A 55,247-nucleotide genomic window follows, 5' to 3' on the forward strand; every position below is an offset into this window, starting at 1 on the left:
ACTACGTGGACGTATTTCAGGTGGGCGCCCGCAACACCCAGAACTTCAACCTGCTCGACGCGCTGGGCGGCGTAGACAAGCCGGTGATGATCAAGCGCGGTATCTCGGGCACCATCGAAGAGCTGCTCTCGTCGGCGGAGTACGTGTTTTCGGGCGGCAACGAGAAGCTGATTCTCTGCGAGCGGGGCATCCGGACGTTTGAAACAGCCTCGCGCAATACCCTGGATTTGAACGCGGTGCCCATTCTGAAGGAGAAAACCCACCTGCCCGTCATCGTGGACCCCTCGCACGGCATCGGCATCCGCGAGTACGTATCGACCATGGCCCTGGCCGGCGTGATGGCCGGCGCCGACGGCATCATCTACGAAGCCCACGAGAAGCCCGAAGAAGCAGCTTCCGATGGGGCCCAGACGCTGAACTTTGAGGAGTCGGCGCGGCTGATCCGCAATCTGCGCAAAGTATATGCCCTGCGCGAGGAGCTGGAATAGCCTGGCTTTTCGTTGATGGGACTACGTTTTTTTGGGCTGTCATCCTGCACGGCGCGAAGCCCGGTGAAGGATCTTCCTCCTGTAAACGCTGATGCCAGTAAAATCAGCAAAGCCCTTTACCCCACCACGGTAAGGGGCTTTGTGCTTCGAAAAAGCTTGCGTACTTGCCACCGCAAGATCCTGTGCTCGGCTCCGCTCAGGATGACCAATGCGGGCGGGAAATCAACCTGGCCCATTCCCCACCACCTACAGCATGGGCTTCGACTTCAACCTGTATAGTGGCTTGCTGCTGCCGTTTTTCGTGCAGGGGCTGGTGGTGAGCGGGGTACTCTGGGCGCGGCGGGGGCGGGAAGAGGTAGCGGCCGACGGCTGGCTGGCCCTGCTGCTGCTGCTGTTCGTGGGGCGGCTGGCCCAGTGGATGCTGGGCTTCGGCGGCTGGTACGATTCGCACGATGCCCGCACCACGTTCATGTTTTACTGGCCCTTCAGCAACTGGCTGGCCGTGGGGCCGGCACTCTATTTCTACTTCCGCAGCCTCACCAACCAGGACTTCCGCTTCGGCCGGCCCCACTGGCGCCATTTCGCCCCGGCCCTGGCTTACGTGGGCCTGCGGCTGCTGCTGTTTGCCTACGATATCGGCTGGTGGTATGGGCTGCGGGGCCGGCCGCTACCCGCGCACTTCGGCACGAAAGGCCCGCTGCTGGCCTGGATTGATACTCAGCCCATCGGCTACTGGCTCGATGTGCTGGGCTACGTGCTGGTGCTGGCCTACGCCGTGCGCACCCTGCGCGAGTACCGCGCCTACGCCCGCTACCTCAACGATAACTTCTCCGATACCGACCAGATCCGGTTCCGGTGGCTGCGCAACGTGCTGGTGGCCGTGCTGGCGGGCACCGGCGTCACGCTGGCCTTTGGCCTGATCAGCGCCTTCGTCAGCCCCCTGAGCTACTACGAAGAATGGTACGACTACCTGTTCACGGGCCTGCTGATCTATTACCTGAGCATTGCCGGTCTGCTCACCGGCCACCGCCTCGCCGGCCTGCGTTTCCAGCCCGCCCCCGAAGCGCCAGATTTCACCCCCGCAGCTACGGCCTTCCCGGAGCCGGCAGCAATTTCCACGGCTTTGCCAACGTCGCCGCTGGCCCCAAAGCACGCTTCCGAAACCAGGGTAATGGCGGCATCCGCTGCTACGGTCGAAGTACAACTACCCATTCCGGCCGCGGCGGCCCAGCCAGAAGCCGATGCCGAGCTGACGCGCTGGACCACGCGCTTACTACGGCACCTCGAAGCCGAGCGCCCCTACCTGGCTCCTGAGCTGACGCTGGGTGAGCTGGCCGCCCAGCTGCGCACCAACACGTCCTGGCTTTCCCGCGTCATCAACGCCGGCTGCGGGCAGAATTTCAACGACTTCATCAACGAGTACCGGGTGCGGGAAGCTGAGCGGCGGCTGCGGGACCCGAAATTCCGGCACTACACCCTGCTGGCCGTGGCGCTGGAAGCGGGTTTCAACTCGAAGTCTACTTTCAACCGGGTATTCAAAAAGCTGCGGGGCATTACCCCCAGCGCGGCCGGGCGCGAAGGGTAGGGGCGCAGGTGCCAAACTATGTATTGGGACGTCCCAGGCTATAAATCGGGGCGTTTGAGGGCGGATGGGGCCGTTCCTTTGGGACATCGTTTCACTTCAACCCCTTGCTGCCATGCGTACTTCATCCCCCTTCCGTCCCGTATTTCTGCTGCTGACGCTCATCGCCGTATTCGTAGTAGCCACCGCCTGCTGGGCCGGCATCCGCTCCGGCCTCGTTATCGAGCCGGGCAAGCAGTTCGTGCTCGGCGGCGGGCAGCCCGGTAGTTTCAAGGTAGAAGCGCACAACGTGGGCAAGGTGTCCGTCGAAATCAGGGAGCGGCCCCGGGGCGGCGGGATTTTCGGCAAAACCACGCTGGCGCCCGGGGCCCGGGGCACGCTGCGCTTCATGGCCGGCTCCACGGCGGTGCTGCTGAACCCCTCGACGCAACAGGCAAAAGTAGATTTGAAAATCTCCGGCTACACCCGGCTGAGCATGGGCTACGAACCCAACGGCAAGCTGTAGTTTCTAGGCCCTGCCCGAGATGAAAAAGCTCCTGTTCGGTGCTCGCCCGCTGTCCTCCCGCCTGGCCGATGGGGCTCTGCTGCTCTTCCGCCTGCACCTGGGTTTGTCCATTGCCATCGGCGCAGGCTGGGGCAAGCTGGGCAGTCTGTACACTGCCACCGAAGCCGGCAAGCTGGTCGGGGCTGCCCCGACACCGCCCGATTGGTTTGTGCAGCAGGTGGCTACCCTGGGTTTCACCCAGCCTTCGCCTTATTTCTGGGCCTGGCTGGCCTGCTGGGGCGAGCTGGCCGGTGGCCTGCTGCTGGCGCTGGGGCTGCTCACCCGCCTGAGTGCGGCGCAACTGGCCTTCCAGTTCTTTGTCGTCGCCTTTGTCTGGTACGAAACCCCCGAGTTCCTGGTCGGCATGTACTACCAGCAGCTGCTGTTCTGGGCCTTTCTGCTCATCGTTGCCACGGGTGGCGGCCGGTATTCGCTCGACTATTGGCTCACCTACCGCGTTTTGCGCCGCGAGTCCACGCGGTCCGCGGTAGCCGCCGCCCCGGCGGTGCTGCTGAACCCCTCAGATCAGCAGGCGAAGGTAAATCTGAAAGTCTCCGGCGACACCCGGCTGCGCATGGGCTACGAACCCAACGGCCAGCTGTAATCCGGTGCCGGCTTGGCGGCAAAGCCTGGGCCAAGCCCGCGGGGCTGCTTTTTCGCCCGGCGGCCGGAGCCGGGTCCAGGGCAAAAAAACAGCCCCGCCGGCTAATGCCAGCGGGGCTGTTCAGGTTCTGACGAGGCGCTACTCGCGCACGAAGCGGCGCGTTACGGTGCCGTCGTCACTGGTGGCGCGCAGCAGGTACACGCCCACTGGCAGGCGGCTCAGGTCCAGCTGCTGCAGGGATGCGGGAGCCACCAAAGCCGAGTACAGCACCTGGCCAAGGGTGTTGAGCACCGTCAGCTGCACCGGCTGGTGGTAGCCGCTCAGCTGCACCGTCAGCTTACCGTCCGGAGTCGGGTTAGGATACAGCTGCAGGGCGGCGGCAGGCAGTGCTTTCGTGGTGCCCGTCACGATGAGCGGCGTGGAAGCCGGCGAGGAGCACCCCTGAGCCGAGGTCGTCAACACGGTGTAGGAGCCGAGCTGGGCAGCCGAGTTGACCACATACGTCGGGTCCGTGGCACCGCTGATGGCCGTGCCGTTCAGGTACCACTGGTTGCCGGTGGCCGCCGAGCTGGTCAGCGTCGTGGTTGGGCCGTTGTACTGCACCGCAATGGTTGGGCGCGGCGGCACGGCGTTGATGGTCACCGTGGCCGTGGCCGATGCTACCCCGCAGGCCCCGGCATTGCTGACGGTGTTGGTCACGGTGTAGCTACCCGGCGTCGACGCACTGAGGTTGATAGTGCCCGTCGCGCTGTTCAGGCTCAGGCCGGACGGGGCGCTGAACGTGCCGGCGCTGGCGCCCGCGGCCAGGGTAGGCACGGCCGAGCCGGTAGCGCACAGCGTGCTCACCGGGTAGCTGAAGGCCGCCGAGGCCGGGGCCGAAATGGTGATGGTGGCCGTGCTGCTGCTCGGGCAGGTGCCGCTCACGCTATAGGTCACGGTGTAGGTGCCAGGCGTCGAAGTGGCCGGGGTGATGGTGCCCGTAGCGGCGTTCAGGCTCAGGCCGGCCGGAGCCGAAAACGTGCCCCCGGCCGTGCCGGTAATGCTGGGCGTCGACGTCGGCCCGCTCAGGCAGTAGCCGCTGGCGGGGTAGGTAAAGGCAGCGGAAGTAGCCGGGTTCACCGTCACCGTAATGGCGGGCGAGGTAGCCGAGCAGCCGCTGGCATTAGTGATTACCGCAGAGTAGCTGCCGGCCGCGCTGGCCGAATAGCTCCCGGCGGTAGCGCCGCTGATGAGCTGGCCATTGAGCAGGAACTGGTAGGTGGCACCGGTGCCGCCGCCGTTAGCCGTCAGCAGCACCGAGGTGCCCTGACAGATAGCCGTAGCGCCGCTGGCCGTCAGCGTGGCCGCCGGGGCCGCATTCACGGTCACCGTAGCCGTGGCCGTCACGGCGGAGCAGGAGCCCGAGGCCGGAATGGTATTGGTCACGGTGTAGGTGCCCGCCTGGCTGGCCGCCAGGTTCACCACGCCGGTAGCCGGGGCGAGGCTCAGGCCCGTGGGGGCGCTGAACGTGCCGGCGCTGGCGCCACTACCGAATACCGGGGCCACGTTGCCCTGCGCGGCGGCGCAGTAGCTGCCGCCGGGGTAGCTAAACGCCGCCACGGGTGCCGTGGTAATGGTTATTGTAGCGGCGGCAACGGCCGTGCAGGTGCCGCCCACGCTGTAGGTGACGGTGTAGGTGCCGGGTGTGCTGGCCGTCAGACTGACCGTCCCCGTCGTCGCGTCGAGGCTGAGGCCGGTGGTCGAGCTGAACGTGCCGCCGGTGGTGCCGGTAATCGTGGGCACGGCGCTGCTGCCGCTGGCGCAGAACGTGGAGGAGGCATAGGCGAAGGCCGCACTCGGGGCCGCGTTGATGGTAACGGTGGTGGTGCCGGTACCCGGGCAGGGGCTGCCCGCCGAGTAGCTGATGGTGTAGGTGCCAGGCTGGCTGGCCGCCAGGTTGATGGCCCCCGTCGAGCTGTTCAGGCTCAGCCCCGCCGGCGCGCTAAACGTGCCGCCCGAGACGGATACCGTCGGGCCGGGGTTGGTGCCGGCGTTCTGGCAGTAGCCGGCGGCGCCATAGGCCACGGTGGGCATCAGCATAGGGTTCACCGTGATGGTGGTGCCGGTCGAGGTGGCCGTGCAGTTGCCGGGGTTGGTAATCACCACGCTGTAGGAACCACTCTGGGCGGCGGCATACGTGGCCGCCGTGGCCCCATTGATGGGCTGGCCGTTGAGCAGGAACTGGTAGGTGGCACCGGTGCCGCCGCCATTGGCCGTCAGCAGCACCGTGCTGCCCTGGCAGATGGTTGTGGGGCCACTCACGGCCAGCGCGGCCGCGGGTACGGCGCTGATGATGACCTGGGTGGCGGCAGTGGCGGCCTGGCAGGCCCCGTTAGCGGCCACGGTATTCGTCACGGTGTAGGTGCCGGGCTGGCTGGCGGCCAGGTTGATGGCGCCCGTCGAGGCATTCAGGCTCAGCCCCGTGGGGGTAGAGGTGAAGGTGCCGGCAGCGGCTCCGGGTACCAGGGTAGCCGTAGGGTTGGCCCCGCTGGCGCAGTAGGCCGCGCTGGCGTAGCTGAAGCCCGCCGCGCCGGGCGTGGCCACGGTTACCGACTGGGTGCTGATGCTTGGGCAGGGGCCACTCACGCTGTAGGTTACCACGTAGGTGCCGGCCGTGCTGGCCGCCAGGTTGATAAGCCCGGTAGTGGAGTTAATGACCAGCCCGTTTGGGGCGCTGAACGTGCCGCCCGCCGTGCCGCTAACGGCTGGCGTCGGGTTGGCGCTGCTCTGGCAGAAAGAGGCCGCGTTATAGGTGAAACCGGCCGCCGTAAGCGGGTTCACCGTTACCAGCACCGTGCTGGAATTGGAGCAGCCGTTGGCCGAAGCCGTCAGGGTATAGGTCTGGGTGATGGGGGCCGCGGTGGTGTTGGTGAGCGTTACGGTCGGCTGGGCCACGGTGGCGCTGCTGAGCCCGGTCGTAGGGCTCCACTGGTAAGTTACATTCGCCTGGGCGGCGGTTCCGCCGAGCTGGGCCGAGCCGCCCGAGCAGACAGTTTGGGCCGGGCCGGCGTTGACGGTCACGGCGGGGTTCACCGTTACCCGCACCGTGCTGCTGCCCACGCAACCCGTCGGCGACACGGCCGTGAGGGTGTAGGTGGTGGTGCGCGGGGCGTTGGTGGTATTGGTCAGGGTGATGGTGGGCTGGGCGGCGGAGGTGCTGCTCAGGCCCGTGCCCGGCGACCAGCTGTAGATCAGGCCCGCTACGGCCGCGGTGCCCAGCTGGGCCGACTGCCCCGAGCACAGTACCCGATCGGGGCCGGCGTCGGGCGTTGGCAGGGGCTCCACGGTTATGGTAACCTGGCCCGTGGCCGCGCAGCCGCTGTTGTCGCCGGTGACGGTATAGGTGGTTGTCTGGGTGGGCGAGGCAATGGGCGTAGCCGAGCGGGGGTTGTTCAGGCCCGTGCTCGGCGACCAGGTGTAAGTTTGCGCCCCGCTGGCCGACAGCGTGGTGGAGGTGCCGGCGCAGATAGTAGTATTAGCCGACACCGTGATGACCGGCGTAGCCCGCACGTTCACCGTCACCTGGCTGGTAGCCTGGCAGCCGGCGGCGTTGGTGACCGTCACGGTATAGATGGTCGAGGCCGTAGGAGAGGCCACCGGGCTGGCTACGGTGGTGCTGCTCAGGCCCGTGGCCGGGCTCCATAGGTAGCTGGTGCCACCGCTGGCATTCAGGGTTACCGACTGCCCGGAGCAGATATTAGTTGCTACGGGGTTGATGCTGACCGTCGGCAGCGCATTTACGGTTACCGACACCGGGGAAGTGGTGGTACAGCCGTTGGCGCTGGCCGTCACGGTGTAGGTGCCCGAGCGGTTGGTGCCGACGTTGGCAATGGTGGGGTTTTGCAGCAGGGAGCTGAAGCCGGCCGGGCCCGTCCAGGAATAGCTGGCGCCCGGCACGGTGGTGGCCGTCAGCAGCAGGTTGCCGGTGGCGCACAGGGGCGAGTTGCTGCCCGCCGTCACCGTGCCGATGTTGGTAATGGTCAGGTCCTGGCCGTTGTCGGTGCCGATGGTAACGGGACTGTTCCCCACCACCCGGACGCGGTAGCCGGAGCCGGTTGCCACGCTGGCCGGCAGCGTAGTATTGATAGTGCCGCCCGCCGTACCCGACAGGGAACCAATGGCCACGGGGTTGGTAAAGGAACCGGTTTCATCCGAAAGCTGGGCCGTGAATATGTTGCTCGGGTCGAAGGATCCACCCACCGAATAGCTCACGCGTACCACCGTGGTCCGGCAAAAGGAAGTGCCGTTGAGCACCGTGGTGGTAATAGTGGCCGCGGTACCCGTCCGGGCCCAGGACATACCCACTAGCAGCAGCATTAACCAAAGAAGTAAGCGTTGTTTCATAAAAGTGTGAAAGGGGGGTGAGGTTGAGTAGATGAAACCGGATAGCCGCGTCGCCGGGTTGCGCCAGATACGGGCTAGTCGTAATGCGCTTTGATTGGCGGACCAGCCCGGGGTTTAAGTCGGACACGGCTAGACCGGTCAATTTAATGCTGCCCCCAAAATACGCTTCTCGGCAGCGCTTACTTATTCATAGGCCGTACAATCCAACAGCCGTTGGGTATGCTCAGGCGCTATTTTTGAAATATGACCTGTTTTTTTAAGGGTAACCATGGTAAATACAGATACTTTAAGTGCAAAAGCCTCTTTGTTCGGCATGCTAACGGAAGATTACCATGATGTTAAGCCAGAATTACCCTGAAAAAATAATTTCAGGATTCTGCGGTTTATCTGGGCTATTCTATATATTTGCCCCTGTCATGATGAACCAGTCCGCGAAACGCTTCTGCCTAACCAATATTCGTCCCGTGCGGGACGAAGTCGGGCGGCGTTGCCATTCCGGAAAGTAAGTAGTCATGCTACCCAAACTCTGAAATCACACGAAAGCCCGACTCCTTCCAGGAGCCGGGCTTTTTTTATGCCTCTGCCATGCTACAGCAAGACTACGCCTGCTACACCACCCAGGATCAGCTGGTCTGGAAAGTACTGTTCGACCGCCAGACGGCGCTGCTGCACAAGCGCGCCGCTACGGCCTTCGGGCAGGGCCTGGCCAAAGTGGGGTTGCACCGCGGCGCCATCCCCGACTTCGCCGAAGTCAGCCAGCGGCTGCACCAGGCTACCAGCTGGCAGCTGGAGCCCGTGCATGGGATGCTCAACGATGCCGATTTCTTCGGCCTGCTGGCCCAGCGCAAGTTTCCCGCCACGGTCTGGATCCGCTCCATGCAGCAATTCGACTTCATTGAAGAGCCCGACCTGTTTCACGGCGTATTCGGCCACGTGCCGCTATTGATGGACCACGCTTTCGCTGATTTCCTGCACTTCCTGGGCCACGTAGCCGCCCAGCATCTGCACGATGCGCCGGCGCTGGCCCGGCTGGAGCGGCTCTACGGCTTCACCGTGCAGTTTGGGCTGGTACTGGAGCGGGGCGAGGCCCGGATGTACGGCGCCGGCCTGCTCTCATCGTCGGGCGAAATCCACCATTGCCTCGGCGACATCACCCGGCGGCAGCCGTTCGATCTGGCCACCGTGCTGCACACGCCCTACAGCGAGCAGCACCTGCAGGATCAGTACTTCGTGCTCAACAGCTGGGAGCAGCTCACCGAAAGCGTAGCCGAGCTGGCCGCCCTGCTCTCGACGGGCTGGGAGCTGGAGCCGGTGCGGTGAGCTGGCGACAGGTGAAGGATGACAGACGCTTTTTCACCAGTTCACAACTTCACCTGTCACCGCTTCGCCTAATACCGCTAGGCCCAGGGCCCGGTACACGAAGGGCAGCCGCCACAGCGGCCCAATGAGCAGAAACTGCAGGTCTTTTAGAAAGTCGGGCTTCTGGCCTTCCACCTTGTGGCCCCAAAGCTGCCCCACCCAAGCCAGCCCGAAAACGATGATGCACACGCCCCACAGCGGTAGCGCCGCGCCGGCCTGCACCAGCCGCAGGGCCCCCGCCATCAGCGCCCATACCAGCACCATGCCGATGGACCGCCGCACCGACCGCCGCAGATAATGAGGCTGTTTAGGGTTTCGAAAAAGCTGTCATCCTGAGCGGAGCGAAGGACCTTATCACGTCCGTACCACTTGGAATTAGGCCAACATGAGCCGTCGTGAGAAGGTCCTTCGCAAGCGGAAGCCAGATGAAGCACGACAAACGACGAAAAAACCGAAACCCTAAACAGGTTCAATACATTACCGCCAGCCCCATCATCAGGGTGGCCAGATTCAGCCAGGGGCTCAGCTGCCGTACGGCCGCCGGCATTGGTACCGACCATAGCAGACCCAGCAGGGAAACCATAATCAGCGGGACGCACACCCAATGCACCAGCTTGTTGGTCGGGTTCTAGTGGCTTTCACTGCACTCGGTTAGCAGATCAGGGGGCGTGGCCATGCCAGGAGAGTGAAAGGGGGATGGATGGCCGGCCCTGGCAGATCTTTACCCAGGCTGTGGGCCCGGTAAATTCATCAGGTTTCGCGCATACTTGTCAGTAGGGAGTTTACCATAGAAAAAGCCCGACTGCTGCTGCAATCGGGCTTTTCTGCGAACAGGTAACGTCTGCAAGCAGGCCGCCGGAATTACGACTTGAGCTTGAAATTCTTGCGCAGATACGCCAGCGCCAGCCCGTGGGCTTTGGCCGAATATTCCTTGCTGTATTTGGGGTTCGAAGGGTTGGCAAAGGCGTGGTCGGCATCGTAGCTCACGATGGTCACTTTCTCCTTGGCCGCGGCCATATCCTTTTGGAACCGGGCCACCACTTCGGGGTTGATCCACTTGTCCTGGGTGGCGAAGATGCCCAGCACGTCGGTGTTCAGGGTTTTGAGCTTGGCCACGTCCTTTTCGGGCATGCCGTAGTACACCACGCTGCCCACCGCCTTCGGGCCGGCCAGCAGGGCCGTCTGCAGGCTCCAGCCGCCGCCGAAGCACCAGCCGATAGAGGCTACTTTGGCACCAGGTCCCGCGTGCAGCAGGGCCCCTTTGATGATGGCCTCGGCCCGCTCGGTTTTTACGGCCTGCATCAGCTTACCGGCTTCGTCGGGGGTAGTGGCTACCTGGCCGTCGTAGAGGTCAAGGGCAATGATGTTGACGCCTTTCAGCTCGTTGGCGTAGGTGGCAGCTTCCTTCTTGATGTAGTCGTTCAGCCCCCACCACTCGTGGATGATGAACAGGTACTTGTCGGAGCGCACGTTGCTCTTGATTTCGAAGCCTTTGCCGGTCAGGCCATCGGTAGTTTTGAACTCAATCATTTCGCCCTGGCCCTGGTAGGCGTAGGGCAGAGGAGAGTCGTGGCCGCCGGAGAAGTCTTCGTTGGTAGCCAGCATAGCAAAGGTTTCCGTGGCATTGGCCGCAGGCCGGGCACAGCAGCTTACTTTGCTCTGCGCCGAGGCCATAGTTGCCACGCTCAGCAGCGCGGCGCAAAGGGTCCAGATCTTTTTCATAGAATGAAAAAATGATGAAAAGTGGAAATGCCGACCGTTAGCTTGTTTGATGTAGCTACATAAACGCGCTACCGATCGGTAACTACAGCTTAGGCCTGCCGGAATAGTTTGGCAAAGCCAAAATTCACGCGGCTCCGGTCTGCACCACGGCCCGCAGCTCGGTCAGCAAAGCATACAGGCCCACGTACGTCCGGTTCAGGTAGATAAAATGCTCCGACCCACGCGGCTCCCGCTGCTGGCGCAGCTCGGGCTGCTGCAGCAGATCGTCGCCGAGGGCGTAGAGCGCCGCCATGTACGTGGGGTCGCCGAAGTCGAAGGTGGGCTGGCGGAAAGGGCGGCCCACCAGCTCCAGCGAGGCTTCCATAGTACTTATATAAAAGGCGCGGCGGGCGGGCGTATCCTCGGGGCGCAGGATCCCGGCCTCGGTCAGCAGCGCGGCCAGGCGGGTTTCGTCGGCCAGGGTCTCGGCCGTGAGCAGGGCCGTGAACAGGGTATACACGTCAGCCGGAATTTCCTTTACGCAGCCAAAGTCCAGCACGCCCACGGTACCGCCGTGTTCGGTCCGCAGCAGGAAGTTGCCGGGGTGAGGGTCGGCGTGCACCTGCCGGAGCGTATTCATCTGGAAGGCGTAGAAGTCCCAGAGTGCCTGCCCCAGCTGGTTGCGGATTTCCTGGCTGGGGTTGGCCGGCAGAAACTCCTTCAGGTGCTGACCGCCCAGCCAGTCCATGGTCAGGATGCGGGGGGAGGAAAGCGCGGGGTAGTAGCGGGCAAACTCCAGGTGGGGCAGGTGGGCGCAGCGGGCCCCGATTTCGGTGCCCCGCCGCAGCTCCAGCGCGTAATCGGTTTCTTCCAGCAGCCGGGTTTCCACTTCCTCCAGGTAAGGCCGCACCTGGGCTTCATCGAGCCCCATCACGCGCAGGGCAATGGGCTTCACCAGCCGGATATCAGAGCGGATGCTGTCGGCCACGCCGGGGTACTGCACTTTCACGGCCAGCGGCCGGCCGTTCTGGCGGGCGAAATGCACCTGGCCGATGCTGGCGGCCTGGCGCGCGTTCAGGTCAAACTCCTCGAAAAGCTCGTAGGGCGAGCGGCCGAAGGCATCCCGAAAAACCTTGACGACGAGTGGGCCGGAAAGGGGCGGGGTTTGGTACTGGGCCTTGGCAAACTGGTCGGCGTAAGCAGCGGGCAGCAGGTTTTTCTCCATGGCCAGCATCTGCGCCACCTTCAGCACCGAGCCTTTCATTTCACTCAGCGTGCCGTACAGCTCCGCCGCGTTGGCCTGGTTCAGGTCGTCGGTGCTGCTTTCGGCGCCTACCGAGCGGCGGGCGTAGTGCTTCACGTAGTTGGCGCCCACTTTCAGCCCCGTTTTGGCGAAGCGGGCCGCCCGCGCCACCTTGGTGGTCGGAATGGAGGAAAGCTGGCGCAACTCCGCCGCGTTATCAGCCGGGGCCGGGTTCAGGTCCCGGGCCGGCGTATCAGACAGGTCCGGCATTAGCGGCGGCGAATCAGGAAGTGGACGAAGTCCAGGGCCGAATCCAGGGAGTTGCGGCCCACCAGGTCAAAGCTCAGGGTAACGGCTTTTTCCACGGCGGCATCGGTGCGCTCAAAATTGAGCGTGTCGTCTTTGGCGAAGAAGCCCAGCACGAACATCACCTGGGCCCAGAAAAAGCGCGGGTACTGGCCCTGTACCAGCGGTCGGGAGGCTACCTCCTCGGTCTGGCGGGCCTGGCGCAGCAGGTCGGCCACGAAGTGCTCGAAGTCCTGACGGAAGTCGTCGAGCACCCGGGGCGTGAGGCCCGGCACCGGCGGCATATACTTGCGCAGCGACCAGAGCGCGTAGCTGCGGTTCTGCTTCAGAATTTCGAGCAGGGTGAAGTAGAAGGCCAGCAGCTTTTCCCGGGCCCCGTACGTTTCCCACACCGGCTCCTTAGCCGCCCGCTCCCGGGCATCGCGGCCGAAGTCGCCCCAGATTTCGCGGTCGATGGCGGCGAAGGTGGCATAGTGGCGGTAGAATTCAGCCTCGGGCATGCCCAGCTTCTGCGTCAGCTTGAAGACGGACGCGGGCGGGGTGTTTTTGTTCAGTACGTAGCTGAGGTAAGCCTGTTTGATGCGCTCTTTTTCCATAGTAGCTATAACCCGCGACGGGCGCTTAGGTTGTCGGGGTGAGGGCAAAATCCGTCGTTTGTCATCCTGAGCATTCCGCGCTTATAGCGGCAACGCAGTGAAGCGAAGGCCCTTCCGCAGATAACTGACCAGCCTCATTAAATGAGCGAAGCCCTTTTCCGCGCCAACAGAAAAGGGCTTACTGCTTCGAAAAGAGTCTGGCAGGGGCGAAGCGGAAGGTCCTTCGCTTTGCTCAGGATGACAGACTATTCCCCCGCCGCCCGGTAGGCGGCGCGGAAGGTGTCGATGGCGCGCTGCCGGGCGAACTTGTGGTCGACCATTGGCTTGACGTACCTGGTGGTGCCGAATTCGGGCACCCACTTTTTCACGTAGACCAGCTGCGGGTCATAGGCTTCCAGCTGATTCTGGGGGCTGTAGACCCGGAACCAGGGCGCGGCCACGGCGCCGGTGCCGGCCATCCACTGCCAGTTGCCCACGTTGTTGGCCATATCGTAGTCGAGCAGCTTATCGGCGAAGTACCGGTCGCCCCAGCGCCAGTCGATGAGCAGGTGCTTGACCAGAAAGCCGGCCGCCGCAATCCGGGCCCGGTTGGGCATATAGCCGGTCTGGTTCAGCTCCCGCATCCCGGCGTCCACCAGCGGGTAGCCCGTCCGGCCCTCGCACCAGGCCTGAAATTCGTCTTCGTTGTTGCGGTAGGGCACCTGGCGCAGGCGTGGGTCGTAGCTTTCGGAGGCGGTGAAAGGGAAATGCCAGAGCAGCATCATGAAGTAGTCGCGCCAGATGAGCTCCCCCAGCAGCTTGGGGTTTAATTCCCGGGCCTGACGCATCAGCTCCCGCACGCTCAGCGTACCGAAGCGCAGGTGCACCGACCGGCGCGTACTGCTGTTCACCAGGCCGGGCTGGTCGCGGGTGTTGTGGTAGTTCTCCACCAGGGTGGCGGTGGGCAGCTCGGCGGCGGGCACAAACTGCTCGCAGCGCTCAAAGCCCATTTCGGCCAGCGTCGGCCGGGCCGGGGCATCCGGCAGAGGCGTCAGGTTTTCGGCCCGGACTAATTCCCGGGACGGATGCGGCTCCAGCTGTTCGTCGCGCAAGGCATTCAGCCAGGCCTTGCTGTAGGCGCCAAACACCTTCGACGGCTTGCCGGATTTTCCCAGCAGCTCGTCTTTAGCGAAAATCACCTGGTCCTTGAAAGCGTGAAACTCCGTGCCGCGCCCGCGCAATACTTCCGCAATAGCCGCGTCCCGCTCCGCCGCGTAGGGCTCGTAGTCTTCGTTGGTGTACACGGCGGCCACCTCGTAGCGCTGGGTAAGTTGCGCAAATACCTCCGTCGGCCGGCCGTAGTAGGCCAGAAAAGTGCCGCCCGCCCGGGCCGTAAGCCCGCCCAGTCGTTCCACCTGGTCATAGATGAACGTGACGCGGGCATCCTTGCGGCTGGGCAGCAGATCCAGAATCTCCCGGTCGTAGATGAAGAGTGGCACTACGGGCAAGCCGCTTCGCAGCGCCGCCGCCAGACCCGCGTTGTCGTGCTGACGCAGGTCGCGCCGGTGCCAGAAGATGACGATTTTCATGTGGGTCCTGGTTGGTTAGGGGCTTGGGTTCTTGATTGGTGGGAGCTTGGTATTTGGGGTCCTGGGAGCTTGGTTGCGGGAACGGCTGTCATCCTGAGCTTGCGCAGAACCTTCCTGTTTTCCCGCTCAAAACCCTACGAACAAGCAGAAGCTTGGTTGAGGCCTGAAGCAGAGCGGTGAAAACGGCTGGCAGCGAGGCGGGAGCAAGGGCCTTAAGCCGGTTATGCCTCATCCAGGCGGAAAGCCAAAAAAACCAAAAACCAAAAACCGTAAACCAAAAACCAAGTCCCTACTTCAACCGGCCCATCCCGCCATCTACCGGCATTACCTGCCCGGTGATGAAGGAGCCGTGTTCGGAAAGCAGGAAGGAAGCCATGTAGGCCAGATCCTGGGGCTGGCCGATGCGCTGCAGGGGGTGACGCTTGGCGCTGGCTTCCTGCTTTTCGGGCGAGTTGAGCAGCGCCGCGGCCAGGGGCGTATCGGTGAGGGAAGGAGCCACGGCATTCACCCGCACGTTGCTGGGGGCATATTCGGCGGCCAGGGCGCGGGTGAGGCCTTCCAGCCCGGCCTTGGCCGTGGCAATGCTGGCGTGGAAGCTCATGCCCGTGGTGGCGGCCACCGTGCTGAACAGCACAACCGACGCGCCCTCGGCCTTTTTCAGGCGCTTCATCACGGCCTGTAGCACCTGCACCGCGCCCAGTACGTTCAGCTCGAACTCCGCGCGGAAATCGTCCAGCGGAATTCGTTCAAAGGGGCGCAGCTTGATGCTGCCGGGGCAATATACCACGCCGTGCAGAACTTCGGGCAGCGCCGCCAGCAGCTCCGCGGGCAGGGGCTGGGTAGCGTCGAAGGGCAGGAAAGTGGTGCCCAGCGCTTCCAGCTCCGGCGACAGGTGGCGGGAGGCCGTGAACAGGTTAGCGCCCAGTTTCTGGAGCAGTTGGGCCGTAGCCAGGCCGATGCCCGAGGAGGCGCCGACGATAAGAATATTCTTTTGGGAAAAGTCCATGCGGAAACGGGGGACAAGGTGTGGGCTGACAACCCGGCGACGTGGCCAAGGTTTATATATTGGGCCCTAAACCCGGCTTTAGCAGAATAGCCGGAGCGCGAATAAGTAAGCTTCAGCAAAAATTCGCTGCTGCACTCCGGGTCTTGCCGGGCTTTTGCCTAGCTTTCGGGCCTGAATGCCCACCACACCCCAAAACGCCTTTTCCGAGTTATGAATATTCGCAAACTGCTGGTCGCTAACCGCGGCGAAATTGCCATCCGGGTGCTGCGCGCCGCCACCGAGCTGGGCATTCCTACGGTAGCCATCTACACCTACGAAGACCGCTACTCCCTGCACCGCTACAAGGCCGATGAAGCCTACCAGATCGGCCGCGACGATGACCCGCTGAAGCCCTATCTGGACATCGAAGGCATTCTGCGGGTAGCCAAAGAAAACGGGGCCGATGCCATTCATCCCGGCTACGGCTTCCTGAGCGAAAATGCCGCCCTGGCCCGCCGCTGCGGGGAGGAAGGCATCCGCTTCGTGGGGCCGCGCCCCGAGGTGATGGAAGCCCTCGGCGACAAAGTGGCCGCCAAGCGCGTGGCCGTGCGGTGCCAGGTGCCCATCATCGAAAGCAGCATTCAGGATCTGGATAGCTTCGAAATTGCCCGGCAGGAAGCCAACCGTATCGGCTACCCGGTGATGCTGAAGGCGGCTTCGGGCGGCGGCGGCCGCGGTATGCGTGTGATTCGGGACGATGAGCAGCTGGAGCGCGGCTTCTTCGAGGCCCGCAACGAAGCGCTGAAAGCCTTCGGCGACGACACGGTGTTCCTGGAAAAATACGTGGAGCGGCCCAAGCACATCGAGGTGCAGATCGTGGCCGATAACTACGGCAATATCGTCCACCTCTACGAGCGCGACTGCTCGGTGCAGCGGCGCTTCCAGAAAGTGGTGGAAGTGGCCCCGTCGCTCGACCTGGCCGACCACCAGCGCCACCTGCTCTATGAGTACGCCCTGCGCATCTGCCGGGCGGTGAACTACAACAACGTGGGCACCGTCGAATTCCTGGTCAACCCCGAGCTGGACCGCATCTACTTCATCGAGGTGAACCCGCGCATTCAGGTGGAGCACACCGTGACGGAGATGATAACCGGCATCGACCTGATCAAAACCCAGCTTTACATTGCCGACGGCTACCGGCTCGCGGCCCCCGAAATCGGGCTGGAGGTGGGCGGGCGGCCCCTGAAAACGGGTTACGCCATTCAGTGCCGCATCACCACCGAAGACCCCGAAAACGACTTCAAGCCCGACTACGGCACCATCGTGGCCTACCGCTCGGCCGGCGGCTTCGGCATCCGCCTCGACCAGGGCTCGGTGTATCAGGGCGCCAAGATTTCGCCGTTTTTCGATTCGCTGCTGGTGAAGGTGTCGGCCCACGCACCTACGCTGGAAGGCGCGGCCTCCAAGATGGCCCGCACCCTCGACGAGTTCCGCATCCGCGGGGTGCGCACCAACATCCAGTTTCTGCAAAACATCATTGCTCACCCCGAGTTCGTGAGCGGGCACGCCAACGTGGACTTCATCAAGGACACGCCCGAGCTGTTCAGGTACAAGGCCCGCCAGGACCGCGGCTCGAAGGTGCTGGGCTTCGTGGGCGACATCATCGTGAATGGCAACTCCGACGTGAAGGGCCTCGTGGACCCCAACCGGGAGCTGCGCAAGCCCCGGCTGCCCGCTTTCGATCCGGTGGCGCCCTACCAGCCCGGCACCAAGGACAAGCTCACCGAGCTGGGCCCCGAGGGCTTTGCCAAATGGCTGCGCGAGGACCCGCAGATTCACTACACCGACACCACTTTCCGCGACGCCCACCAGAGCCTGCTGGCCACCCGCATGCGCACCTTCGACCTGCTCAAGGTGGCCGAGCGCTACGCCAAAATGCACCCGCAGACGTTTTCGATGGAAGTGTGGGGCGGCGCGACGTTCGACGTGGCCCTGCGCTTTCTGCACGAGGATCCCTGGGAGCGGCTGGCTAAAATCCGGGCGGCGGTGCCCAACATCCTGCTCCAGATGCTGATCCGCGGAGCCAACGGCGTGGGCTACAAGGCCTACCCGGACAACCTCATCGAGCGGTTCGTGCAGCAGGCCTGGGAAACCGGCGTCGACGTGTTCCGCATCTTCGACTCGCTGAACTGGATGCCGGGCATGGAGTCGTGCATCAATTTCGTGCGCAAGAAAACCCAGGGCCTGGCCGAGGCCAGCATCTGCTACACCGGCGACATTCTGGACCCGAAGCGCAACCAGAAATACTCGCTCGACTACTACCTGCGCCTGGCCAAGCAGGTCGAAGACGCCGGGGCGCACATTCTCTGCATCAAGGATATGGCCGGCTTGCTGAAGCCCTACGCCGCCACCGAGCTGATTACGGCCCTGCGCGAGACGGTCAAAATCCCGATTCACCTGCACACCCACGACACCTCATCGTTGCAGCCGGCCACCTACCTGAAAGCGGTGGAAGCGGGCGTGGACGTGATTGACGTGGCCATCGGCTCCCTGTCGGGCCTGACGTCGCAGCCCAACTTCAACTCGGTGGTGGAAATGCTGCGCGGGCAGCCCCGGCACCGCGAATTCGACCAGGAAAGCCTCAACGAATTCTCCAACTACTGGGAAACCGTGCGCGAGTACTACTACCCCTTCGAGTCGGGCCTGAAGGCGGGCACCTCGGAGGTGTTCCAGCACGAGATTCCCGGCGGGCAGTACTCCAACCTGCGGCCCCAGGCGGCGGCCCTGGGCCTGGGCGACAAGTTTGAGCAGGTGAAAAAGACTTTTGCCGACGTGAACGAGCTGTTCGGCGACATTGTGAAGGTTACGCCTTCCTCGAAGGTGGTGGGCGACATGGCCCTGTTCCTGGTCACCAACAACCTGACTACGGCCGACGTGCTGGAGAAAGGCCACACCCTGAGCTTCCCCGAATCGGTGCAGAGCCTGTTCCGCGGCGACATCGGCCAGCCCGAGGGCGGCTGGCCCCAGGCGCTGCAGAAGCTGATTCTGAAGGACGAAAAGCCCTTCACCGACCGGCCCAACGAGCACCTCAAGCCCATCGACTTCAAGAAGGAGATGAAAGCGTTCGAGGCCAAGTTCGGTGCCGGCGGCAAGTTCACCGACCTGCTCTCGTACCTGTTCTATCCGAAAGTATTCGAGCAGTACCGGGCCCATCTGCAGGAATTCGGCGACGTGTCGGTGGTGCCCACGCGGGTGTTTTTCTACGGCCTCAGGCCCGGGGAGGAAACCATCATCGACATTGCCCGCGGCAAGTCCGTCATCGTGAAGCTGCGCTCGGTGGGCCAGGTGAACGACGACGGCAACCGCACGGTGTTCTTCTCCTTCAACGGGCAGACCCGCAACCTGGAAGTGCGCGACCGGGCGGTAGAAGTGAAGACGGTGCGCAACCAGAAAATCGACAAGGCGAATCCGCGCCAGGTGGGTGCGCCGTTGCAGGGGATGCTGTCCCGGGTGCTGGTGCAGAACGGGCAGGAAGTGAAAAAAAACGCGCCCCTCTTCATCATTGAGGCCATGAAGATGGAAACCACCATCACCGCCGCCGCCGATACCACTGTGCAGAGTCTGCAACTCACCGAAGGAACCCTGGTTCAGGCCGACGATCTGGTGCTGACGCTGGGGTAGGGGCAAGCCCATAAACAAGGGGGGCGGACCAGGAACAACCGTTCTTGGGTCCGCTCCCCTTGTTTATGGGCTTACCGCAGATATACAGCGTGCAGGATGGCCGCCGGGGAGGTAAACGCTGCCGCAAACAGCCGCCCCGGGTCACCTTTAATCTGGTAGGTACGCGTAGTGGTCAGCGTGTTCAGGCCGGTGGTTTCTATGGTGTTGCTACGGTCGTCGGCGCAGGCCGTCCTGGTAGAAAGCAGGGCCCCAAAGCGGAGCTGATCTTCGGCGGGTAGCTCGAAAGAGTCCGTGAAACGGCTGCCCCCGCCATGGCCTTCGGCCCGCCGCCCGGTGGCGCGCAGCCGTACACAGGGTTCCTGGCCGGCCGTGGCTACCAGCTGATTATTTAGAATTCGCGGCACCCGGTGCGTACTGCGCAAAGAGGCCGGCGGAGTGGTGGCGGCTGATGGGGCGGCAGCGGTTGCTGCTCCCCTGGTGGGCGTGCCCGTCCGACAAGCTGCCAACGAACTACCACCGGTAAGTCAGGCCAAAAGCACCAACGAACGAGTCATGAGACTTGCCGCTATACTTTATCATCATAGGCCGGGAAAATCCGAAAAATATGCTGTCATGTCCTCGCGGTTACCTGATAACTTCGCAAAAGGCTTATTTTGCGTGATGCAAAGGATTCTTTTCGTTTTATTAATCGGCTATCTGACCCCTGGTTTTTTAGTGGCCCAGAAAAAAGCAGCTATTCCTGTTTCTTCCGCCGTGCCGGCCGCTACCGTAGAGCGGGTGGTGCGGGCGCTGGCCGCCGATGACATGCAGGGCCGGGCCACCACGCAGCCGGGGGGGGGGAAAGCCGCCCGGTTTCTGGCCGAGGAATTCCGCCGGCTGGAACTGGCCCAATTGCCGGGCCTGACCACCTACGAGCAAACGTTTCCGGCCTACGAAACCCGCACCGCGGCGCTCTACGTCACCATCAATGGCGTCAGCATTCCCAAGGACAAAGCCCTGCTGATTTCGGGGGAACCCAAGCTGAACTGGACCGACGCCGATGATCCGGCCGCCCGGGTAATGGTTATCGGGGCCCCGGCCTTGCCGGCCCAGCTATTTCGCCAGCTATTGGAGCCCAAGGAGAATCTGTTAGTCATTCTGGATCCGGCCCATGCCGCCGATTTTGAGCGGCTGGCTAAGCGGCTGCGCTCCGGCACGCTGCACGCCGAAAAGCCCGGCTCATTCTCCTGCGTGGTAGTGCTGACGGAAACGCCCAACGCGGCCGTCAAATTTCGGGTGGCGGCCAATACCATCGTTCGGACGCTGGAGCTGCGCAACGTGGTGGGCGTTCTGCCCGGCCAGGACAAGACGCGGGCGGAAGAAATGGTCGTTTTCTCGGCCCACTACGACCACCTGGGGTTCCTGCCCACCGTGGCCGGCGACTCCATTGCCAATGGTGCCGACGATGACGCCAGCGGGACTACGGCCGTGGTAGCTTTGGCAGAGTACTTCAAAAAGAAAAACGACAACGCTCGAACCCTGGTCTTCGTGGCCTTTACGGGCGAGGAAATCGGGGGCTACGGCTCCCAGTATTTCTCCCGTCAAATCGACCCCCAGCGCGTGACGGCCATGTTCAACATCGAAATGATTGGCAAGCAGGCGAAGTCCGGCCCCAACACCGCTTTCATCACCGGCTTCGATAAATCGGACTTCGGCAAGCTGCTCCAGCAGAACCTGACCGGCACGCCCTTCCGCTTCGAGCCCGACCCGTATCCGGCGCAAAACCTGTTCTACCGCTCCGACAACGCCACTCTGGCCCGGCTCGGCGTGCCGGCCCACAGCATCAGCACCGACCAGATTCCGACCGATAAGCTCTACCACAGCGTGAACGACGAAGTGGAAAGCCTGGATCTACCCAACATGACGGCCGTCATCAATGCCATTGCCCGCAGTGCCGCCGGCATCATTTCGGGTGCCCAGACCCCCACCCGCATTGCCCCGGAAACGGCGGTCAAGCGCCCCTGAAACCCGCAAAATTCCCCGCGGCCGGAGGGTAGCCTTGTGCTTACCTATAATCCGGAGCGGGCTTGCCCGGATGTGCTTCACGCAGGGTCCCGCAGGGGTAAAGCGCGGTGTCTCGCAGTGCCATTCAGCAAAATCACGGCGCAACCCTGCGCTTTACCCCTGCGGGACCCTGCGTGGAAGCTTCCTCGTTGCCGCTACAAAAGTTTTGGGTAAGGACAAGGCTGCCGGAAGGTAGCGGGGGCTTTTTTTGATTGATTGCAAGCGGATGCCGAACCAGGAAAGGCTCAGGGGCGGCCGGGCACCGAATCGGGAAGGGCTGTCGGAGCCAGCCTGCCCGGAAGTTGAAGTTGTCGTTTCGGAAGCCGACGGGCCGGTCGGACGCTTTTCTGCCGCTCCACCACGGGCTCGGGCCACCACGCTGACGCTTTGAGGCGGGCCAGCTCATGGGCCGGCAGATAGCGTGGATCCGCGGGCTCCGGGTCGTTGAGGCCCGTAATCGAGCCGTGGTGCGCAATATCAGCCGCCTGCGCCCGCACCGGACCCCCGGCCAACAGCAGCCCCGCAACCAGCAACACCGGAATCTTATCCATAGCCTGGATCTGGTCTGTTTATCGTGACCAAAGATATCAAACAATCATTCTGCCGGCCGGCCGCATATCGGGGCAATCAAACCATTAGTGCAACGGCAGCCGCAGGCCCAGCCCTCCGCCCAGGGTGAAACCGTTGGTAGCGTCCGCGGTCAGCGTCCGGCCCGCCGTCAGGTCGAAGCGCAGGCCGGGGAGGGGGCGCCAGGAAATGCCGGAAGTGAGACCCGGGGCGAGTTTTTGCTGTTGCCGCCAGGTAGTATAGCCTTCGGCGAAAAAGTTGAAATTACCCCCCAGGGGGCCGTGCAAAGCGAAGGTGCCCAGGTATTGTCCCTGCTTGGTATCGGCGGCCCGGAAGCCGCGCTGCCGGAAGCCCAGGTTGGATTCGAGACGGTAGCGCTGACCGATAATCTGGGAAACCAGCAAGCGGCCGCCGGGCTCCAGTACCTTATTCCGGAAAGACGCGTCCCCGTTAGGTAACGTCATTTCGGCCAGCACCACTACCTGGGAACGGCCATTCTGAGTAGTGGAAGCCAGAAATTTGGCGCCGAGCGTAAGCGGTGCAAATCCGGCGGCTGGTCCAGCCGAAGCCGGGGAGCCTTCCGGCGCTGCTCCGGTCCGCCCCAGCGGTTTGGAGTAGCTCTGAGCGGCGCGCAGCTCAATGGTGTTGAAAAAGCCGATGCGCAGCACGCCGGTGGAAACCGGCCGGCCCAGCGCGCTGGTAGGGCCGAAAGGGTCGTAGTGAGTAAGGGTGGCATCCAGCTGTACCTGCCCCGGAAAAAGCATGTTGGTGGTGATGCTCTGGCCGGAGCGGTCAGGGCGGATGTGCCGGACGAAGGACGACTCTTTATAGTCGATAATCTCCGTTTGGGCCAAGGTGCGGGTAGCCGTGCTGAGCAGCACGGCCAACCCAAGCAGAATGGTCTTGCGCATTCCCCCCGACGTGAACCAGCCGCATAAAGTTCGGCGGCCCCGGGCAAAACCTGCTTCCTACGGTGCAGCGTGGTGCGGCGTGGTGAAACAGAATGAGTTTTTTGGGCTTCCGGCCGGGAGGATAATCCGACCGGTAGCGGACTCCTCCCAAATAGTTGATGGCCAGGGTCCCGCGCGTGGCTTCGGCCAGGCTTGCCCTATCCTGAACCAGGCAAAGACGGGGGCCTGACCAACCTGCCCGGCGTTCATATATCAGCTGATTGTAGAGGGAGTAGGGAGACGCATTATTCCATGCGCTCCAGGGCCGTTCGGTCCCAGCGGGCCAGGGTCGCGCCGGCTTCGTAGGTGCTTTGCAGGAACGATAGCAGCGTGGCCTCAGGATTGGCTGCCTTGCGTACGGTTTCGTAAGGCAGCAGAAATTCGCCCAGCTCAGAACTGTAAAAAGCTTCCTTCGGGTGGACTTTGACGTTGGCAATGCCGGGTGGGACCGGGGCGGCGTAGGCGTAGAAGGCGGCATCCTGCTGGCCGCTGCCGGGCCAGAAGCCGTGGCTGAATACCTCGTGGGAGTAGGCCTCGCGGGTAATAGGATCGGCTCCTTCCCGAACCGGGGCGCGCCGACCCGAAAAGCGGGTAACGGCCAGATCGAAGCTGCCCCAGAAGAAATGTACGGGGCTGCACTTGCCCGCAAACCGGCCCCGGAATATTTCCAGCACCCGGCTTACCTGGCTCAGGACCTGCCAGCAGCGCCGGGCCGCATCGGCATCATAGCTGGCATGCAGCTCGTCCTGATCGAAAGCAACTGGGTCCTCAATTTCTACGGGCACTTTCCAGATGCGGACGGGAATGTCCAGTTCGGCCAGCAACCGGAATACTTCGTGGTAAAAGCTGGCTACGCTGCGTGGCTCCAGCTTTAAGGTGCGGAAGGCCCCATCGCTGCACTGGATGAGCAGCTGGTGGTCGATGAAGTCGAAATCAATCTGGAAGGAGCGGTCCTCGTAGGGCATGGCCGAAGTCGTCAGGCCCCGGGCCGTGACGTAGAGCGGCACATTCCACCAGTGATTGACCAGCGGCGTACAGGCCAGCCGGATTTTGCCCACTACCTGCGTCCACATGTGCAGCGTGGCCAGGGTGGGTTGCCATTCAGCCAGCGGCAGCGGGGGCCAGACCGCAGTTTTGGGGGGCGCAGAGAGGTGAATCATACCAAAAGGAGCAAGAGGTGGTAGGCGTGGAAAGGAGCGCAGAAATTGAATATAGTAAAAAAGCCTTGTGCGCGGGGCAGCAGGCTTCTTCTGGTCGAAATACACCCTTAGCCGAATCGCGGCCTATACCTCCGCCTTTCGGACCAGCTGCTGAGCATAAGCCTTGATCTGATTGCGGACGCGGCGAAATTCCTCCAGAATGACTTCTTCGGAACCGGTAGCCTGAGCCGGGTCGGGGAAGTTGTGGTGCCGTTTTTTCGCCGGGGAGGGAAAAACGGGGGCCACCTCCCGGGCGTGGTCGCACACGGTAACGATGAGGTCGAAGGGGATGGCGGCGTATTCGTCCACGTGGTTGGAGGTATGGTGCGCAATGTCGATGCCGTCTTCGGCCATCACGCGGACGGCCCGCGGATTCAGACCATGGGTTTCCACGCCGGCGCTGTATACCGTGGCCCGGTTGCCCAGCTCCTGAGCCAGGTAGCCGTGCCGCAGCTGACTGCGGCAGGAGTTGCCGGTGCAGAGCACCAGGATGTTTTGCTGGTTCATCACCAGAATAAGGAAGGGGAGGGGTTAGCCGCCGCCGGTGCCGCCCTGAATGGGAGGACACTTGACCGTGCCGTAGGAGCAAAACACGCAGCAGTCTCCTGCTTTCGGCTTGAGCACGGTGTGGCAGCTCGGGCATTCGTAGAAATACCGGCACGCGTCGGCGGGCATTTCCTCCGCGTGCTGGTTTCCGCACGCGGGGCAGGTAATGACGGAAACAGTGGTCAGCTCAGGCATAGCGGAGAATACCGGGAATGAGTCAGAAATCAGTTGTTTGCCGGGGGTATCGGCGGTTGGCCGCCGTACCAGCGACGGCGGAACCAGAACGCTACGTTCACCAGGGCAATCAGCGCCGGAACTTCAATTAAGGGGCCGATGACGCCGGCAAAGGCCTGGCCGGAGTTCAGCCCGAACACGCCGATGGCCACGGCAATGGCCAGCTCAAAATTGTTGCCGGTGGCCGTGAAGGCAATGGCGGTATTCTCGGCGTAGTCAGCCCCCAGCCACTTGCCGGCCGCGAAGCTGAGCCCGAACATGATGCCGAAGTACAACGCCAGCGGCAGGGCAATGCGCAGCACGTCCAGCGGAATGCGCACGATCAGCTCCCCTTTCAGACTGAACATCACTATAATGGTCAGCAGCAGGGCAATTAGGGTAATTGGGCTGATGGCGGGGATAAATACCTGCTCATACCACTCGTCTCCTTTCGCGGTCCGTAAAATGGAGCGCGAAAGAAAACCAGCGGCAAAGGGAATGCCCAGGTAGATGAGCACGCTTTGCGCAATGTCGCCGATACCGATGTTCACCTTGTAGCCTTGCAGCCCGAAATAGGGGGGCAGCACCGTAATGAATAGCCAGGCCAGCACGCTGTAGAACAGCACCTGGAAAATGGAATTCAGCGCCACCAGCCCCGCCGCATACTCCCGGCTGCCGTCGGCCAGCTCGTTCCAGACCAGTACCATGGCGATGCAGCGGGCAATGCCGATCAGAATCAGCCCCATCATGTACTCCGGCTTGTCGGGCAGCAGCCAGATGGCCAGCAGGAACATCAGCAGCGGGCCCACCAGCCAGTTCAAAAAGAGCGACAGACCGATAATGCGCGGGTTGCGGAAAACCGTTGGCAGCTGCTCATACTTCACCTTCGCCAGCGGCGGGTACATCATCAGAATCAGCCCCAGGGCCAGCGGTACGTTCACGGTACCCACCGAGAAGTAGTTTATGGCCCGCTCGACGCCGGGCACGAAATAGCCCAGCGCTACGCCCAGGGCCATGGCCAGGAAGATCCAGAGGGTCAGGCCCCGGTCCAGGCCGGAGAGCTTTTTGCGCGCTACCGCTGCGGTAGGCGCTATACTGGGGGACGTTGGGTTCATGAGAAGCCTGGGGAAGGAGCTGGGAAGTAAGAATCAGGCCGCGGTGCCCACTAGAGTGCTGCGCCGTTCCAGCAGCAGCGTATCCTGCCACCGCCCGCGCAGCTGCCCGATTCGCTCCCGCCGGCCTACCCACCGAAAACCGGCGGCTGCGTGCAGGCGGAGGCTGGGCTGGTTTTCGGGGAAGATGCCGGCCTGGAGCGTCCACACCCCGTGGCGTTCCGACTCAGCCACCAGCGCCGCCAGCAGCTGCCGGCCTGTTCCCCGGCCGCGGGTTTCAGCAGCCACGTACACGCTCACTTCGGCCACGCCCCCATACCCGCCCCGCCCCGACACCGGCGACAGGGCGGCCCACCCCGCACGTTCCCGGCAGCGTCCGTGGCCACCAGCCGGCTGTGCGGCAGATGGCCCTGGTTCCACTCCTGCCAGGTGGGTGCTGCGGTGGTGAACGTGGCGGTGCCGGTCGCAATGCCCGCTTCGTAAATAGCGCGTGCTTCGGGCCAGGGTGTTTCGAGAAAAGGAAGCAGCGTCATGGTTGGAGGAAGAAGGGGCAAGTCACCGAGTTGCGGAGGGCCGAAATTCTAGCAGCAGACGCCACCGGGACCAGAGCTGGGGGCACAGCTGGCCACCGTATCCAGGGCGAAGGCCATCGGAGCCGTTTCCAGCTTTTCAGATACTTCGGCGGGCTGACCAACGGCCGGGGCAAGGCAGCACTGGCTGGTGCCCGCCGCGTCGTATTCGGCCTGGTAGCGCGGGTCGTTGAACTCGGCATCCTCGTGGAAGTAATACACTTCCCACTCCACGCCGTCGGGGTCGTTTACCCAGAACTTGTCCTGTTTGGCGTAGCAGCAGCTGGTACCCATTTCTTCGCGCTGCACCAGGCCGGCGGCGCGGGCCGCCGTCAGTCGCTCGTCCAGCTCGGCCACCGTCTCTACCTGAAAGCCCAGGTGCCCGAAGTGGCTTTGCACCCGGCCGGCATTTTCCACGAAGGAGATGATCAGCGAAGGCTTATCCAGGACGTACTTGGCGTAGCCGGGCCGGATTTTGGCCGCCGGCTGCCCAAAGAAGGCGTCGTAAAACCTGACCGTGGCGGTCAGGTCCGCCACGTACAGCGAGACGTGCATCCGGGGAAAAACAGCAGTTTTCATGAGCAGAGCTTAGATGGGGGAATTTAGAACTCCGGAGTTAGCAGAGGATAAAATCAGCAGGCGCAGGCATCCTCCGGGCCGCAGGTGGTGCTGGTGGCTTCCACGAAGAAAGCCGTGAACTGCTGGTGGACCTGCTCCAGCAGCTCGGTATTCAGGCAGTAGCATACCGTCAGCCCGTCGATGTCGCCGCGGATGAGGCCTACGGATTTCAGCTCCTGCAAATGCTGCGACACGGTGGTGCGGCTCAGGGGCAGCTCGGCGGCAATGTCGCCGCTGATGCAGGTTTTTTTGCTGGCCAGCAGCTGAATGATGGCCACCCGGGCCGGGTGAGCCAGCGCCTTGGCCACGCGAGCCAGTTGCTGCTGGTCGGTAGTGAAGTGAGAAATCTTGGCGTGAGTCATGGATTGGGAAAACTATGACGTAAACATACGGCATAATATGTCGTATGTTTACGTCATAGTCTGAGTATTTTTTATTTCAACGCAAAAGCGCCTTTCCAGGAGTGGAAAGGCGCTTTTGCGTTGAGGCCGGGGCCGGGCCGTTTGCAAGCTGGCACCCAGTGGTCAGGCGGATCTACTCGTCCTCGTAGTCCAGCCCCAGCAGCTGATTCAGGGCTTGCTGCAGCTCGCTGGCGGCGTGCATCTGCCCGGCCTGGCGGCTCACCTGCAGGCCCCGGCGGTAAACCTTTTCGGCCTGCTCGGGCTTTTGTAGGTGCTCCAGCAGCTTGCCGGCGTGGTAGTAGGTGCCCACGTAATCGGGGTGGTCGTCGAGCAGGGTCTGGTAGTACGTCATGGCCCGGTGGGGCTCTGTGACCCGGTACTCGGTGGCAATAGCGTAGATGGTGAACGGGTCGTTCGGATCGTCGGCGTAGAAGCCTAAGAGTTGGTCGAGACGCGTGGGCATAGTATCCATTGGGCGGGAGTTTTCTGTATCTTCGCCCGAAATTAGGGTCTTTCCCGTAGTTTATCTTTCATTCCAAGCAGCCGTAGATGAAGTTTCTCGTTTGCATCAGCAACGTTCCCGACACGACCACCAAAATAACCTTCACGCCCGATAATAAGGAGTTCAATAAGGCCGGAGTGCAGTTCGTGATTAACCCCTGGGACGAATACGCCCTTACCCGCGCTATCGAGCTCAAAGAAGCGCAGGGCAGCGGCACCGTCACCGTCCTCAACGTGGGTGAGGCCGACACCGAGCCGAACATCCGCAAGGCCCTGGCCATCGGCGCCGACGATGCCATCCGCGTCAACGCCGCGCCGAAAGATGCCTACTTCGTGGCCCAGCAGATTGCGGCCGTGGCCAAAGAAGGGGCCTACGACGTGATTCTGATGGGCAAGGAAAGCATCGACTACAATGGCTTCCAGGTCCACGGCATGGTGGGCGAAATGCTCGGCATCCCAACCGTAGCCCCGGCCATGAAGCTCGACATGAGCGCTACCACGGCCACGCTGGAGCGCGAAATCGAGGGCGGAAAAGAGATTGTGGAAGTAAGAACCCCGTTCGTGGCCTCGTGTCAGCAGCCCATGTGCGAACCCCGCATCCCGAACATGCGCGGTATCATGACGGCGCGTACCAAGCCGCTGAAGGTGGTGGAAGCCGTCGGCGAAGGGGCCCGCACGGAAGTAGCCGAATATGCGTTGCCCCCCAAGAAGCAGGGCGTGAAGCTCATCCCGGCCGAAAGCGCCGGCGACCTGATCCGCCTGCTCCGCAACGAAGCCAAAGTCATCTAAAATCAATTAAGAATTAACAATTAAGAATTAATAATTGGCGGTCGGCCCGAAAAGCATGATTTCGCCATTGACAATTCTTAATTATTAATTCTTAGTTCTTAATTGAAAAAATATGTCCGTTCTAGTAGTTGTTGAATGTGATAACGGCGAAGTGAAAAAATCTTCGCTGGAAGTGGCTTCCTATGGCAGTCAGGTGGCCCAGATGCTTGGCACCACGGCTACGGCCGTAGCCGTGGGCGTGGCTACCGAAGCCAACCTGGCCCTGCTCGGTGAGCAAGGCATCAGCAAGGTGCTCTACGACGCGGAGCCGCGCCTGAAGGACTTCGTGAACGGGGCCTATACCAAGCTCATTGCCGCCGCCGCCGAGAAAGAACAGTCGCTGGTGATTGTGCTGGCTAACTCCAACATCGGCGCTTCGGTGGGCTCGCGCCTCTCGGTGCGGCTGAAGGCCAGTCTGGCTACCAACGTGGTGGAGCTGCCCAAAGCCAACGGCAGCAGCTTCACGGTGAAGCGCGGCGCCTTCTCGGGCAAAGCCTTTGCCGACGTGGTGCTGTCCGGCGACCGGAAAATTATTGCCGTCAAGAAAAACTCCATCGAAGCCCTCCACGAAGCGGGCAAAACGGCGACGGTTGAAGCCTTCTCGGCCAGCCTCGTCGAAGCCGATTTCGCCGATGCGCCCAAGCAGGTGGTGATGCAGGATCAGGCCGGCGGCGTTCTGCTGCCCGAAGCCGATAAAGTGGTTTCCGGTGGCCGCGGCATGAAAGGCCCCGAAAACTGGAACCTCATCGAAGACCTCGCCAAGGCGCTGGGCGCGGCTACGGCCTGCTCCAAGCCCGTGTCCGACATCGATTGGCGTCCGCACCACGAGCACGTGGGGCAGACGGGCATCACGGTGTCGCCGAACCTGTACATTGCCTGCGGGATTTCGGGTGCCATCCAGCATCTGGCCGGCGTCAACTCGTCGAAGGTCATCGTGGTTATCAACAAAGACCCCGAGGCGCCGTTCTTCAAAGCCGCCGACTACGGTATCGTGGGCGACGTGTTCGATGTGCTGCCCAAGCTCACGCAGGCGGTTAAGGAGTTGAGTTAATTGGCTCAGAGTTGGGAAACCGGGACCTGGCTGGCTGCCGGATTATCCCGGTTTCCCAATTTTTTTTAGGTGATTCGACCATCGATTACGGGGCCTTTACTTTCTTTGTACCTGGTAAGGCCGCCCACGAAGTTCCAACGACCCCCGCCGCAGGTCAGCAGAAGCTAAGTCCTCAGACCCTTGAAAAAAATTCAGCTTGAAATTCTGGGCTTGTCGTCCAGCCAGTCGCAGTCGGGTTCGTTTGCCCTGATCCTGGGCGAAAAAACCGGCAACCGGCGTCTGCCGATCATTATTGGGATGTTCGAGGCCCAAAGTATTGCTATTCAGATCGAAAAGATCAGCCCGAACCGTCCGCTCACCCACGACTTATTCAAGTCGTTTGCCGAGCACGTCCACGTAGCGGTGCTGGAAGTCCTGATTTCGGACCTGAAGGAGGGCGTCTTCTATTCCAAAATCGTCTGCACCGACGGCGCGACCACCTTTGAGCTCGATGCGCGTCCTTCCGATGCCATTGCCATCGGTCTGCGCTTCGGCGTGCCGATTTTCACGGTGGAAAGCGTACTGAGCGAAGCCGGGATTATCCTGAGTGACCTCGACGAAAATGCCGATGAAGACTCGGACGACGACGATGAGGACGAGGACGACGACCCCTCCGGCACCCCCAAGCCCGAGCCCGCCCCGCGCGACCCGAGCGGTCAGGTTTCGCTGGATGAGCTGACCAAAATGCTGGCTCAGGCCCTCGAAAAAGAAGACTATGAGAAAGCCGCCAAAATCCGCGACGAATTAAACAAGCGCGACGGATAGATCACTGATTTTCGCGGATTAGCGGTGATTTCGCTGATTATGGTCAAGATGTTTCTTAACAAAAACGCTGCTTCCGGTTGGAGGCAGCGTTTTCGTTTGCTTTTATTTGCAGCCATGACGACGACCCCTGACGACCACCTGCGTTACCCCATCGGGCGGGCTGAGCTCCCGACCGGACCGCTCAGCGCCACCGAGCGCACGGCCTGTATTCAGCAGATTGCCGACTTGCCGGCGCAGCTGCGGGCGGCGGCTCAGGCGGCGGGTGGGGAAGCGTTGCAGCGGCCCTACCGCCCCGGTGGCTGGAGCGGCCGGCAGGTAATTCATCACGTCGCGGATTCTCACCTGAACTGCTACACCCGCTACCGCCTGGCCCTGACGGAGGATAACCCCACCATCCGGCCCTACGACGAAACCGCCTGGGCCGAGCTGCCCGACGTGGCTGCCACACCCATTACGGTATCCCTTACGCTGCTTGAGGCCCTGCACTCGCGCTGGATTACGCTGCTCCACCATCTGACGGAGGCGCAGTGGCGGCGCACCTTCTACCATCCCGGCACGGAACGGGAGTTTACGCTCGATCAGGCGCTGGTGATGTATGCCTGGCACGGCCGCCACCACCTGGCGCACGTGGAGAGCCTGCGCGGGCAGTAGCCGCTACCGGAGTACCCGCAAGAAGCCCGACTCATCAGGATGAGCCGGGCTTCTTGCTGTCGGGGAGCTATTAGCGGTTGGAATTGTCGTTGGCCGCTTCCCCGTCTTTCATAGTTTCTTCCACGATGGCCGTTAGGCCGCCTTCGGCTTCCTCATCCACTTTTTTGGCGGCGCGCACGAGGCTGCTGCTGAAGATGAATTCCTTGAGCTCGGGCACCGTGGTATTCAGGATTTCGTCCTTGTTGCCGTCCCAGAGCTTCTGGCCCTTGTGCAGGAAGATGATGTGGTCTCCGATTTCAACCACCGAGTTCATGTCGTGGGTAATGACGACGGTGGTGATGCCGTACTCATGGGTGATTTCGTGAATCAGCTCATCGATCTTGATGCTGGTGGCCGGGTCGAGGCCGGAGTTGGGCTCGTCGCAGAACAGGTAAGTACAGTTGGGGGCAATGGCACGGGCAATGCCGACGCGCTTTTTCATGCCGCCCGAAATTTCGGAAGGCATCTTGTCGCCCGCGTTTTCCAGTCCTACGCGCTTGAGGCAGAATTCCACCCGGTCGCGGCGCTCCTCCCGGCTCATTTCCGGGGTCAGCATCTTGAGCGGAAACTCGGTGTTCTGGTACACCGTCATTGAGTCGAACAGCGCGCCTCCCTGGAACAGCATCCCGATCTTGCGGCGGATATCCTGCTTGATGTCCACCTTGTTGTTGGTGAACACGGTACCGTCGAACGTAATGCTGCCCAGGTCGGGCTTCATCAGCCCGACGATGCACTGCAGCAACACGCTTTTCCCCGTGCCCGAGCCGCCGAGCAGCAGGTTGCACTTGCCCGTCTCGAAGATGCAGTCGATACCCCGGAGCACCGGGTTGCCATTAAAGGATTTCTGGATGTTATGAATCTCGATCATGAGTTTAATGGGCTGGTAGGCTGATGTGTTTGAATGGGCTAATGCTTAGTGTGCTGATGTATTATCAACTAAGCGGAACCGATTCAGCACATCAGCACATTTCCACATTAGCCCATTCAAACACATTAGCACATTACAAAAGTACGGCTGCCAGCACGTAGTCGGCCAGCAGGATGGCGATGATGGAATTGGTCACGGCCCCGGTGCTGGCCGCGCCTACTTCCAGGGCTCCGCCTTCGGTGTAGTAGCCTTTAAACGAAGAGATGGCCGAGACCAGGAACGCAAATACGACCGATTTAATCAGGGCGAAAGCGATGTTGTAGGGCACGAAATCGGTGCGGATACCTTCCACGTATTCCTGGGCTGACATAGCCCCCGACAGCGTGCCGGCCAGATACCCACCCGTGATAGAAAGTACCATGGCCAGAATGACGAGCAGCGGAAACATAAGCATGGCCGCCACGATGCGGGGCAGCACCAGATAGGAGGCCGAATTGATGCCCATAACTTCCAGCGCCGACACCTGCTCGGTGATGCGCATGGTGCCCAGTCCGCCCGCGATGCTGGAGCCCACCTTCCCCGCCAGCACAATGCTGGTGATGGTGGGGGCCAGCTCCAGAATCGTCATTTCGCGCACCATAAAGCCAATGGTCGACTTGGGAATGAGCGGATTGATGAGGTTATAGGCAATCTGCACGCAGGTCACGGCCCCGATAAAGGCGGCTACGATGGCGACGATAAATACCGAGTCGATACCAATGAGGATGGCTTCATCGAGGGTGCGCTGCCAGAGGACGGCAAACCGCTCTTTCCTGGTTAGCATGCTTTGCATGAAAATCAGGAACTCGCCGAAGGTTTTGACCATAAAAAGGAGAAATAGAAGAAAGAAAGCCGAAACTTGCGCCGGAAGGGGAGGGCCACTGCCTGAAAAGCCGGCCCGCTGTCCTTACGTAAAAACCTCAACCGCAAGCAAAGGAATGCAAAAATATATCGTCGTCACGGGTGGTACGAAAGGAATCGGGCGCGCCATCATCACCCGGTTTGCCCAGGCTGGCTTCGGCATCATCACCTGCGCCCGCTCGGCTGCCGACCTGGACCAGCTACGAACTGCTTTGCAGCAGCAAGTTGCCGGGGTCACGATTCACACACTACCCGCCGACCTAAGCCGGGCGGACGACACCAGCCGCTTCGCCGAATTCGTGCTGAGCCTGGGCCAGCCGGTGGAAGTGCTGGTCAACAACACCGGCGCGTTCATTCCCGGCCGCCTGCAGGACGAGCCCGCCGACGGCTCGCAGCTGCGCCAGATGATTGACGTGAACCTCTACAGCGCCTACGACCTGACCCGGGCTCTGCTGCCGGCTATGATTGCGCGCCGTACGGGCCACATCTTCACTATGTGCTCCACGGCCAGCATCATGGCTTACCCCAACGGCGGCTCCTACTGCATTGCCAAGTTTGCCCTCTACGGCATGACCAAAGTGCTGCGCGCGGAGCTGAAAGAGCACGGGCTGCGCGTGACGGCCATTCTGCCCGGGGCCACGCTCACGGCCAGCTGGGAAGGTGTCGATTTGCCCGCCGAGCGGTTCATCAAGCCCGAAGACGTGGCCGAGGCCATATTCGGGGCCTGGTCCCTCTCGCCCCAGGCCGTAATCGAGGAGCTGCTGATCCGCCCCCAGCTGGGAGACCTTTAGGTCAATTAGCAATTAACAATGAGCAATGAGCAATTAACAATGAAGCTGTTTAGAAAGTCAAGCAGTCTGTCATCCTGAGCGCAGCGAAGGACCTTATCCCGGCTGAACGGTACCCGCTCGATGAACTACCAGGCGGGATAAGCTCCTTCGCTGCGCTCAGGATGACAAACGCTTAGAAAAGCTGACTTTCTAAACAGCTTCATTGATAATTGCTCATTGTTAATTGTTAATTGATTTGTTCCACTTTGCCTTTGTCGGTGATTTGCATCCGGACCTGGGCGGGGTTGCCCTGGTAATGCACGGTGCCGGTGCCGGCGTGGGTGCCGGCCAGGAAGTCGGCGAAGGATACGTAGGCGTCGCCGTCGGAGTCGCGGGTCATTTCGACGTAGCACTGCTGGGTTTGCAGGCCCTGGGCCCGGAGGCTACCGGTGCCGCCCACCGCCAGGTGGCAGTCGTCGGCCCGGCCGCGCAGGGTAATGTCGCCCAGCTCGTACATGTCCAGGTTGAGGTAGTGACTGGTAATATCGAGGTCGTAGTCGCCGGCCCCGACGAGGTGGCAGAACAGCGTATCGGCCCGGAAATTTCCGGCGGTGCGGATGTTGCCCTGGCCGCGCAGGAAGATATCGTTGAGGCGGGGCAGGTGCACGGTAACTTCCCGGGGCGAGTCGTAGCGGCGCACCCAGTTGCAGCGGCTGGTGTTGCGAATCGTCAGCTGCCCGTTGCTGACGGTCAGCTCAATATTTGCCAGCAGGTTTTTGCCGGCCCGCACTTCGGCGTAGATTTCAGGGCCCTGCACCAGCGTGATATCCACGTTGTCGTAGGCGATGATGACGCGGAAGGGCTCCAGGGCCCGGCGCTCGGTGGTCACCTTGCCGGTGCTTTTCAGGCAGTCGGTTTCGTGGTCCGGGCCGCAGGCCGCCAATAGCAGCCAGCCCGCTACCAGGCTGGTTCGTACACCCAAAAGCCGCCCCCGGGCGTTACCTTGCATCCCAATAGCCATCCGAAACATCCCGCGTACCATGAACCTGACCGGCAAGATAGTTATTCTGACAGGCGTCAGCAAAGGCATTGGCCGGGCCACGGCCGAGGCGCTGCTGGCCCAAGGAGCCGTGGTGGCCGGGTGGGGCCGCACCGCGCCCGAGGGGTTGCAGCACGAGCGGTTCCACTTCATTGCGTGCGATGTGCGCGAAGAGGTAGCGGTGCAGGAAGCCTACGTGAACACGCGCCGGAAAGTGGGCGAGGAAATTCACGTGCTCATCAACAACGCCGGAGTGGGCATCATGGGCGCAGTAGACGGCTTCGCGGCCGACGACTGGCGCACGATGTTCGACACCAACGTGCACGGCACGTTCTACTGCTGCCGGGCGGTGCTGCCGCAGATGAAAAAGCAGCAGCTGGGCCATATTATCAACGTGGCGTCGCTGGCCGGCACGGTGGGCAGCGAAACCATGGCCGGCTACTGCGCCACCAAGTTCGCGGTGCGCGGCTTTTCCCAGGCTTTGTTCAAGGAAGTGCGGCACGATGGCATCAAGGTGACCTGCGTGAATCCGGGCTCGGTGGAAACCAACTTCAACGGAGCCACGCCGGGCGCCGCGCCCAACCCGCACAAGCTCCAGCCCGAGGACGTAGCCGCCACCATCCTGCACACCCTGGAATCCCCGGCTGGCGTGCTGGTATCGGAAGTAGAAGTGCGACCTTTGCAGCCCCGGAAATGAGTTGCCAGTTGCGTGTTGCCAGTTGCCAGTTTGTTCTGGTAGCTGTCAGAATACACTGACAACCGGCAACTCACAACCGGCAACTGGCAACTCACAACCGGCAACCGGCAACCGGCAACTCATAAAATGGTTGAAATACAGAATCTTACCAAAACCTTCGGTGCCCAGAATGCCGTGGACAACCTTAGCTTCACGGTGGGCAAGGGCGAAATTCTGGGCTTTCTGGGGCCGAACGGCGCGGGTAAGTCCACCACGATGAAGATGGCCACCGGCTACGTGCCGCCCACGGCTGGCACCGTACTCATCGACGGCTACGACGTGCTGACGCATCCGCTGGAAGTGCGCCGCCGGGTGGGCTACCTGCCCGAGCACAACCCGCTCTACCTGGATATGTACGTGCACGAGTACCTCGAATTTATTGGCTCGGTACACGGGCTGGGCGGCGCGGCCTTGCGCCAGCGCGTACCGCAGCTGGTGGAACGGGTAGGGCTGGGGCGGGAGCAGAACAAGCAGATCGGGGCGCTGTCGAAAGGCTACCGGCAGCGCGTGGGCCTGGCCCAGGCCCTGATCCACGACCCCGGCGTGCTCATCCTCGATGAGCCCACCACCGGCCTCGACCCCAACCAGATCCAGGAAATCCGCCAGCTCATCCGCGAGCTGGGCCAGGACAAGACCGTCATCTTCAGCACCCACATTCTGCCCGAGGTCACGGCTTTGTGCAGCCGGGCCGTCATCATCAACCGCGGCCGGCTCGTGGCCGATTCGCCGGTCGCGGAGCTGGGCGCCGGGGCAGCCGGTGAAACCATCATCCGCGCCGAGTTTGAGCAGGCTATTGATATGGCTCCGTTGCAGGCTTTGCCCGGTATCAGCCGGGTGGAGGTAGAGGCGGGCCACACGTACCGCATCCGCGCCGTCGCGGGCACTGACCAGCGCGGGGCCATTTCGCGGCTGGCGGCCCAGCAGGGCTGGGTGCTGCTGGGTTTGCGGCAGGAAGAGCAAAGCCTGGAGCAGGTATTTCAGGAGCTGACGAAGTGAGGAATATAACCAAAAACGTCATTCCGAGCGAAGCCGAGGAATCTCGCGTGCTGATGATGGATTAGTAATCAAACGTCAGCATGCGAGATTCCTCGACTTCGCTCGGAATGACGTTCTTTTAACATCAATACATTAGTCCATCAGCGCATTGCCCACATCAGCACATTACCCACATTAGCCCATCAGCACATTAACCCCATGCTTGCCATCCTTCGCAAAGAATTCAACGCCTTCCTCAACTCCCCGGTCGCCTACGTGGTCATCGGGGTGTTTCTGGTGGCTATGGGCCTGTTCGTGTGGGTGTTTCCCGACAGCAGTGTGCTCACCTACGGCTACGCCGACCTGCAGACGCTCTTCAACATGGCCCCCTGGATATTCTTGTTCCTGATTCCGGCCCTCACCATGCGCACCTTCGCCGAGGAGAAAAAGGCCGGTACCATCGAGCTGCTGCTCACCCGCCCGCTCACCGACGGGCAGATAATCGGCGGGAAGTACCTGGCCTGCCTGCTGCTGGCTTTGCTGGCGCTGGTGCCCACGCTGCTCTACTACTACTCGGTCTATCAACTGGGCAACCCCGTCGGCAACATCGATTCGGCGGCTACGGTGGGCTCTTACCTGGGGCTGGCGCTGCTGGCGGCGGTGTTTGCGGCCATCGGCATCTTCGCCAGCGCCATCACCCGCGACCAGATCATTGCTTTTCTGGTGGCCGTGGTGGGGTGCTTTCTGGTGTATTCCGGCTTCGACTCGCTGGCGTCCCTGTTCGACGGCGCGCCGGCCTACTACATCGGGCAGCTCGGCATTGCCGCCCACTACCGCGACCTCAGCAAAGGCCTCATCGACTCCCGTGACCTGACCTATTTCCTGTCTTTGGTGGCGGCTATGCTGCTGGCCACGAAGCTGGTGCTGCAAAGCCGGAACTGGTAGCCCCTCCCCAACCCCTCCCCAAAAGGGAGGGGCTTTGATTACTACTCTAAAGCCCTGGTTCGTCTGGCACCCCCTCTCCCTTTGGGCCGGGGGCCGGGGGGGAGGGGTCCACGACAGAACAATGCCCGAAACCCAACCTACGCCCCCTACTTCCCGCCGCCGCCGCGACTGGCTCCGCTTTGGGGCGGTTATCGGCCTGCTGCTGATTTTTAATTTCGTCGGCCAGCAGTTTTTCTTCCGGCTCGATCTGACCCAGGAAAAGCGCTACACCATGGCCCCGGCCACCCGGCAGCTGCTGGAAAGTCTGAAGCAGCCCGTGACGGTGACCGTGTACCTCGACGGCGACTTCCCGCCCGGCTTCCGCCGCCTGCAGCAGTCGGTGCGCGAAACGCTGAATGAAATGCAGGTGTACGGCGGCGCCAACCTGCACTACGTGTTCGTGGACCCGTCGGCGGCCGCTACCGAAAAGGCCCGCAACGAGTACTATGCCTCCCTGTTTAAGAAAGGGCTGAAGCCAACCAACCTCGGGGCCAACGAGAACGGCAAGCGGGTCGAGAAAATCATCTTTCCCTGGGCCACGGTGGCGGCGGGCGGTAAGGAAGAGCAGGTGCTGCTGCTGCGCGGCAACCAGGCGGCCCCTTCCGACGTGCGCCTCAACCAGAGTATTGAAGGGCTGGAGTACGAGCTGGCCCGCGCCATCCGCAAGCTCAGCCCCGGCCAGCGTAAGCGCATCGGCGTGCTCGAAGGCCACGGCGAGCTAAGCAACCTGGAGGCCGGCGACATCATCGGCTCGTTGCAGCCGGACTACGACGTGTTTCGCGTGAACCTGAACCAGGTGCGGGACCGGGACTTGCAGAGCCTGAGCGCTATCATCGTGGCCAAGCCTGCTACCCCGTATTCTGAGCCGGAGAAGTTCAAGCTGGACCACTTCATCACCCAGGGCGGCCGCGCGCTGTTTTTCGTGGATGCCATGCGCGTGAACCTCGACAGCGCCAACCGCGGCGGCATGCTCTCCTTCCCGCTCCAGCTCGGCCTCGACGACCTGCTCTTCAAGTACGGCGTGCGCGTGAACCCCGACCTGCTGCTGGACCTCAACTCGGGCGTGATTCCCCTCATCACGGGCATGACCGGCGACAAGCCCAAGGTGGAGCCCATGCCCTGGCAGTTCTACCCGCTCATCAACAACTTCAGCCCGCACCCCATCACCCGCAACCTCGACGCGGTGTATACCAAGTTCGTGAGCAGCATAGATACGGTGAAGGCCGCCGGCATCCGCAAAACGCCCCTGCTGTTCACTTCCCGCTACACCCGCCTGCTGCCCTCGCCGGTACCCGTCAACCTCAACGACGCCCGCCTCGAACCCGACCAGAAGCTGTATAAGCAGCAGTTCGAGCCCGTGGGCTACCTGCTCGAAGGCCGGTTTGCTTCGCTCTACACCAACCGCGCCCAGCCCGGCACCACGCGGTTTCAACCCGCTGCCTCGCCTCAGGCCCAGCCCTCGAAAGTGCTGGTGATATCCGATGGCGACTTTATCCGCTCGGAGCTGGACCCCAAAACCGGCCGCCCCTTCCGCCTGGGCTTCGACCGCCTCGCCAACACCGAATTTGCCAACCGCGAGCTGGTACTCAACGCCGTGGATTATATGCTCGACGAAAGCGGCCTGATCAGCGTGCGCGGCAAGCAAATCACCCTGCGGCCCCTGGATAAACTCAAAGCCCAGGATGAGCGCCGGAGCTGGCAGCTGCTGAACTTAGGGGCCCCGCTACTGCTGCTGGCCGCGTTCGGCGCGGTGCGCGCCTGGCGGCGCAAGCGGCGGTACGCGCGGTTTTAGAGTGGAATCTGCTTGGCTTTCATCCTAAACCGCTTCGATAGCAATTTCGCGACTATGGGAGAGTTTGTTTTCGAAATCCTGGGGGAGATAGTCCGCTTTATCCTGCGAATTCTCATTGAGAACGTAATGACGGCGCTGGCGCTGGTGCCCATCGGCTTTTGTTACATGTACCTGCGCTATCGGCAGAGTTGGCTGGTACGGCGTGTAGTGCGGAAAGAACACGAAGACAGCTATACCAATGTCGGGCAGGTGGTAGCGCTGAATATGGTAGCCGGTGTTGGTGTCGTGATGGTATTGGGCTTGATTGTGGGGGCTCCACTGTGGCACTGTTTTCACCAGTTGCTCCATTAAATACTGCAGGCTTCAGCCTGTTGCAGTTTGCCCCAGCGGGGCGCCACCCCGGCCAGGCCAAGTGCCGCCCCGCCGGGGCTTTGTCGATTTCTTGACTGGATCAGCTACCCATATGCCGCCCCGCCGGGGCTACTGCAAAGCAGCGGTCAGCCAGCTGGCCATGCGTTCCTGGGTTATTCCAAACTGGGTGCGGGTTGCGTCGGCCATCGGAAACCCTGCGGGCCGGGGGCGGCTTTAGTACCGAATCTCATCTTCCTTCACAAAAGCGGTCAGCAACTCGTGCAGGGAGATGTTCTCGTTCTCGGAGTAGGTGGTGAGGTAGTCCGGGACGGCAGGATTGAGGTAGCCACTCAGGTGGTTGAAATCCTGGGCGTCGACGGCCTTGAAGCCCATGCTCCACTGCGAGAAATTGCGCTGCTCAATCGGGCCATCCGACAGCTTTACCACCTGCTGGTGGCGGTTGTCGCGCTCGATGCGCTCGAAAATGTATTGCACCTCCTGCTTCGTGCCTTCCAACACCTGCATGATCTCGCCGTGGCTGTAGAGCAGCACGCCGGTAAGGCCGTGCGCCGTATTCCAGGCCCGCGACCGGATGAGGATGGCCTCCAGATCCTGGTCGGTGAAAGGAGCCGTGGCGGCACTTTGATATACCAGATGGTAGAGCGCGGAAGTTGACATCAGCGTGGGGTAGTAACGATATAGTGGGATTCAAATAAAGCGTTTTCCGCACTAAGGGCAAGCGCTTAGTCTTCCTGGGCCGGTTATAGTCCCGCGGCCAACTCCCTTATCGGGGTTTCGGAGGGGGGTGGTGCCGGGGTAATGCGCCCGGTAAACCTGCTGGTCCGGCGCCTCTGATTCTACCCGGCGGCGCGCTAGAAAACCCCGTTGCGGTTCCCTATCTTTGTCCTCTTCCCAAAACGTCCGAAACCCTCCGCCTCTATGAAGTTTATCGTCTCGTCTTCCGCCCTGCTCAAGCAGCTCCAGAGCATCAACGGCGTAGTCACGAACAACCCCGTGGTGCCGATTCTGGAGAACTTCCTGTTCGAAATCGAGGATGGTAAGCTGACGATTACGGCCTCCGATCTGGAAACGAGCATGATAACCGAGCTGCCCGTGGAAGCCCGCGAAAGTGGCCGCATTGCCGCCCCCGCCCGCATCCTGCTCGACACGCTCAAGAACCTGCCCGACCAGCCCGTGACCTTCACCCTGGACGAGGAAACCTACACCATTGAAATCAGCTCGTCGAACGGCCGCTACAAGCTGGCCGGTGAGAATGCTACCGATTTCCCCCGCGTGCCCGTCGTAAAAGGCTCGGCCCCGATTGAGATGCCGTCCTCGTCTCTGGCCCGCGCCATCAACAAAACCATCTTCGCCGTCAGCACCGACGAGCTGCGCCCGGCTATGACCGGCATTCTGGTGCAGCTGGCCGACAGCCAGGTGACTTTCGTGGCCACCGACGGCCACCGTCTGCTGCGCTACCGCCGCTCCGACGTAGGCGCGGGGCAGACCGCTAACCTCATCATTCCGCGCAAAGCCTTCAACCTGCTCAAAAGTGCCCTGCCGTCGGAAGCTACCACGGTGAAAGTGGAGTTCAACAACTCCAACGCCTTCTTCAGCTTCAACCAGATGCGCCTCGTGTGCCGCCTCATCGACGAGCGGTATCCGGACTACGAAAACGTTATTCCGGTCAGCAACCCCAACAAGCTCATCATCAGCCGCGCCGAGTTCCTGAACTCGGTGAAGCGTATTTCGATCTACTCGAACAAAACCACCCACCAGGTACGGCTGCGGCTGGCCGGGTCCGAGCTGACCATTTCCGCCGAAGACCTCGACTTCAGCAACGAAGCCAACGAGAAGCTGCCCTGCCAGTACGACGGCGAGGATATGGAAATCGGCTTCAACGCCCGCTTCCTGGCCGAAATGCTGTCTAACATCGACTCCGAGGAAATCACCCTGGAGCTGAGCACGCCCAACCGTGCCGGCCTGCTCATGCCCACCACCCCGGACGACAACGAAAGCATCCTGATGCTGGTGATGCCGGTGATGCTGAACAACTACGTCTAAATCGCTGATTGGCGCTGATTTTATTGATTTCACTGATGCTGGCAGCCCCTTACGTCCTCACGTTGGCATGGGAATCAAGCAGAGGGAATCAGCGAAATCAGCCTGATCAGTTTAAAAATCAGTGATGAAAAAAACCGAAATCCGCTTCAGCATTGCCCTCGACGACCAGAAGGTACCCGAGGCCATCAGCTGGCAGGCCACCGATGCGGGCCCCGATATCCACTTCGCCAAAGCCATCAACATTGCCCTCTGGGACCGGGACCAGGCCGGCACGATGAAAATCGACCTCTGGACCAAGGACATGCCCGTCGATGAGATGAAACATTTCTACGTCGACACCATCGGGGCCATGGCCGAGAGCCTGCACACCGCCACCAGCGACGCCGTGATGGTGAAGAAAATGCGTGACCTGTGCCAGGAACTGATGGCTCACATCAACGAAGAAGCGGAAAAGCCGCCGCTCCAGTAAGCTGACGCTTGCTGTCTGAAGGCATAAAAAAGACCCGCTGAACTTATTCAGCGGGTCTTTTTTCAATTCAGGCTTATGCTAACGGCCCCGCACGGTGGCGGCTCGCGTAGGGGCAGCCTTCTGCGTGGCTGGCCCGATAGTAGCGCCCCGGCTGTTGGCTGGCAGCGGGTTCTGGACCGAGTTTACGAAAGTGGCGTTGGCCGTGCGGGTCGCGTACTCCTTGTCGAACTGGTAGAAGTCCGAGCGGGAATCGTAGTAGTCGCTGTACTGGTTGGTGGAGAGGACGCCCCGCAGCTCCTGGTCGCGCTCCTTGCAGACGAGGCCGCACTGCTCGTCGATCAGCTTAGGGTTGCCCGCGTGCTTCCGCTCAATAGCGGCCATTTTCGCCACCTTATCCTCGTTGATGGTCCGCAGCTTGGTGCTTTGGTAGCCATTGAGGCGCAGGTCGCGGGCCATCTGGTCGGAAAGGCGCTTGGCCCGCAGCTGTACTTCGGATAAACGGGGCGAGGCCTGGGTTTTATCCTGGGGCTGAACCATCGAAGGCTGCGGCTGGGCCCGTACGCCGAGGGTAGCGACCAGAAGCAAGGTGCCGAGAGCAAGGGAAGTACGCATGGTATAGAATCGTTAGCTTGACAAATCCGAGAAAGCCAAAAAGCCGGGGCCGGAGCACCCGAACCAGGCTGTTAAGGAATTACTAACGAAAAACTGTGCCACGGAGTTCGGCTTAGCCAATAAGCGGAGCACTGTTCCTGCGGGCAACGCGAAGCAATCCGTTCTCTCCAATGGGCTGTACTCCATTTCAGCAGCAAGCCCCGAGGTGCGCCTACGCTGGGGGGGTACTGCTTTTATCGGGCTCAACTCATTTTACCGGACGGATTGCTTCGCGTTGCCCGCAAGGACAGTCGTTTACTGGTCTACCACACGTTTTTCCACATCATCGACTCCACCGGCTTGTCGGTGCGGACGTTGTATTTGGCGCTGGCTTTGCGGTTGTAGAACGTCTGCACGTCGCCCTGCACGGCAAAGTAAATGAGCTGACCAATGGGCATGCCCGGGTAGACGCGCACGGGCTGGGTCACCGAAATTTCCAGGGTCCAGGTGTTGCAGAAGCCCACGTCGCCCTTGCCGGCGGTGGCGTGAATATCGATGCCGAGGCGGCCCACGCTGGACTTGCCTTCCAGAAACGGGACCTGGGCGTGGCTTTCGGTGTATTCCTGCGTCACGCCCAGGTACAGCACGCCGGGCTGCAGCACGAAGCCTTCTTCCCGGGGCATCTCGAATACGTCGATTTCGTTGTGCTTGCGGGCGTCCAGCACCGCGTCGCGGTAGGTAGCCAGATAGCGGCCCAGGTGCACGTCGTAGGAGTTGGTGCCCAGGCAGCTGGGGTCGTAGGGCTCAATGACGATGTTGCCGCTCTTGATTTCGGCGAGAATCTGCTGATCGGTCAGAATCATGGGTGGGTTGATTACTAATTAAGAATTAATAATTAAGAATTAAGAATTCGTCAGCAGCAAAGTCAGCTGCCGTCAGTAGCCAGAAGCGGCTGTCGTCAGCGACCAGTTGCTCATTACTAATTCTTAATTACTAATTAATTCACTTCCTCGTCTTCGTAGCGGTCTTCGGGCAGGGCTCCGGCAGGGTGGCGCCTGGTGCGGTCGATATCGGGGCGCTGCTCTTCCAGCTCCTCGGCCAGGCCATCGAGGCGGGCCCGCAGGTCGGGCAGGATGTTCAGCACGACGTGCGCCAGCAGCAGGGTCGAGGCGGCCGCCAGCAGCAGGGTCAGGTAATCCAGCCAGTCGTGGGCGGCGGCCGACGTGGTATCGGCAGTGCGCAGCGCCGGAGTCGTCTCAGTTACCTGAGCTTCCGGCTGGGGCGCGGGGTCCTCCATGGGAGTCGTGACCGGCGGCTCAGCTTCACCGTCGGCGGGTGGTACGGCAGCGCCGTCGGCGGCCAGGTCTTCGGGCGCCGCGTCTTCAGACGCATTAAACTGCGCTGAAGCCTGCTTGATCACGCGTTCCTGGGCCCGGATCAGATCTACCCGCTCGGCCCGGGGCAGGTTGCGAATGAAGAACTCGAAGTTCTTATCGAGCAGGATGCTGCGCAGCTGCTTCTCAAACTCGGCCAGATCGGTGCGCCCCTTCCCGTAGCGGTTCTTGAAGCGCTCCGACGCGTCGTTGTAGTTCTGAAACAGCTTTTTCAGAGCCGTATTAGCCCCGAAGCCGTCGAACTGCCGGCGGGCCTTGTGGGAGCGGAGCGTGACGGGAAACTTGTTGCGCGTAAACGACTTGTCGTACACGGTTTCCATCGTGCGGAAGTTCAGCTCATCCACGGTGCGGTCGAAGAGCCGCTTGTTGGCCGCGGCGGGTGCTTCCGGCTGGGCGTGCAGGGTGCCGGGAGAAAGGGCGCACAGCAGGAAAAACAGCGGCAACAAGAGGCGAAGTCGGGACATAGCAGCGGGTCAGTTTGGCCGCAAAGGTCGCGAATGGTTATTGGTTATTGGTTTTTGGTGGGTGGTTTTTGGTTTTTAGTTAGTGAAGCTGGTTAGGAATTCAACTTCTTGTCGATTGTCATCCTTCATCTGTCATCCTTCATCTGGCGTCCGCTTGCGAAGGACCTTCCTCAGATATTCTGCCAAGCCTGGTTCAATGAGCAAAGCCCTTCCTGTGGCGCGGAGAAGGATGTTGTACAGTGAAAGGAGTTTTAAAGTGCGAAAAGAGGAAGGTCCTTCGCAAGCGGACGCCAGATGAAGGATGACAACCGACAAGAAGTTGAATTCCTAACCAGCTTCACTAACCAAAAATCAAAAACCACCCACCAAAAACCAATAACCAACCTACATTCCGTGGGCTTGGCGCATCGACTCGCGGCAGGCCGTCAGATACTGGTCTACCAGCTCATCCGTCATGGCAATGGATACGAACAGGGCTTCGTACTGAGCCGGGGCCAGGTAGATGCCGCGGTGCAGCATAGCCTGGAAATAGCGGCCGAAAGCTTCGGTATCGGACGTCTTGGCGTCTTCCAGGTTCGTGACGGGGGAGGAGGTGAAGAATACGCTGAACATGGACCCCACCTGATTCACGGTGTAATTCAGGCCCAGGTCGGCGGCAATCCGGCGGGTGCCGTCGGCAATGCGGGTGGTGATGCGCTCCAGCTCGGTGTACAGCTCCGGGTGTTCCTGCAGGTAGGTGAGCTGGGCAATACCGGCGGCGGTGGCAATGGGGTTGCCGGACAGCGTGCCGGCCTGGTACACCTTGCCGGCCGGGGCCACGCAGTCCATGATGTCGCGGCGGCCACCGTAAGCGCCCACGGGCATCCCGCCGCCGATGATTTTGCCCAGCGTGGTCATGTCCGGGGTGATGCCGTAGAGCTCCTGCGCTCCGCCGCGGGCCAGGCGGAAACCGGTCATTACCTCGTCGAAAATCAGCACGATACCGTGCTCGGTACACAGGTCCCGCAGGCCCTGGAGGTAGCCTTCAGCCGGCACCACGAGGCCCATATTGCCCACGACGGGCTCCAGAATCAGGGCGGCTACCTGGTCCTTATTGGCTTCCACGGCGGCGCGGGTAGCGGCCAGGTCGTTGTAAGCCACCGTGATGGTGTCGCGGGCCACGCCCTCGGTTACGCCGGGCGAATCGGGGGTGCCGAGGGTGAGGGCCCCGCTGCCGGCGGCAATCAGAAAGGCGTCGCCGTGGCCGTGGTAGCAGCCTTCAAACTTGAGGATCTTGTCGCGCCCGGTGTAGCCCCGCGCTACCCGGATAGCCGACATAGTGGCTTCGGTACCCGAATTCACCAGCCGGACCTTTTCGATGCTGGGCACCATCTGCTTGATGAGCTCGGCCATTTCCACTTCCCGGCGGGTGGGCGCTCCGAAAGAAAGCGACGCCGGAATAGCGGCCCGCACGGCTTCCAGCACCACTTCCGGGGCGTGCCCCAGAATCATCGGCCCCCAGGAATTGATGAAATCCAGGTAGCGGTTGCCGTCCACGTCGGTCAGCCAGGCTCCTTTGGCCGACTGCATGAAAACCGGGTGTCCGCCCACGGCGCGGAAGGCGCGCACCGGCGAGTTTACGCCGCCGGGAATATGGTCTTTGGCGCGGGTGAAGAGGGTGTCGGAAGTGGAAAGGTTGAGAGCGGGAGCAGTTGACATAGAAGAGAAGAGTGGCACCAGGCGTAAGCCTGGTGAGGCATCCGCACCGGTGGTTACAGGTGACGGAAACGGAGGGTTAACGAATTATTCAACGAGGTACCTGGCTGCTGCCGGGTGACACGGCATAGCTACAACCTAGCGCACCCCGACCGGGTTTAGCACTTCGAGGTCCAGCCGTTCGAGCTTGGTGATGGGCACGTACTGGTTGTCGTGGGCTCCGCCGGGGTAGCCCAGGCCCTGAAACACGCTGCCCGAAACCGGGCCCGACGCCGCCAGGTTGGCCTGAAACGCCGCCCCGTTCTGGTGGAGCTGGGAGCCAAAGTAGTACAGCAGCTCAAATCCCGTGAAGGCAAATACTGATGGCGGCAGGTTCTGGCGCTGGAGGTAGAGCTGGCGAAAGCGCCGCACCCCCGGAGCCGTTTTGTCGAGGTACTTGGGATGGATGAAATACACGTCCCGCGAGTCAAGCTGGCCCAGGCTGACCCGGGAGTTATCCATCCAGGACGCGTACGTGAGCAGCGGAACCCGGGCTCCCTGAGCCTGGATAGCCCCCAGCACGGCCGGGCCGGCTTTGCGATGGTCGGAGGCTACCACGAGGTGGCCGATGGACTTCAGGTCGATACCCGCGAAGCCGGCCGCTACGGACTCGTCCACGTCGGAGTTGATGCGGCGCAGGGCCTGAACTTTGCCGCCCAGGGCTTCATAAGCCGTTTTGTAGGCCTGGGCGAAGGCGGCTTCATCGTTGGTGTCTTCGTAGAGCACCACGGCCGTGCGGGCCGTGAACTGATTGAAGGCAAACTGCGCGGCCTGCCGGGCCTGGGTGGCCGAGCTGGGCTCGAACAGGTAGTGCCAGCCATTGTCGAGCACCAGCTCCCCGTCCTGGGACAGGGGGTTTACGCAGACGATCTGGCGCTGCTGGGCGTAGCGGGCCAGCAGCTTGCTCCCCGATTTGTATACCGGCCCGATAATGAGGTCCATGCCGGCCAGCTCGGGCAGGGCCAGCACCTGCTTGAGCTGGAGCGTGTCGGCCCCGGTGTCGTAGGAAAACAGCTGCACGGGGCGGCCTTCGCGCTGCAGCGAATCCTGGGCGATACGCAGCCCGGCGTAGAGGTCGGTTACGAACTGGTTTTTGCGGACTTTCTCCCAGCCCGGGTCGTTGAATTCGAAAGGCAGGAGCACGGCTACGTTGTAGCTGCTCTTTTTGGCCGGCTTGGGACGGGGCGTATAGCGGGTCCGGTCGAGGCTGAGCTGGGTGATAAGCTGATCGAGCGTGGCCTTGTCGGCGTCGGTGTACCAGCCGCCGTTGGCGAGCTTGTCGGCGTAGGCCCGGCCGAGGGCGGCATCCTGGGGGTAGCGGGAAAGCAGGGTCTGGAACTGCAGCTTGTCCTTGATTCGGGGCAGGTAGACGGCCTTCATATTCTCGCGCTCCGGCCCGAGCTGGTCGGCGGGGAGCTGGCTCAGCACCCGCAGGGCGTTGTCGGTGTCGCCCTGCTCGAAGGAAACCTGGGCCTGCAGAAAAAAAGCGTCCGGCAAACCTACCCAGGCCGGATATTCGGTGCGCAGCAGGTTCAGCATCTGTTCGGCCTCGGCCCATTTTTTGGCCCGGGTGGCGGCTACGGAATACAAGTAAGCCGCTTCGGGAGCCCGCTCGAAACGGGCTCCGGGCCGGGTCAGGGGTTCCAGCTCCTGCATGGCCAGCTCATAGCGCAGCTGGCCGATGAGGGTTTTGCCGTTCTGGTAGCGGATGTTGGGGTCGGTCGAGCCTAGGTTGGCGGGCCGCGGCGGCGCCGGCTTGGCGGGGGCCGGCTTAGGGCCCGCCGTTGCGGCGGAAGGCGGGGCGTAAATACCGGCCTTGGCTGATTTCGGCGCACTTACCGGTGTTGCCGCCGCGCCGGCGGGTCTGGCCGGCGCAGTCGGGGTTGTGCTCCTGGTGGTTGCAGCCGGAGCTTTGGGTGCTGTCCTGCCGGTCGTGGCCGTACCCGCCCTGGCGGCCGGCGGAGCTACTTTGGCCGGGGTGGTTTTAGCCGCCGCCGCCGGACGGGGGGCAGGGAGAGCAGGGCGGGAAACGGGCTGTTGGGCGAAGCCGGGCAAAGCCAGCACCGCGCTGGTCAGCAGGCAAAGCAGCAGGGGCGTACGGGTATGCCGCATCGGGGAGGACCGGGGTTAAGGAAGCGGGCAGGAGGATAAAATGGCAAAGCACCCAGTTCCGGGCCAGCAAAGGTACGTAGGAACCGTGGGTAAGATTCCGCCGCTTTTTCCTGCGGTTGCCAGCGTAAATAGCCGCGCAAAATTCCGTTATTCGTCTTCCTTCGCGTCAGCCGCCTTATGTCCGTTCCCGTTCCGCTACTTTCCTTCGACTACATGCGCCAGCGGCTGGGCCTGCTGCTGCTGCTCGGGGCCTCCATTGTACTGAGCCTGGCGCTGCTGGCCTTTCGCATCTACCTCACCCAGCGGATAACCTATATTTTCCTGCTCTGGAATCTGTTTCTGGCCGTCGTGCCGTTCGGGATGAGCACCATGCTCGGGCTGGCGGCCGGCCCGGTTCGGCGTCGGCTGCTGCTGCCGGTCACGGCCGTATGGCTGCTGTTTTTCCCCAATGCGCCCTATATCCTCACCGACTTTTTCCACCTGCACACCTGGCCCGATATGCCGGTGTGGTACGACCTGACCCTGATTCTGTCCTTTGCCTGGAATGGTCTGATGCTCGCGTTTTGCTCGCTGCAGGAAATGCAGCGCCTGTTTACCCGCGCTTTCGGCCGGGCATGGGGCTGGATATTTGCCGTGGGGGCGCTGCTGCTGGGTAGCCTGGGCGTGTACGTCGGGCGGTTTTTGCGCTACAACAGCTGGAACGTGGTGTCGCAGCCGCTGGCGCTGGCCCAGGATCTGGCCGAGCGCCTGCTGCATCCCTTTGCCCACCCGCGCACCTACGGTGTCACGCTGCTGCTCACGGCTTTCCTGCTGCTGGGCTACCTGACCGTGCGGCAGATGGGACATTTTGCCCGGGAAACCCGGTAGTCAGCCGGTCGGGCAGCAGCTACAGGAATCCTCGGCTCTGGTTCAGTTCGGCGGCCCGCTGCCGGACAGGCATTGTCGACCAAAAAAGCCGCTCCGGTCACCCGAAGCGGCTTTGTAGCGCCTAAGCGCGTCGTCCCCAAAATCCGAAAAATCCGCAGGAATCCGTGGTTCCGATTACTCCCACTCAATCGTGGCCGGGGGTTTCGAGCTGATGTCGTACACCACGCGGTTGATGCCGCGCACCTGGTTGATGATCTTGTTCGACACGTCGGCCAGAAAGTCGTAGGGCAGGTGGGCCCAGTCGGCGGTCATGCCATCCACGCTGGTCACGGCGCGCAGGGCCACCACCTGCTCGTAGGTGCGCTCGTCGCCCATCACGCCCACGCTCTGAATGGGGAGCAGCATCACGCCGGCCTGCCATACCTGGTCGTAGAGGCCGTAGTCTTTCAGGCCGTTGATGAAAATGGCGTCGGCGCGCTGGAGCAGGTCAACTTTCTGGGGCGTGATGTCGCCCAGAATGCGGATGCCCAGGCCCGGACCGGGGAAAGGGTGGCGGTGCAGGATGTTGTGGGGCAGCCCCAGCGCATCGCCCACCTGCCGGACCTCATCCTTGAACAAGGCCCGCAGCGGCTCCACGATTTTCAGGTTCATCTTCTCGGGCAGCCCGCCCACGTTGTGGTGGCTTTTGATGGTCACCGCCGGCCCCTTCACCGACACCGACTCAATCACGTCGGGATAAATGGTGCCCTGGGCCAACCAGCGGGCTCCATCCACCTTTTGGGCTTCCCGGTCAAACACCTCAATAAAGGTGCGGCCAATGGCTTTGCGCTTCAGCTCGGGGTCGGTGAGGCCGACCAGGGCCGCGTAAAATTCCGTTGAGGCATCCACGCCGCGCACGTTCAGGCCGAGGTCCTTATAGGAATGCAGCACCTGCTCGTACTCGTCCTGGCGCAGCAGCCCGTTGTTGACGAAAATGCCGTGCAGGCGGGGCCCGATGGCGCGGTGCAGCAGCAGGGCCGCCACCGAGGAATCAACGCCGCCGGAAAGACCCAGAATCACCTGGTCGGCGGGGCCGATGGTGTTTTCCAGGGCCAGCACCATGCTATCCACGAAGTGCTCGGGCGTCCAGTCGGCCGCGCAGCCGCAGATGTCCAGCACGAAGTTGCGCATCAGCAGCTTGCCTTCGGTGGAGTGGGTTACTTCGGGGTGAAACTGGATACCGTAGGTTTGCTGGCCCTGCACGTGGTAGGCGGCCACGGCCACTTCCGGCGTGCCGGCAATAATGTTGTAGCCCGAAGGTAAGCTCTTGATGGTATCGCCATGCGACATCCACACCTGCGAGTCGATGGTCAGGTCGCGCAGCAGGGGGCTGGCCGGGTCGAGGTGGTTGAGGCGGGCGCGGCCGTATTCCCGGATCGTAGCGGGCAATACTTCGCCGCCGCCCTGCTGGGCCAGCAGCTGGGCGCCGTAGCACACGCCCAGCACCGGCACCCGGCCCAGGTAGCGGCTCAGGTCGGGGTTGGGCGCTTCCGGGTCGCGCACTGAGCACGGCGAGCCCGAAAGCACGACGCCCCGGATGTCCTCAGTGAGGTCCGGGGCGCTGGTATAGGGGTGAATCTCGCAGTACACGTTCAGTTCCCGGATGCGGCGGGCAATGAGCTGGGTGTACTGGGAGCCAAAATCGAGAATCAGGATTTGTTCGGGCATGTGACAAAGGTAGGCAGGCGGGCGGAGGAGGCAAAATATCCGGTCCGTTACGGGGATCTTAGCAAAGCGAATATGATTCGATTCTGATATGATAGAACTTGGTGAATAAATATTGCGGGATAAATTGAAATAATAAAAATATTTGTTTGTATAATTACATCATTATTCTTTGCGGGCAGGCTTGCTGCCAGTGAAGGATCATCTTAAAACGCCCTGGTATGAAAAATATCCTTTACTCTTCCCTGATCCTGCTTGGTCTGTTGCCCCTGAGTGCTACCGCCCAGACTGATCAAACGTCGTCCGGGCGCCAACTGCCCCCCAAGTCGATAGCGGCCCTCACAATAACTGCCACCAGCGGTATCGCCCCCGGCGAAAACTCCGGCCGGCTGTTCGTCGGTACCGTGCTGAACGAAAAAGGCCGGCCGCTGGCGGGGGTGCTGGTTTCTGTCGGGCCCGGCAAAGATCAGGTGACGGTGACCAACGCGGAGGGCACCTATATGCTGCATTCAAGTGCCGCCAAGCCGCTGCTGCAGCTGCGGTATGCGGGCTACGAAGATGCTGAGCTGCGGCTGTCGAATCCGCAGCCGGTGACCTTTAATCTGGAACCCATCAGCGACTACAAACGCCAGCTGCGCAAGCAGAGCAAGGCCGCCGTGAAAGCCTTCTACAACAAATAGCCCTGCCGACTGCCCGATTCCTCCCCCGGGCGTCCCGTGAAGTGAAGCGGGTTCTTTGCTTTGCGGGGCGCTTTCCCGGTTGTCAGCAAACAGGACCGGCTAGCAGCAAGACAAGCAGCGGTTGCCGGCCGCGAGACGGAACCGGGTTTTGCCAACGGCACAAAATGAAAATACCGCCCCGGGGAAGTGCAGGCGATTACAGAAATGCCGCCCGCCCGTGGTTTTACCGGCTGGGACGGGGGGTGGAATTGGTTGAAAGAAAAGTATCGGAGGATATAACAATAAGTGGCTGATAGTTATTAGCTTAGTAGAACCCAGGCTATTGGTAGTCTGGAATTAAGCGAAATGCTTTTTTCCCTCCCTTTGTTTGCTGGTTTTATGAAAGCCTCCCTGCTTCTCTGCGGCGTACTGCTGCTGGCCTTGTTCTCGCGGTCAGCCACTGCTCAATCCGGAAATGGGCAACCCGTTGCGCGGGCCGACAAAGTCAGCCCGGCCTCCGCCCCGCCGATGGTGCGCTACATAACCGGCAAAGTGCTCAATCTGGATGGCCGGCCGCTGGCGGGAGCCACTGTTACCGTTGGGCTCCTGTCCGGTAAATCGCAGACCGGCATAGCCAACTCCCACGGAGAAGTGCTGGTTCAGACCACCGAGCCGGCTCTGACGGCTGCCGTAAGCTACGCGGGCTACCAGGCGGAGCAACAGAAACTAGAGGGCGCGCAGCCGTTTAGGTTTGCCCTGAAAGCCATACCGGGCTACCGGAAGGATCTGAAAAAGCGGAGCAAAGCGGCGGTGAAAGCCTTCCGGAAAGGCTGATAGCCAGTGGCGGCGAAAAAATAAATCCGCTGACTATCTGCGACAAAGCACCAAATAAAAGGAATTATCCCGCTCACCAGGGCCATTTGGCGGCGGATATAGTGTATATTTGTCCCGGCGAGTCAGAACGACCAGCTCCTGTTGAACTCCCCCAGGACCGGAAGGTAGCAAGGGTAAACGGTTGAGCGGTGCGATTTTGGCTCGCTTTTTTTTGCCCTGTTCCCAAGGCCCCAGGATAACCCCGCCGCGTTTGCCGGCAAACGGTTAGCTTTGGGGCATTCTTTTTTAATTCTCTGCCCGCATGAAGTTCTTCATTGATACCGCCAACCTCCAAGACATTCAGGAAGCCGTCGACCTCGGCGTACTCGATGGCGTGACGACCAATCCTTCCCTGATGGCCAAGGAAGGCATCAAGGGCCTGGACAACATCATGGCGCACTATCGGCAGATCTGTGAGCTGGTGGAAGGCGACGTGTCGGCCGAAGTTATTGCGGTGGATTTCGCGGAAATAGTGCGCGAGGGCGAAATGCTGGCCGATCTGCACCCCAACATCGTGGTGAAGGTGCCCATGACCCGCGACGGGGTAAAGGCCATCCGCTACTTCTCCGAAAAAGGCATTAAAACCAACTGCACGCTGATTTTCTCGGCCGGTCAGGCGTTGCTGGCCGCCAAAGCCGGGGCCACCTACGTGTCGCCTTTCGTGGGCCGCCTCGATGATATCGGGCACGACGGCCTGCAGCTGGTGGAGCAGATCGTGCAGATTTTCAGCAACTACGGCTACCCCACCCAGGTGCTGGCCGCTTCCGTGCGCCACATACCCCACCTGATTCAGTGCGCCGAAATCGGCGCCGACGTGGTGACCTGCCCGCTGAGCGTAATTACGGGCCTGCTCAAGCACCCGCTGACCGACAGCGGCCTGGCTACCTTCCTGGCCGACCACAAGAAAGTAAATGGCTAATTCATAATGGGTGAAATGAGAAAAATGGGCTGAATGTGCTCCGGCGTCATTTTCACATTTTTCACATTTTCACATTTCCCACATTATAAGTCCATGTACATCATCAAAGTAAAGGGCAAGGCCAAAATTCCGGACTACATTCAGCTGCGGGACGAGAACTTCGTGCTCATTGCCTACTTCCGCGCCGACCGACCGCTGAAGGACCTGCACCGCTATGGGCTGGAAAACAAGGAAACGGAACTGGCGGCCGTCATCGCCGGGCTGGAGTTCGGCAAGCTGCAGAAGCTGGAAATTTGAGTAGAGTGCTTAGTGCTTCGTTGTTAGTGACTGGATCATTCTGGTTTAGCCAGAATAGGTTTTGACCATCCTCTGCTGCCTAAGCACCAAGCACCAAGCACCAAGCACCAAAAAGATGGCCGTTATTGAATTGCACGAGGTGTTCGTGATGCAGGACGTGAATACGGTGCTGCAGAAAGTGTCGTTCACGCTGGAAAAGGGCGAGTTTGCCTACCTCGTGGGCCGCACCGGCTCGGGCAAAAGCTCTTTGCTTAAAACCCTGTACGCCGACCTGCCGGTGGGGGCCGGGGCGGCCACCGTAGCCGGCTACGCCCTACCCAAGCTAAGCAGCGGCAAAGTGCCGTTTCTGCGCCGCAAGCTGGGTATCATCTTCCAGGATTTCCAGCTGCTGTTCGACCGCACGGTGGCCGAAAACCTGCTGTTCGTGCTCAAGGCCACCGGCTGGAGCGGCAAGGCCAAGATCCAGCAGCGCATTTCGGAGGTGCTGATGCGGGTGGGGCTGGCGGGCTCGGCCAGCAAGATGCCCCACCAGCTTTCGGGCGGCGAGCAGCAGCGCGTGGTTATTGCCCGGGCCCTGCTCAACGAGCCGCTGCTGCTGCTGGCCGACGAGCCCACCGGCAACCTCGACCCCGACGTGGCCGACAGCATTATGCGCCTGTTCGTGGAAATCAACAACTCCGGCACGGCCGTGCTCATGGCCACGCACAACTACCAGATTATCCGCCAATACCCGAAGCGGGTGCTGAAGTGCGAAAACGGCCAGCTGATCGACTCCGCCGTCACGCCGTTTCAACTAAAAACGGAGAATTAAGAACTACTTACAGCGGTTTCATGATCGGTGTACATGTAGCGGCGCGACCCTTCGCGGCTCCTCGTTGAACGAGGCTCATCCGTTGCCGTTCTGGCAGGAAACGCGAAGTATCGCGTCTCTACACCGCATCTATACCGTTCGCGAAACCGCTATAACGCGACCCGGCGTAACTCCCACGACCTTACAGCAGGGCAAGGACACCCCCCCGGCAATTCTTAATTTTTAATTGTTAATTCTTAATTGGAAACAGGGCTTTCGATACTGATTCCGGTGTACAACCGCGACGTGACGGTGCTGGTCAGCGACCTGCTGGAGCAAGCGGCGGACTGGGGCGGGCCGGTGGAGATTCTGTGCTTTGATGATGGCTCCGCGCCGGAATTCCGCGAGCTGAATGCCTTGCTGGCCGCGTGGCCAATGGTTTGCTACGTGGAGCTGCCGCATAATGTAGGCCGGGCCGCCATCCGCAACCGCCTTGCCGCCGCTGCCCACCATGGGTGGCTGCTGCTGCTCGACAACGATAGTCTGCTGCCCGACGACCAGTTCCTGACCCGCTACGCCGACGCCCACGCTCTGGCCCCGGTGCTGGTAGGCGGCACCATCTACGAGTTTGCGCCGCCCGCCGACCCCCGGCTATATCTGCGCTGGTGCTACGGCCGGGAGCGGGAAGCGCGCCGGGCCAGCGTGCGCCAGCAGGAACCGCACGCCCAGCTCACGCTCAACAACCTGCTGATCCGGACTGCCA

At 61.7% G+C, this 55,247-nt stretch carries 54 protein-coding genes and 1 other RNA gene (2 of these 55 running past the window's edge); 27 read left to right on the top strand and 28 right to left on the bottom strand.

The features are described 5' to 3' along the window. The 4 genes from aroF to ABD833_RS01870 all read left to right on the top strand — a co-directional run. Nucleotides 1-488: the final stretch of a 3-deoxy-7-phosphoheptulonate synthase gene (gene aroF / locus ABD833_RS01855; protein WP_345070587.1), read on the top strand. 526 nt of this gene lie to the left of the window's left edge; the window shows 488 of its 1,014 coding nt (coding positions 527-1,014); its start codon lies off the left edge, out of view; it ends in the stop codon at nucleotides 486-488. A gap of 253 nt (nucleotides 489-741) precedes the next feature. Then, nucleotides 742-2,073: a helix-turn-helix domain-containing protein gene (locus ABD833_RS01860; RefSeq protein WP_345070588.1), complete on the top strand. Its 1,332-nt coding sequence runs from the start codon at nucleotides 742-744 to the stop codon at nucleotides 2,071-2,073. 112 nt (nucleotides 2,074-2,185) lie between these two features. Beyond that, nucleotides 2,186-2,575, top strand: a complete 390-nt coding sequence (locus tag ABD833_RS01865) for a hypothetical protein (RefSeq protein ID WP_345070589.1) — start codon at nucleotides 2,186-2,188, stop codon at nucleotides 2,573-2,575. A gap of 19 nt (nucleotides 2,576-2,594) precedes the next feature. After that, a complete protein-coding gene (locus ABD833_RS01870; RefSeq protein WP_345070590.1) occupies nucleotides 2,595-3,218 on the top strand; it encodes a DoxX family protein in 624 nt (207 codons plus the stop codon). Nucleotides 3,219-3,356: 138 nt separating this feature from the next. On the opposite strand, the gene ABD833_RS01875 is transcribed toward ABD833_RS01870, so the two are convergent. Continuing rightward, nucleotides 3,357-7,574, bottom strand: a complete 4,218-nt coding sequence (locus ABD833_RS01875) for a T9SS type A sorting domain-containing protein (protein ID WP_345070591.1) — start codon at nucleotides 7,572-7,574, stop codon at nucleotides 3,357-3,359. 612 nt (nucleotides 7,575-8,186) lie between these two features. On the opposite strand from ABD833_RS01875, the gene ABD833_RS01880 reads away from it, so the two are divergent. After that, nucleotides 8,187-8,921 (top strand): phenylalanine 4-monooxygenase, encoded by a 735-nt coding sequence (locus ABD833_RS01880; RefSeq protein ID WP_345070592.1) that lies wholly within the window; start codon nucleotides 8,187-8,189, stop codon nucleotides 8,919-8,921. Nucleotides 8,922-8,954: 33 nt separating this feature from the next. Here the strand turns inward: ABD833_RS01880 and ABD833_RS01885 are convergent, their stop codons facing one another. The 6 genes from ABD833_RS01885 to ABD833_RS01910 all read right to left on the bottom strand — a co-directional run bounded on the left by ABD833_RS01885 (nucleotide 8,955) and on the right by ABD833_RS01910 (nucleotide 15,380). Next, entirely contained in the window at nucleotides 8,955-9,242 is a 288-nt protein-coding gene (locus ABD833_RS01885; RefSeq protein ID WP_345070593.1) for an Mpo1-like protein, read from the bottom strand. 579 nt (nucleotides 9,243-9,821) lie between these two features. Next, nucleotides 9,822-10,682, bottom strand: coding sequence for a dienelactone hydrolase family protein (locus tag ABD833_RS01890; RefSeq protein WP_345070594.1), 861 nt, complete (start codon nucleotides 10,680-10,682; stop codon nucleotides 9,822-9,824). Nucleotides 10,683-10,806: 124 nt separating this feature from the next. Further along, a complete protein-coding gene (locus tag ABD833_RS01895; protein WP_345070595.1) occupies nucleotides 10,807-12,174 on the bottom strand; it encodes an ABC1 kinase family protein in 1,368 nt (455 codons plus the stop codon). Continuing rightward, the gene (locus ABD833_RS01900) at nucleotides 12,174-12,806 is read right to left on the bottom strand and encodes a TetR/AcrR family transcriptional regulator (protein WP_345070596.1); all 633 of its coding nucleotides are present in this window, start codon (nucleotides 12,804-12,806) and stop codon (nucleotides 12,174-12,176) included. The genes ABD833_RS01895 and ABD833_RS01900 overlap by 1 nt, the downstream gene beginning before the upstream one ends. 245 nt (nucleotides 12,807-13,051) lie before the next feature. Next, nucleotides 13,052-14,374 carry a cryptochrome/photolyase family protein gene (locus ABD833_RS01905; RefSeq protein WP_345070597.1) on the bottom strand — a complete coding sequence of 441 codons (1,323 nt, stop codon included), beginning with the start codon at nucleotides 14,372-14,374 and terminating at the stop codon, nucleotides 13,052-13,054. 289 nt (nucleotides 14,375-14,663) lie between these two features. Continuing rightward, nucleotides 14,664-15,380, bottom strand: a complete 717-nt coding sequence (locus tag ABD833_RS01910; protein ID WP_345070598.1) for an SDR family NAD(P)-dependent oxidoreductase — start codon at nucleotides 15,378-15,380, stop codon at nucleotides 14,664-14,666. Between the two features lie 210 nt (nucleotides 15,381-15,590). On the opposite strand from ABD833_RS01910, the gene ABD833_RS01915 reads away from it, so the two are divergent. After that, entirely contained in the window at nucleotides 15,591-19,040 is a 3,450-nt protein-coding gene (locus ABD833_RS01915) for a pyruvate carboxylase (RefSeq protein ID WP_345070599.1), read from the top strand. A gap of 71 nt (nucleotides 19,041-19,111) precedes the next feature. On the opposite strand, the gene ABD833_RS01920 is transcribed toward ABD833_RS01915, so the two are convergent. Beyond that, nucleotides 19,112-19,444 (bottom strand): META domain-containing protein, encoded by a 333-nt coding sequence (locus tag ABD833_RS01920; RefSeq protein ID WP_345070602.1) that lies wholly within the window; start codon nucleotides 19,442-19,444, stop codon nucleotides 19,112-19,114. 256 nt (nucleotides 19,445-19,700) lie between these two features. Between ABD833_RS01920 and ABD833_RS01925 the strand changes: the two genes are divergently transcribed. Further along, nucleotides 19,701-21,044 carry a M20/M25/M40 family metallo-hydrolase gene (locus ABD833_RS01925; protein ID WP_345070603.1) on the top strand — a complete coding sequence of 448 codons (1,344 nt, stop codon included), beginning with the start codon at nucleotides 19,701-19,703 and terminating at the stop codon, nucleotides 21,042-21,044. A 284-nt stretch (nucleotides 21,045-21,328) separates the two neighbouring features. Here the strand turns inward: ABD833_RS01925 and ABD833_RS01930 are convergent, their stop codons facing one another. From ABD833_RS01930 to ABD833_RS01975, 10 genes are all read right to left on the bottom strand, one after another. Then, nucleotides 21,329-21,634: a hypothetical protein gene (locus ABD833_RS01930; RefSeq protein ID WP_345070604.1), complete on the bottom strand. Its 306-nt coding sequence runs from the start codon at nucleotides 21,632-21,634 to the stop codon at nucleotides 21,329-21,331. 84 nt (nucleotides 21,635-21,718) lie between these two features. After that, on the bottom strand, nucleotides 21,719-22,561 hold the full coding sequence (locus tag ABD833_RS01935; RefSeq protein WP_345070605.1) for a transporter: 843 nt from the start codon (nucleotides 22,559-22,561) through the stop codon (nucleotides 21,719-21,721). A 284-nt stretch (nucleotides 22,562-22,845) separates the two neighbouring features. Further along, entirely contained in the window at nucleotides 22,846-23,760 is a 915-nt protein-coding gene (locus ABD833_RS01940) for a DUF5996 family protein (RefSeq protein ID WP_345070606.1), read from the bottom strand. A 123-nt stretch (nucleotides 23,761-23,883) separates the two neighbouring features. Further along, nucleotides 23,884-24,306, bottom strand: a complete 423-nt coding sequence (locus ABD833_RS01945) for an arsenate reductase ArsC (protein ID WP_345070607.1) — start codon at nucleotides 24,304-24,306, stop codon at nucleotides 23,884-23,886. A 24-nt stretch (nucleotides 24,307-24,330) separates the two neighbouring features. Beyond that, a complete protein-coding gene (locus tag ABD833_RS01950) occupies nucleotides 24,331-24,540 on the bottom strand; it encodes a GDCCVxC domain-containing (seleno)protein (protein ID WP_345070608.1) in 210 nt (69 codons plus the stop codon). A gap of 29 nt (nucleotides 24,541-24,569) precedes the next feature. Then, on the bottom strand, nucleotides 24,570-25,673 hold the full coding sequence (arsB, locus tag ABD833_RS01955) for an ACR3 family arsenite efflux transporter (RefSeq protein WP_345070609.1): 1,104 nt from the start codon (nucleotides 25,671-25,673) through the stop codon (nucleotides 24,570-24,572). Nucleotides 25,674-25,706: 33 nt separating this feature from the next. Then, on the bottom strand, nucleotides 25,707-26,006 hold the full coding sequence (locus ABD833_RS01960) for a GNAT family N-acetyltransferase (protein WP_345070610.1): 300 nt from the start codon (nucleotides 26,004-26,006) through the stop codon (nucleotides 25,707-25,709). A 245-nt stretch (nucleotides 26,007-26,251) separates the two neighbouring features. After that, nucleotides 26,252-26,818, bottom strand: coding sequence for an ArsI/CadI family heavy metal resistance metalloenzyme (locus ABD833_RS01965; protein ID WP_345070611.1), 567 nt, complete (start codon nucleotides 26,816-26,818; stop codon nucleotides 26,252-26,254). A 53-nt stretch (nucleotides 26,819-26,871) separates the two neighbouring features. Further along, nucleotides 26,872-27,219 (bottom strand): ArsR/SmtB family transcription factor, encoded by a 348-nt coding sequence (locus ABD833_RS01970; RefSeq protein WP_345070613.1) that lies wholly within the window; start codon nucleotides 27,217-27,219, stop codon nucleotides 26,872-26,874. A 172-nt stretch (nucleotides 27,220-27,391) separates the two neighbouring features. After that, entirely contained in the window at nucleotides 27,392-27,730 is a 339-nt protein-coding gene (locus ABD833_RS01975; RefSeq protein ID WP_345070614.1) for a tetratricopeptide repeat protein, read from the bottom strand. 77 nt (nucleotides 27,731-27,807) lie between these two features. Between ABD833_RS01975 and ABD833_RS01980 the strand changes: the two genes are divergently transcribed. From ABD833_RS01980 to ABD833_RS01995, 4 genes are all read left to right on the top strand, one after another. Then, a complete protein-coding gene (locus ABD833_RS01980) occupies nucleotides 27,808-28,548 on the top strand; it encodes an electron transfer flavoprotein subunit beta/FixA family protein (protein WP_345070616.1) in 741 nt (246 codons plus the stop codon). Nucleotides 28,549-28,660: 112 nt separating this feature from the next. Continuing rightward, nucleotides 28,661-29,638: an electron transfer flavoprotein subunit alpha/FixB family protein gene (locus ABD833_RS01985; RefSeq protein WP_345070618.1), complete on the top strand. Its 978-nt coding sequence runs from the start codon at nucleotides 28,661-28,663 to the stop codon at nucleotides 29,636-29,638. Nucleotides 29,639-29,818: 180 nt separating this feature from the next. Next, the gene (locus tag ABD833_RS01990; RefSeq protein WP_345070620.1) at nucleotides 29,819-30,442 is read left to right on the top strand and encodes a bifunctional nuclease domain-containing protein; all 624 of its coding nucleotides are present in this window, start codon (nucleotides 29,819-29,821) and stop codon (nucleotides 30,440-30,442) included. Nucleotides 30,443-30,556: 114 nt separating this feature from the next. Then, nucleotides 30,557-31,093 carry a YfiT family bacillithiol transferase gene (locus ABD833_RS01995; RefSeq protein ID WP_345070621.1) on the top strand — a complete coding sequence of 179 codons (537 nt, stop codon included), beginning with the start codon at nucleotides 30,557-30,559 and terminating at the stop codon, nucleotides 31,091-31,093. 70 nt (nucleotides 31,094-31,163) lie between these two features. Here ABD833_RS01995 and ABD833_RS02000 read toward each other — a convergent pair whose 3' ends face one another. Together ABD833_RS02000 and ABD833_RS02005 are read right to left on the bottom strand one after the other, a co-directional pair. Next, on the bottom strand, nucleotides 31,164-32,000 hold the full coding sequence (locus ABD833_RS02000) for an ABC transporter ATP-binding protein (RefSeq protein WP_345070623.1): 837 nt from the start codon (nucleotides 31,998-32,000) through the stop codon (nucleotides 31,164-31,166). 133 nt (nucleotides 32,001-32,133) lie between these two features. After that, on the bottom strand, nucleotides 32,134-32,865 hold the full coding sequence (locus tag ABD833_RS02005; RefSeq protein ID WP_345070625.1) for an MlaE family ABC transporter permease: 732 nt from the start codon (nucleotides 32,863-32,865) through the stop codon (nucleotides 32,134-32,136). A 112-nt stretch (nucleotides 32,866-32,977) separates the two neighbouring features. On the opposite strand from ABD833_RS02005, the gene ABD833_RS02010 reads away from it, so the two are divergent. After that, on the top strand, nucleotides 32,978-33,691 hold the full coding sequence (locus tag ABD833_RS02010) for an SDR family oxidoreductase (RefSeq protein ID WP_345070626.1): 714 nt from the start codon (nucleotides 32,978-32,980) through the stop codon (nucleotides 33,689-33,691). A gap of 226 nt (nucleotides 33,692-33,917) precedes the next feature. Here the strand turns inward: ABD833_RS02010 and ABD833_RS02015 are convergent, their stop codons facing one another. After that, entirely contained in the window at nucleotides 33,918-34,652 is a 735-nt protein-coding gene (locus tag ABD833_RS02015; protein WP_345070627.1) for a head GIN domain-containing protein, read from the bottom strand. 58 nt (nucleotides 34,653-34,710) lie between these two features. Between ABD833_RS02015 and ABD833_RS02020 the strand changes: the two genes are divergently transcribed. From ABD833_RS02020 to ABD833_RS02040, 5 genes are all read left to right on the top strand, one after another. Next, nucleotides 34,711-35,406, top strand: a complete 696-nt coding sequence (locus ABD833_RS02020) for an SDR family oxidoreductase (RefSeq protein WP_345070629.1) — start codon at nucleotides 34,711-34,713, stop codon at nucleotides 35,404-35,406. Nucleotides 35,407-35,532: 126 nt separating this feature from the next. Next, a complete protein-coding gene (gene gldA, locus ABD833_RS02025) occupies nucleotides 35,533-36,441 on the top strand; it encodes a gliding motility-associated ABC transporter ATP-binding subunit GldA (protein WP_345070630.1) in 909 nt (302 codons plus the stop codon). Nucleotides 36,442-36,639: 198 nt separating this feature from the next. Next, nucleotides 36,640-37,365, top strand: a complete 726-nt coding sequence (gene gldF, locus ABD833_RS02030; RefSeq protein ID WP_345070631.1) for a gliding motility-associated ABC transporter permease subunit GldF — start codon at nucleotides 36,640-36,642, stop codon at nucleotides 37,363-37,365. A 121-nt stretch (nucleotides 37,366-37,486) separates the two neighbouring features. Next, nucleotides 37,487-39,196: a gliding motility-associated ABC transporter substrate-binding protein GldG gene (gene gldG / locus ABD833_RS02035; protein WP_345070632.1), complete on the top strand. Its 1,710-nt coding sequence runs from the start codon at nucleotides 37,487-37,489 to the stop codon at nucleotides 39,194-39,196. Between the two features lie 54 nt (nucleotides 39,197-39,250). After that, on the top strand, nucleotides 39,251-39,547 hold the full coding sequence (locus ABD833_RS02040; protein ID WP_345070634.1) for a hypothetical protein: 297 nt from the start codon (nucleotides 39,251-39,253) through the stop codon (nucleotides 39,545-39,547). A gap of 234 nt (nucleotides 39,548-39,781) precedes the next feature. Here the strand turns inward: ABD833_RS02040 and ABD833_RS02045 are convergent, their stop codons facing one another. After that, a complete protein-coding gene (locus ABD833_RS02045; protein WP_345070635.1) occupies nucleotides 39,782-40,225 on the bottom strand; it encodes a BLUF domain-containing protein in 444 nt (147 codons plus the stop codon). Between the two features lie 261 nt (nucleotides 40,226-40,486). Here ABD833_RS02045 and dnaN point away from each other — a divergent pair, with 261 nt between their 5' ends. Together dnaN and gldC are read left to right on the top strand one after the other, a co-directional pair. Next, nucleotides 40,487-41,611 (top strand): DNA polymerase III subunit beta, encoded by a 1,125-nt coding sequence (gene dnaN, locus ABD833_RS02050; RefSeq protein ID WP_345070636.1) that lies wholly within the window; start codon nucleotides 40,487-40,489, stop codon nucleotides 41,609-41,611. A gap of 124 nt (nucleotides 41,612-41,735) precedes the next feature. Continuing rightward, the gene (gldC, locus tag ABD833_RS02055; protein WP_345070637.1) at nucleotides 41,736-42,080 is read left to right on the top strand and encodes a gliding motility protein GldC; all 345 of its coding nucleotides are present in this window, start codon (nucleotides 41,736-41,738) and stop codon (nucleotides 42,078-42,080) included. Between the two features lie 78 nt (nucleotides 42,081-42,158). On the opposite strand, the gene ABD833_RS02060 is transcribed toward gldC, so the two are convergent. The 5 genes from ABD833_RS02060 to ABD833_RS02080 form a co-directional block, all read right to left on the bottom strand. Continuing rightward, the gene (locus ABD833_RS02060) at nucleotides 42,159-42,692 is read right to left on the bottom strand and encodes a hypothetical protein (protein ID WP_345070639.1); all 534 of its coding nucleotides are present in this window, start codon (nucleotides 42,690-42,692) and stop codon (nucleotides 42,159-42,161) included. 302 nt (nucleotides 42,693-42,994) lie between these two features. Next, nucleotides 42,995-43,534, bottom strand: coding sequence for a dCTP deaminase (gene dcd / locus ABD833_RS02065; protein WP_345070640.1), 540 nt, complete (start codon nucleotides 43,532-43,534; stop codon nucleotides 42,995-42,997). A gap of 134 nt (nucleotides 43,535-43,668) precedes the next feature. Next, nucleotides 43,669-44,529, bottom strand: a complete 861-nt coding sequence (locus ABD833_RS02070) for a hypothetical protein (RefSeq protein WP_345070642.1) — start codon at nucleotides 44,527-44,529, stop codon at nucleotides 43,669-43,671. A gap of 384 nt (nucleotides 44,530-44,913) precedes the next feature. After that, complete coding sequence (hemL, locus tag ABD833_RS02075; RefSeq protein ID WP_345070643.1) at nucleotides 44,914-46,227, bottom strand: glutamate-1-semialdehyde 2,1-aminomutase; 1,314 nt, start codon at nucleotides 46,225-46,227, stop codon at nucleotides 44,914-44,916. 135 nt (nucleotides 46,228-46,362) lie between these two features. After that, a complete protein-coding gene (locus tag ABD833_RS02080; RefSeq protein WP_345070644.1) occupies nucleotides 46,363-48,375 on the bottom strand; it encodes an ABC transporter substrate-binding protein in 2,013 nt (670 codons plus the stop codon). Nucleotides 48,376-48,552: 177 nt separating this feature from the next. Between ABD833_RS02080 and ABD833_RS02085 the strand changes: the two genes are divergently transcribed. Continuing rightward, a complete protein-coding gene (locus ABD833_RS02085) occupies nucleotides 48,553-49,242 on the top strand; it encodes a DUF1361 domain-containing protein (RefSeq protein ID WP_345070645.1) in 690 nt (229 codons plus the stop codon). Nucleotides 49,243-49,416: 174 nt separating this feature from the next. Here the strand turns inward: ABD833_RS02085 and guaA are convergent, their stop codons facing one another. Then, nucleotides 49,417-50,949, bottom strand: coding sequence for a glutamine-hydrolyzing GMP synthase (guaA, locus tag ABD833_RS02090; RefSeq protein ID WP_345070646.1), 1,533 nt, complete (start codon nucleotides 50,947-50,949; stop codon nucleotides 49,417-49,419). A 218-nt stretch (nucleotides 50,950-51,167) separates the two neighbouring features. Here guaA and ABD833_RS02095 point away from each other — a divergent pair, with 218 nt between their 5' ends. From ABD833_RS02095 to ABD833_RS02125, 7 genes are all read left to right on the top strand, one after another. Next, nucleotides 51,168-51,626 (top strand): carboxypeptidase regulatory-like domain-containing protein, encoded by a 459-nt coding sequence (locus ABD833_RS02095; RefSeq protein ID WP_345070647.1) that lies wholly within the window; start codon nucleotides 51,168-51,170, stop codon nucleotides 51,624-51,626. A 378-nt stretch (nucleotides 51,627-52,004) separates the two neighbouring features. Then, nucleotides 52,005-52,439: a carboxypeptidase-like regulatory domain-containing protein gene (locus tag ABD833_RS02100; protein WP_345070649.1), complete on the top strand. Its 435-nt coding sequence runs from the start codon at nucleotides 52,005-52,007 to the stop codon at nucleotides 52,437-52,439. A 114-nt stretch (nucleotides 52,440-52,553) separates the two neighbouring features. After that, an RNA gene (gene ffs / locus ABD833_RS02105) (signal recognition particle sRNA small type) lies at nucleotides 52,554-52,650 on the top strand. Between the two features lie 90 nt (nucleotides 52,651-52,740). Then, nucleotides 52,741-53,397, top strand: a complete 657-nt coding sequence (fsa, locus tag ABD833_RS02110; protein ID WP_345070650.1) for a fructose-6-phosphate aldolase — start codon at nucleotides 52,741-52,743, stop codon at nucleotides 53,395-53,397. Nucleotides 53,398-53,490: 93 nt separating this feature from the next. Further along, nucleotides 53,491-53,694 (top strand): fructose-6-phosphate aldolase, encoded by a 204-nt coding sequence (locus ABD833_RS02115; RefSeq protein ID WP_345070651.1) that lies wholly within the window; start codon nucleotides 53,491-53,493, stop codon nucleotides 53,692-53,694. 115 nt (nucleotides 53,695-53,809) lie between these two features. Beyond that, nucleotides 53,810-54,505, top strand: a complete 696-nt coding sequence (locus tag ABD833_RS02120; protein ID WP_345070652.1) for a cell division ATP-binding protein FtsE — start codon at nucleotides 53,810-53,812, stop codon at nucleotides 54,503-54,505. 240 nt (nucleotides 54,506-54,745) lie between these two features. Then, nucleotides 54,746-55,247: the 5' portion of a glycosyltransferase family 2 protein gene (locus ABD833_RS02125; RefSeq protein WP_345070653.1), read on the top strand. The gene runs 407 nt beyond the window's last position; the window shows 502 of its 909 coding nt (coding positions 1-502); the start codon lies at nucleotides 54,746-54,748; its stop codon lies beyond the right edge, outside the window.

Origin of the sequence: Hymenobacter fastidiosus, from assembly GCF_039539565.1 — a bacterium.
GTDB classification, from domain to species: domain Bacteria; phylum Bacteroidota; class Bacteroidia; order Cytophagales; family Hymenobacteraceae; genus Hymenobacter; species Hymenobacter fastidiosus.

What these genes read in the sequence shown, in the direction of transcription:
- ABD833_RS01860 (WP_345070588.1), top strand. Translation starts at nt 742, where the DNA reads ATGGGCTTCGACTTCAACCTGTATAGTGGCTTGCTGCTGCCGTTTTTC.
- ABD833_RS01865 (WP_345070589.1), top strand. Translation starts at nt 2,186, where the DNA reads ATGCGTACTTCATCCCCCTTCCGTCCCGTATTTCTGCTGCTGACGCTC.
- ABD833_RS01870 (WP_345070590.1), top strand. Translation starts at nt 2,595, where the DNA reads ATGAAAAAGCTCCTGTTCGGTGCTCGCCCGCTGTCCTCCCGCCTGGCC.
- ABD833_RS01875 (WP_345070591.1), bottom strand. Translation starts at nt 7,574, where the DNA reads ATGCTGCTGCTAGTGGGTATGTCCTGGGCCCGGACGGGTACCGCGGCC.
- ABD833_RS01880 (WP_345070592.1), top strand. Translation starts at nt 8,187, where the DNA reads ATGCTACAGCAAGACTACGCCTGCTACACCACCCAGGATCAGCTGGTC.
- ABD833_RS01890 (WP_345070594.1), bottom strand. Translation starts at nt 10,682, where the DNA reads ATGAAAAAGATCTGGACCCTTTGCGCCGCGCTGCTGAGCGTGGCAACT.
- ABD833_RS01895 (WP_345070595.1), bottom strand. Translation starts at nt 12,174, where the DNA reads ATGCCGGACCTGTCTGATACGCCGGCCCGGGACCTGAACCCGGCCCCG.
- ABD833_RS01900 (WP_345070596.1), bottom strand. Translation starts at nt 12,806, where the DNA reads ATGGAAAAAGAGCGCATCAAACAGGCTTACCTCAGCTACGTACTGAAC.
- ABD833_RS01905 (WP_345070597.1), bottom strand. Translation starts at nt 14,374, where the DNA reads ATGAAAATCGTCATCTTCTGGCACCGGCGCGACCTGCGTCAGCACGAC.
- ABD833_RS01910 (WP_345070598.1), bottom strand. Translation starts at nt 15,380, where the DNA reads ATGGACTTTTCCCAAAAGAATATTCTTATCGTCGGCGCCTCCTCGGGC.
- ABD833_RS01915 (WP_345070599.1), top strand. Translation starts at nt 15,591, where the DNA reads ATGAATATTCGCAAACTGCTGGTCGCTAACCGCGGCGAAATTGCCATC.
- ABD833_RS01925 (WP_345070603.1), top strand. Translation starts at nt 19,701, where the DNA reads ATGCAAAGGATTCTTTTCGTTTTATTAATCGGCTATCTGACCCCTGGT.
- ABD833_RS01930 (WP_345070604.1), bottom strand. Translation starts at nt 21,634, where the DNA reads ATGGATAAGATTCCGGTGTTGCTGGTTGCGGGGCTGCTGTTGGCCGGG.
- ABD833_RS01935 (WP_345070605.1), bottom strand. Translation starts at nt 22,561, where the DNA reads ATGCGCAAGACCATTCTGCTTGGGTTGGCCGTGCTGCTCAGCACGGCT.
- ABD833_RS01940 (WP_345070606.1), bottom strand. Translation starts at nt 23,760, where the DNA reads ATGATTCACCTCTCTGCGCCCCCCAAAACTGCGGTCTGGCCCCCGCTG.
- ABD833_RS01945 (WP_345070607.1), bottom strand. Translation starts at nt 24,306, where the DNA reads ATGAACCAGCAAAACATCCTGGTGCTCTGCACCGGCAACTCCTGCCGC.
- ABD833_RS01950 (WP_345070608.1), bottom strand. Translation starts at nt 24,540, where the DNA reads ATGCCTGAGCTGACCACTGTTTCCGTCATTACCTGCCCCGCGTGCGGA.
- arsB (WP_345070609.1), bottom strand. Translation starts at nt 25,673, where the DNA reads ATGAACCCAACGTCCCCCAGTATAGCGCCTACCGCAGCGGTAGCGCGC.
- ABD833_RS01965 (WP_345070611.1), bottom strand. Translation starts at nt 26,818, where the DNA reads ATGAAAACTGCTGTTTTTCCCCGGATGCACGTCTCGCTGTACGTGGCG.
- ABD833_RS01970 (WP_345070613.1), bottom strand. Translation starts at nt 27,219, where the DNA reads ATGACTCACGCCAAGATTTCTCACTTCACTACCGACCAGCAGCAACTG.
- ABD833_RS01975 (WP_345070614.1), bottom strand. Translation starts at nt 27,730, where the DNA reads ATGGATACTATGCCCACGCGTCTCGACCAACTCTTAGGCTTCTACGCC.
- ABD833_RS01980 (WP_345070616.1), top strand. Translation starts at nt 27,808, where the DNA reads ATGAAGTTTCTCGTTTGCATCAGCAACGTTCCCGACACGACCACCAAA.
- ABD833_RS01985 (WP_345070618.1), top strand. Translation starts at nt 28,661, where the DNA reads ATGTCCGTTCTAGTAGTTGTTGAATGTGATAACGGCGAAGTGAAAAAA.
- ABD833_RS01995 (WP_345070621.1), top strand. Translation starts at nt 30,557, where the DNA reads ATGACGACGACCCCTGACGACCACCTGCGTTACCCCATCGGGCGGGCT.
- ABD833_RS02000 (WP_345070623.1), bottom strand. Translation starts at nt 32,000, where the DNA reads ATGATCGAGATTCATAACATCCAGAAATCCTTTAATGGCAACCCGGTG.
- ABD833_RS02005 (WP_345070625.1), bottom strand. Translation starts at nt 32,865, where the DNA reads ATGGTCAAAACCTTCGGCGAGTTCCTGATTTTCATGCAAAGCATGCTA.
- ABD833_RS02010 (WP_345070626.1), top strand. Translation starts at nt 32,978, where the DNA reads ATGCAAAAATATATCGTCGTCACGGGTGGTACGAAAGGAATCGGGCGC.
- ABD833_RS02020 (WP_345070629.1), top strand. Translation starts at nt 34,711, where the DNA reads ATGAACCTGACCGGCAAGATAGTTATTCTGACAGGCGTCAGCAAAGGC.
- gldA (WP_345070630.1), top strand. Translation starts at nt 35,533, where the DNA reads ATGGTTGAAATACAGAATCTTACCAAAACCTTCGGTGCCCAGAATGCC.
- gldF (WP_345070631.1), top strand. Translation starts at nt 36,640, where the DNA reads ATGCTTGCCATCCTTCGCAAAGAATTCAACGCCTTCCTCAACTCCCCG.
- gldG (WP_345070632.1), top strand. Translation starts at nt 37,487, where the DNA reads ATGCCCGAAACCCAACCTACGCCCCCTACTTCCCGCCGCCGCCGCGAC.
- ABD833_RS02040 (WP_345070634.1), top strand. Translation starts at nt 39,251, where the DNA reads ATGGGAGAGTTTGTTTTCGAAATCCTGGGGGAGATAGTCCGCTTTATC.
- ABD833_RS02045 (WP_345070635.1), bottom strand. Translation starts at nt 40,225, where the DNA reads ATGTCAACTTCCGCGCTCTACCATCTGGTATATCAAAGTGCCGCCACG.
- dnaN (WP_345070636.1), top strand. Translation starts at nt 40,487, where the DNA reads ATGAAGTTTATCGTCTCGTCTTCCGCCCTGCTCAAGCAGCTCCAGAGC.
- gldC (WP_345070637.1), top strand. Translation starts at nt 41,736, where the DNA reads ATGAAAAAAACCGAAATCCGCTTCAGCATTGCCCTCGACGACCAGAAG.
- ABD833_RS02060 (WP_345070639.1), bottom strand. Translation starts at nt 42,692, where the DNA reads ATGCGTACTTCCCTTGCTCTCGGCACCTTGCTTCTGGTCGCTACCCTC.
- dcd (WP_345070640.1), bottom strand. Translation starts at nt 43,534, where the DNA reads ATGATTCTGACCGATCAGCAGATTCTCGCCGAAATCAAGAGCGGCAAC.
- ABD833_RS02070 (WP_345070642.1), bottom strand. Translation starts at nt 44,529, where the DNA reads ATGTCCCGACTTCGCCTCTTGTTGCCGCTGTTTTTCCTGCTGTGCGCC.
- hemL (WP_345070643.1), bottom strand. Translation starts at nt 46,227, where the DNA reads ATGTCAACTGCTCCCGCTCTCAACCTTTCCACTTCCGACACCCTCTTC.
- ABD833_RS02080 (WP_345070644.1), bottom strand. Translation starts at nt 48,375, where the DNA reads ATGCGGCATACCCGTACGCCCCTGCTGCTTTGCCTGCTGACCAGCGCG.
- ABD833_RS02085 (WP_345070645.1), top strand. Translation starts at nt 48,553, where the DNA reads ATGTCCGTTCCCGTTCCGCTACTTTCCTTCGACTACATGCGCCAGCGG.
- guaA (WP_345070646.1), bottom strand. Translation starts at nt 50,949, where the DNA reads ATGCCCGAACAAATCCTGATTCTCGATTTTGGCTCCCAGTACACCCAG.
- ABD833_RS02095 (WP_345070647.1), top strand. Translation starts at nt 51,168, where the DNA reads ATGAAAAATATCCTTTACTCTTCCCTGATCCTGCTTGGTCTGTTGCCC.
- ABD833_RS02100 (WP_345070649.1), top strand. Translation starts at nt 52,005, where the DNA reads ATGAAAGCCTCCCTGCTTCTCTGCGGCGTACTGCTGCTGGCCTTGTTC.
- fsa (WP_345070650.1), top strand. Translation starts at nt 52,741, where the DNA reads ATGAAGTTCTTCATTGATACCGCCAACCTCCAAGACATTCAGGAAGCC.
- ABD833_RS02115 (WP_345070651.1), top strand. Translation starts at nt 53,491, where the DNA reads ATGTACATCATCAAAGTAAAGGGCAAGGCCAAAATTCCGGACTACATT.
- ABD833_RS02120 (WP_345070652.1), top strand. Translation starts at nt 53,810, where the DNA reads ATGGCCGTTATTGAATTGCACGAGGTGTTCGTGATGCAGGACGTGAAT.